Raw genomic sequence first — 57,671 nt, forward strand, 5'->3', positions numbered from 1 at the left:
CCCTATGGCGAGGATGCGGCCACCATCAACATGGTCATCGTCGATGAAGGCTGGCGCGGGCAGGGCCTTGGCCGCCGCCTGATGGACGAGGCCATGGCGCTGGCGGGCGGCCGCCCGTTGCGCCTCGTCGCCACGACCGACGGGCTACCGCTCTACGAAAAGCTGGGCTTCCGCGAGGTCGGCACCGTTCTTCAGCACCAGGGGGAGGCCGGTCCGATGTCGTTGGTCGCGGCGGAAGACGTCGTCCCCGCCGGCGCCGACGACCGCACCGCCATCGCCGCCCTGGACCGGCAGGCCTTCGGCGCCGACCGCGGCCTGCTGCTGGAGCGTTTCGCCGAGGTCGGATCCTTCACGCTGCTGCGGCGGAACGGCGCTCCCATCGGATTCGCGGCGTTGCGCGACTTCGGCCGCGGACAGGTCATCGGCCCGGTGGTCGCCCCCGATGCGGACGGCGCCAAGGCTCTGATCGGCCCGATCATCGCCGCAAATCCTGGGAAATTCCTGCGGGTGGACACCACCGCCGACACCGGCCTGGGGCCATGGCTTGCCGATTGCGGCCTGCGCCATGTCGGCGGCGGCATCGCCATGCGCCGCTCCGCCCCGACGGCATCGGCGCCTGCATCGGCAGCCGGCATTTCGACTTTCGCACTCGCCAGCCAGGCACTCGGCTGATCCGGAGAGGACCATGCTCAGCAATTCCCTGATCGAACTCGACCGTGCCCATCTGGTGCATCCCGTCGCCTCCTACCGCGGCCATGAGAAGGCCGGCGTTCGGGTGATCGCCTCCGGCTCCGGGGCGACGATCACCGACATGTCCGGCCACCGGCTGGTGGACGGCTTCGCCGGCCTGTGGTGCGTCAATGCCGGCTACGGCCAGCAGAGCCTCGTCGATGCCGCCACCCGCCAGATGCAGGAACTGCCCTATGCCACCGGCTATTTCGGGCTTGGCAGCGAACCGGCGATCCGGCTGGCGGCAGCGCTCGCCGAACGCGCGCCCGGCGACCTGAACCACGTCTTCTTCACGCTCGGCGGGTCGGACGCGGTGGACAGCACCATCCGCTTCATCCGCTATTACTGGCAGGCCAAGGGCGAGCCGCAGCGCGACCGGTTCATCTCGATCGAGCAGGGCTATCACGGCTCCTCCACCGTCGGCGCCGGGCTGACCGCCCTGCCCGCCTTCCATGCCGGCTTCGGCGTTCCCTTCGACTGGCAGCACAAGATTCCGTCGCACTACGCCTACCGCAACCCGGTGGGCGACGATGCGGATGCGATCATCGCCGCTTCGCTGGCCGCACTCGACGCCAAGATCGCCGAGATCGGCGGACCGGAGCGGGTCGCCGCCTTCTATGCCGAACCGATCCAGGGGTCCGGCGGCGTTCTGGTGCCGCCCGACGGCTGGATGAAGGCGATGTGCGACCGCTGCCGCAGCCTCGGCATCCTGTTCGTCGCCGACGAGGTCATCACCGGCTTCGGCCGTACCGGCCCGCTGTTCGCCTGCACCGACGACGGCGTGGTCCCCGACCTGATGACCACGGCCAAGGGCCTGACCTCCGGTTACGTGCCGATGGGTGCGGTCTTCCTGTCCGACGCGGTTTATGCCACCATCGCGGATGCCGCCGGCAACGCCGCGGTCGGTCATGGCTACACCTATTCCGCCCACCCCGTGAGTGCCGCGGTGGGGTTGGAGGCTCTGCGGCTGTACGAGGACGGACTGCTCGCCAACGGCGTGAAGGCCGGCGCGCGGCTGGTGTCCGGGCTCCACGCGCTGCGCGATCATCCGCTGGTCGGCGACGTGCGCGGGCGCGGCATGCTGGCCGCCATCGAGCTGGTGGTGGATAAGGACCGCAAGACCCCCCTGCCCGCCGCCGCCGAACCGTCCCGCCGGATTTTCGACCGGGCCTGGACCAACGGTCTGGTCATCCGTGCCTTCGGAAACGGCGTCCTGGGCTATGCCCCGCCGCTCTGCTGCACCGACGACGACATCGACGCGATCATCGAGCGCACGGCCCGCACGCTCGACCAGACGCTGGAGGATCCCGACGTCCGCCGGGCCATGCGATAGACCCAAAAAGGGAAGGCCGCGGAAGAATCGGCGAATACCCCCGTATCCAGCATTTTCTGCTGTCCGGCATCCAAATTCAGAGACCCGCGTCTAACCCATGGACCACACTGGATGGGAAGAAGACCGGGTTTCTGGGCCATCTCCGGAGGGGTCACCTCCAGAAGAACCACCGCGGACGATGCTGCCGAACCTGAAACGCCCCGCTGAACCGAAACGGTTCCCCGCGGTCCTTGATGAGGAGTTGGTGCGTTGCCCAAGAGTCTGCAGAGCTTCAAATATCTGACCTTCGATGTCGTCGGCACCCTGATCGACTTCGAATCCGGCATCAAGGACTGCCTCGCCGAGATCGCGGCGGAGGCCGGAACCACGGTCGACGGCGAGGCGGCGCTGACCCTTTACCGGGAGGCGCGGTATACCGACGCCACCGACCTGTTCCCCGACGATCTGGTACGCGTCTATTCGGTCATCGCGCCGAAGCTGGGCCTGCCCGCCGGCACTCGGTACGGCGAACGCCTGCGCGATTCCGCGGCTTCCTGGGCCGGCTTCCCGGACAGCAGGGACGCCATGGCGCGTCTGGCCAAGCGGTACAAGCTGATCGCGATGACCAATGCACGGCGCTGGGCCTTCACCCATTTCTCCCGCGAACTGGGCGATCCCTTCTTTGCCGGCTTCACCGCCGACGACACCGGCGTCGAGAAGCCCGACCCCGCCTTCTTCCAGCAGGTGTTCGACTTCGTCGAGCGCGACGGCGGCGGCAAGGACGACATCCTGCACGTCGCCCAGAGCCAGTATCACGACATCGGGGTTTCCCGGCGCCTCGGCATGACCAATTGCTGGATCCAGCGCCGGCATGCCCAGAAGGGCTATGGCGGCACCATCGAGCCCGCCGAGTTCACCGAACCTGATTTCCACTTCCGCTCGATGGCGGAACTGGCCGATGCCGTCGACGCTGCCGATGCACCGAAGACGGCCTCCGCGTAACCGGACCAAACCGGAGCGCGCTGAAAAAGAAACGAACAAACAATCCCGAACAGAGTGAGGCAGACATGACCAAGACGCCTGAAACCTGGACCAGAACCGACGACAGCATGGTCGAAAGCGCCATCCGGCGCGGGGCCAACCGCCGCGACCTGCTGAAGATGCTGCTGGCGGGCGGCATGTCCCTGCCGGCCATCGACCCTCGTTCTGGGCCGCGCCAACGCCGCGGTTGCGGACGAACCGGTGAAGGGCGGCGCGCTCAAGGCCGCCGGCTGGTCGTCGTCCACCGCCGACACGCTCGATCCCGCGAAGGCGTCGCTGTCCACCGACTATGTCCGCTGCTGTTCTTTCTACAACCGCCTGACCTTCCTCGACAAGGCCGGCATCCCGCAGATGGAGCTGGCCAAGTCCTTCGATACCGACGACGCCAAGACCTGGACGATCAAGCTTCGCACCGGCGTGACGTTCCACGACGGCAAGTCGCTGACCGCCGACGACGTGGTGTTCTCGCTGAAGCGCCATCTCGATCCGGCCGTCGGGTCCAAGGTTGCGAAGATCGCCGCCCAGATGACCGACATCAAGGCGGCGGACAAGAACACCGTCGTCATCACGCTGGCCGGCGCGAACGCCGACCTGCCGACCATCTTGTCCACCCATCACTTCATGATCGTGGCCGACGGCACCACCGACTTCTCAAAGGGCAACGGCACCGGTCCCTTCATCTGCAAGAGCTTCGAGCCGGGCGTGCGTTCCGTCGGTGTGCGGAACCCGAATTACTGGAAGGGCGGTCCGCATGTGGACTCCTTCGAGTTCTTCGCGATCAGCGACGACAATGCCCGTGTCAATGCACTGCTGTCCGGCGACATCCACCTGGCCGCAGCGATCAACCCGCGGTCCACGCGGCTGGTCGACGGGCAGAAGGGCTTCGCCCTGTCCAAGACGACATCCGGCAACTACACCGACCTGAACATCCGCCTGGACATGGAACCGGGCAGCCGCAAGGATTTCGTCGACGGGATGAAATATCTCGTCAACCGCGAGCAGATCGTCAAGTCCGCCCTGCGCGGCTTCGGCGAGATCGGAAACGACCAGCCGGTGTCCCCGGCCAGCCCGTTCCACAACGCGGCGCTGAAGCCCAAGCCCCATGACCCGGAAAAGGCGAAAGCCCTGTTCAAGAAGGCTGGCCTGCTGGGACAATCCATCCCGGTGATCACGTCGGACGCCGCCGCCTCCGCCATCGACATGGCCATGGTGATCCAGGCCTCCGCCGCCGAGATCGGCATGAAGCTCGACGTTCAGCGCGTGCCGTCCGACGGCTATTGGAGCAACTACTGGCTGAAGGCTCCGATCCATTTCGGCAACATCAACCCGCGCCCGACCCGGACATCCTGTTCTCCCTGCTCTACGCTTCCGAAGCGCCGTGGAACGAGAGCAAGTACAAGTCCGAAAAGTTCGACAAGATGATGCTTGAAGCGCGTGCCACGCTCGCCTGGGCCAAGCGCAAGGAACTGTACGACCAGATGCAGGTGATGATCGCCGAGGAAGCCGGCACCATCATCCCCGCCTACATCTCCAATGTGGACGCCATCACCGACAAGCTGAAGGGCCTCGCTCCCAACCCTCTGGGCGGCATGATGGGCTACGCGTTTGCCGAGTATGTCTGGCTGGCCGCCTGATACGTTGGACGGGCGGGCCGGTTCGGCCGAGAGGCCGGCCATCCCGGCCCCCCGCCCTTCTTATCGGCGCCCGGCTCATTGTCGCCCGTCCCGGTCCCCCCTCCGGGGGCGCCTCACCACGCGGAGGACAGGCATGAAATCACGCGTTCCCTCCCTCATCCTCGGTCGACTGCTCATCGCGCTAGTCACGCTGACGATCGTGTCCTTCGCCGTGTTCTTCGCCACCACGCTGCTGCCCGGCGACACCGCGACCATCCTGCTGGGTCAGGCGGCGACGCCGGAAGCGATCGCCGGGCTGCGCACGGCCATGCATCTCGACCAACCGGCCCTGCTGCGCTTCCTCTACTGGATCGCCGGGCTGTTCCAGGGCGATTTCGGCACCTCCTATGCCAACAATGTGCCGGTGGCCACGCTGATCTCCGGCCGGCTGGCCAACACGCTGAAGCTGGCAGGGCTGACCACCCTGGTGTCGGTTCCCCTGGCGCTGACGCTGGGCATCACCGCCGCCATGTGGCGGCGCACGCCGTATGACCGCATCGTCACCGTCGCCACCATCGGCATCATCTCCGTCCCCGAATTCGTGGTGGCGACGCTGGCGGTGCTGGTGTTCGCCGTCTACCTGAAATGGCTGCCCGCCCTGTCCTTCACCTATCAGGTCGACAGCTTCGCCGGCCTACTTCGGGCCTACGCCATGCCGGTCGTCACCCTGACCTTCGTGGTGTCGGCGCAGATGATCCGCATGAGCCGGGCCGCCGTGATCGAGACACTCAACACGCCCTATGTCGAAATGGCGCTGCTGAAAGGGGCATCGCGCCCCCGGCTGGTCCTGCGCCACGCCCTGCCCAACGCGCTGGCCCCGATCGCCAACGCGGTGGCACTGTCGCTGTCCTACCTGCTGGGCGGCGTCATCATCGTCGAGACGATCTTCAACTATCCGGGAATCGCCAAGCTGATGGTGGATGCGGTGTCCACCCGCGACCTGCCGCTGATCCAGTCCTGCGCGATGATCTTCTGCTTCGGGTATCTGCTTCTGATCACCACCGCCGACGTCGTCGCCATCCTGTCGAACCCGAGGCTCCGATGAAGACACATTCCTCCACCGGCTCGAGGGCCTCCACCGGCTTCATCGCGGCCCGGTCCGGCTACCGGGTCAATACGGTAGGGCTGGTCAGCGCCTCCGTGGTCCTGTTCTGGGCGCTGGTCGCCCTATTCGCCCCCTACATCGCCCCCCATTCGGCGGGGGAGATGATCGACCTCGATTATTTCGGCCCGATGCGGCCCGGACTGTGGCTGGGGTCGGATTATCTCGGCCGCGACATGCTGTCCCGCCTCATCTTCGGCGCCCGCTACACCGTCGGCATCTCGCTGGCGGCGGTGGCCATCGCCTGCTTCACCGGCGTCGTGCTGGGCATGACCTCGGCCGTGCTGCGCGGTCCGGTGGACATGGTGGTCAGCCGCCTGCTCGACGCCCTGAACTCCATCCCCAGCAAGCTCTTCGGCCTGATGGTGGTGGCGGCGGTCGGGTCGTCCATCCCCGTGCTTATCCTGACCCTGTCGGTCATCTACATCCCCGGCGCCTACCGCTTCAGCCGGGCGCTGGCGGTCAACATCGACACGATGGACTTCATCATGGTCGCCCGCATCCGCGGGGAAAAGCTGCCCTATCTGATCTGGTCGGAGATCCTGCCGAACATCATCGGCCCGGTGCTGGCCGACCTGGGCCTGCGTTTCGTCTTCATCGTGCTGCTGCTGTCGGGCCTGTCCTTCCTGGGGCTGGGCGTTCAGCCGCCCTTTGCCGACTGGGGCGCGCTGGTGCGCGAGAACATCGGCGGCCTGCCCTTCGCCGCGCCGGCGGTGATCGTGCCGTCGCTGGCCATCGCCACCCTGACCATCAGCGTCAATCTGCTGATCGACAATCTTCCGCAGAAGATCCGGGATCGGAGTGCCTCCTGATGACGAACCTCGTCGAAATCCGCGGCCTGACGGTCGAGGCCACCACCGATTCGGCCGCTGGTTCCAGATCCTGAAGGGCATCGACCTGGACATCGCCGCCGGGGAAACCGTCGCCTTCATCGGCGAAAGCGGGTCGGGGAAGACCACCGCCGCCATGACGCTGCTGGGCTACGCCCGTCCGGGTTGCCGGATTTCCGGCGGAACGGTGCGGGTCGACGGCCATGACATGGTGACCCTGTCGGAGAAGGAACGGGCCGCGCTTCGCGGCACGGTCGTGGCCTATGTGCCGCAGAGCGCCGCCGCCGCCTTCAATCCGGCGGCGACCATCATGGATCAGGTCATCGAGGTGACGCGGATCCACCGCCTGATGCCGCCGGACGAGGCGCGCCGCCGGGCGGTCGACCTGTTCCGCGCCCTTTCGCTGCCCGATCCCGATGGCATCGGCGACCGCTATCCGCACCAGGTGTCGGGTGGTCAGCTTCAGCGGCTGGCGGCGGCGATGGCCCTGATCGGCGATCCCAAGGTGGTGATCTTCGACGAGCCGACCACCGCGCTGGACGTCACCACCCAGGTGGAGGTTCTGCGCGCCTTCAAGGCGGTGACCGCCAAGCGCCGGATCGCCTGTGTCTATGTGTCCCACGATCTGGCCGTGGTCGCCCAGATCGCCGACCGCATCATGGTGCTGCGGCACGGGGAGGTGCAGGAAATCGGAAGCGTCGACGACATCCTGACGCGCCCGACCCACCCCTACACGAAGGAGTTGCTGCACGCCTTCCACCCCGACACCGGCGGCCGGGTTGCGGCGGCGGAGGCTTTTGCCACCAATTCCGTGCCGCTTCTGGAAATCAACACGCTGAGCGCCGGCTACGGCCCGCCGCAGTCGAACGGGCAGCCGCTGGTCCTGGCGGTCAAGGGGGTGAGCCTGCAGGTGAAGCGGGGCACCAACCTCGGCATCATCGGCGAGTCCGGCTGCGGGAAATCCACACTGGCTCGCGCCATCGCCGGCATCCTGCCGGCCAGCAAGGGCGACATCCCAATTCGATGGGCGCGAACTGTGGCACAGTGCCCGCCAGCGCAGCCGCGAACAGCTGCGCGACCTGCAGATCGTCTTCCAGCACGCCGATACCGCGCTCAATCCGGCCAAGTCGATCGAGGACATTCTCGGCCGCCCCCTGACCTTCTATCACGGGCTGCGCGGCAAGGCTCGCGACGCGCGCGTCGATGCGCTGCTGGACATGGTGCACCTGCCGCGCGCCCTGCGCCACCGCCGCCCGGCCGAACTGTCGGGCGGCCAGAAGCAGCGGGTCAATTTCGCCCGTGCGCTCGCCGCCGAACCGAAGCTGATCCTGTGCGACGAGATCACCTCGGCCCTCGACACCGTCGTCGCGGCGGCGATCATCGATCTGCTGAAGGAACTGCAGCGCGAACTTGGCCTGTCCTACATCTTCATCAGCCATGACCTGTCGGTGATCGAGGCGATCTGCGACGAGATCATCGTGATGTATCGCGGACAGACGGTGGAGACCATCATCCCTTCCGCCCGGCAGCAGCCGCAGCACCCCTATTCGAAGCTGCTGTTCTCGTCGGTACCGAAGCTGGACCCGACCTGGCTCGACACGCTGAACCTCGACGCCGACCGGATGCGGGTGGCGTGACAGGCCGGCTCCCTTGCGCGGCCAACCGCCGCGCGGGGGGCAACGGTCGCGCCGCGAGGCCCTTCACATCTGGAACAGCGTGGTCAACGGCATGTGGGCGCGGACGATCGGCGACTTCAGCACGACGTAGCTGAAATACTTGTCGATGCCGATGTCCATGTCGGTCAGCTTCTCCATGATCTCCTGATACTCGCCGATGCCGGACGTGACGAACTTCAGCATGTAGTCGTAGCCGCCGGACACCAGATGGCATTCCAGCAGCTGTTCGATCTTCTTGACGGCAGCCAGGAAGCGGGCGAAATCGACCTGCCGGTGGTTCTTCAGCGTCACCTCGGTGAAGACGGTCAGGGTCTGGCCGAGTTTGCTGACGTTGATCTGGGCCGTGTAGCCTTCGATGTAGCCTTCCGCCTGCAGCTTCTTGACCCGCATCAGGCAGGGGCTGGGCGACAGATTCACCAGTTCGGCCAACTCCACGTTGGTGATCCGGCCGTTCTTCTGGAGCTGATGCAGAATCTTGATGTCGATGCGGTCCAGCTTCATGGGGAACCCATCCGGTTCGAGGGCGGGGGAGCGGAAGACGACAGCAGAAAATTCTGTCGATCGGGCCATGTCAGCTTAACACGCGCTGCCCGCCTGTCGATGATCGAGTGGCTTTCTTTCGGCAGAACAAAGCATCGACCGCACCGGCATCGACAGAAGAAAATGCCGCCGAAACGGACAATGCAGCGCCCGTCGACCCGCATGCCATGGCTAGATGATGCAACGCCGAAACCGGAGACCCGCCCCATGCCCGCGCCTTTGCAAACCATCGCGTCTTCCCCGCGCCTGCCCGATCAGGCGGATGTCGTCGTGATCGGCGGCGGCATCGTCGGCGTCTGGGCGGCCTACTATCTGGCCCGGCGCGGACTGGCGGTGGCCCTGGTGGAAAAGGGACAGGTCGGGGCGGAGCAGTCGAGCCGCAACTGGGGCTGGTGCCGCCAGCAGAACCGCGACGCGCGCGAGTTGCCGATGGCGACCAAGAGCCTGGACCTGTGGGAGCGCTTCGCCGCGGAAGCCGGTGAGGACACCGGCTTCACCCGCTGCGGTCTGCTCTATCTCAGCAACGACGACGGGGAACTGGCGGGCTGGGCACACTGGCGCGATTTCGCCCGCACGGTCGGCGTCACCACTCACATGCTGACCGGCGCCGAAGCGGCCGAGCGCGGGCAGGCCACCGGTCGTCCCTGGAAAGGCGGCGTCTTCTCGCCGTCCGACGGCATCGCCGATCCGGCCCGCGCCGCGCCCGCCGTGGCGCGGGCGATCATGAAGCTGGGCGGCACAGTGCATCAGGGCTGCGCCGCGCGTGGGCTGGAGACCGCCGGCGGGCGGGTCAGCGGCGTCGTCACCGAGAAGGGCGCGATCCGGGCGAAAATGGTGGTTCTGGCGGGCGGAGCCTGGGCCTCCTCCTTCTGCCATCAGATCGGCGTGCGATTCCCGCTCGCCTCGATCCGGTCGTCGATCCTGTCGGTCGGCCCCAGTCCCGCCGGTCTGCCCGACGCCCTGCACACCGCCGCGGTGTCGATCACCCGGCGTGGCGACGGCGGCCATACGCTGGCGATCAGCGGGCGCGGGCGCGTCGATCCGACCCTTCAGCAGGCCCGCTTCGCCCCGCAATTCATGCCGATGTTCGCGCGGCGCTGGCGCAGCCTGATGCCCGGCGGGCTGGAAGGGATGCGCTCCGGCCACGAGACGCTGCGGCGCTGGCGGCTCGACCGCCCGACCCCGATGGAGCGGGTGCGGGTTCTCGACCCCACCCCCGACCGCAGCACCATCCGCCTCACCCACGAACGGGCGATGGCGCTGCTTCCCGGCCTGAAGGGTGCGCCGATCACCGCCGCCTGGGGCGGCTACATCGACAGCACGCCCGACGGCGTTCCCGCCATCGGCGAGATCGGCAGCCTGCCCGGCCTGATCCTGGCAGCCGGGTTCAGCGGCCACGGCTTCGGCATCGGCCCAGGCGCCGGGCACCTGATTGCCGACCTCATCACCGACCAAGCGCCGATCGTCGATCCAAAGCCCTACCATCCCGACCGCTTCGCCGGCTTTTCCGCCGGAAAGGTCGCCGATTTCTGACCGGAACGCGGGGCCGTCCGGCCAAAAGCTTCAGTTGCCGCCCGGTTCCAGGGCGCGGGCGGCCCGGCGCAGGCACTCGCGCATCAGGTCGTGGCTGCCCGACAGCGGGCGCTCCTTGCTGGTCAGGATGGCGATGGGCACGCGGATGCCCGGGCGGAAGGGCCGCTGGACGATGCCGGAGAACTGGCTCCACGGCAAAAGCCCATCGACGACCGCCACGCCGATCCCCTCCCGCACGAAGGGCAGCGCGGTGATCGACAGGTCGATCTCCACCGCCGGGGCGTAGACGCCGCCTTCGGCCTCCAACGCCCCGGCCAGCAGCCGGCCGGGCAGCGTGTCCACGCGGTACGAGATCAGCGTCTCCTCCGCCAGTTCGGCAAAACCGATCTGGGCGTGTCCGGCCAGCCGATGCCCCTCCGGCATCAGGCAGACCAGTTCGGCATGGCCGACCGTTTCGACGTGAAGATCGGGATGGGGCATGTCGTTCATCGCCACCCCCAGCAGGACGTCGCCGCTGCGCAGCATGTCCCGGATGTTGGCGATCGGGCGACCAGCGACCGCACGACGATGTCCGGATGCGCCGCTCGGAAGGCGCTCAGTGCCTTGGGAACGATGGACATGGATGGCGGGGCCGAGGCGGCGAGACGGACGAGGCCGGTGCGGCCATGGCGCATGTCCACCGTCCGCCTGCGCAGTGCGCCCAATTCGGAAAAGATGCGCTCGGCCTCCGGATACAGCTCGTTGGCCTCCTGCGTCGGCACCAGACGCCCGCGCACCCGGTCGAACAGCTTGAACCCCAGCTGGTCTTCGGCATGCAGCAGGATCTGGCTCAAGGCCGGCTGCGAAATGTTCAGCATCGCCGCCGCCCCGGTCACCGTTCCACAGCGCATCAGCATGCAGAAGACTTCCAGTTGGCGGGCTTGCATTCGAAATCCTGGGCGCTGGCGGAGAGGAGGCGGAACCGGCACGGCCGGGCCACGACTATAGCGACCGGCAAGCCCGAGGGTCGAGAAGCAACAGCAAGGCGACCGGGCCGACGAGCGGCAAGACCGCCCAGCCGCCACGCCCCGGCTGTAAACAAATTCCAGAGGTCTTAGAAAAAAAGCATCGTTAACACAGGTTGGCTACCTGTCTTCGCCACCCCTATGCCAAAGGGTCGATGAGGATAGCGCAGGCTGCACTCTGTCACGCGATGCGTTACATTTGGGGGAACGTGTGTTCCGGTCAGGATCGATGTCTGCAGAACTACCTCCCTCCACTGATCCTCCACCTCATCCCGGTGCCGTTCTGCGCAACCGCGTGTTGCCCGAGCTTGGGCTGACGGTGACCCAGGCCGCCCAGGAACTGGCGATTGCGCGCCAGACGCTCCACCGCGTGCTTGCTGGCACCGCCGCCGTCACGCCCGAGATGGCTGCCAGGCTGGCCCGGCTCTGCGGCATATCCGCCCATTTCTGGCTCGACCTTCAACTGGCGCACGACCTGTGGCATGCGCAGCGTGCCCTTGCCGATACCCTGGACCGCATTCCGGCGCATGCACTGCCCGACACCCTCAAGACGGATATCCTGGCCTGCCATGCCCGCACCCTCTGAACTGCCGCGCAAGGCACGAACCGGCGTTGCCGGCCTTGACGACATCCTCGCCGGCGGTCTCGCCCGCGACCGTGTCTTCCTGCTCGAAGGCAGTCCGGGTACCGGCAAGACCACCATTGCCCTGCAGTTCCTGTTGGACGGCGCGGCGGCCGGCGAAACCGGACTCTACATCACCTTGTCGGAGACCGAGGGCGAACTTCGCAGCGCCGCAGCCGAACATGGCTGGACTCTCGGCGGGGAGATCACGGTGTTCGAGTTGGTTCCGCCGGAAAGCCTGCTCGACGAGGCGCACCAGCAGAGCCTGCTCTACTCCTCCGACCTCGAACTCGGCGAGACGACCAAGCTGATGTTCGGCGCGATCGAGCGGAGCAAGCCGATGCGGATCGTCCTCGACAGCCTGTCGGAGATCCGCCTGCTGGCCCAGAGTTCGTTGCGGTATCGGCGCCAGATCCTCGCCCTCAAGCATTATTTCGCCCGGCACGGCGCCACCGTGCTGCTGCTCGACGACCTGACCACCGACACCATGGACAAGACGGTCCACAGCATCGCCCACGGCGTGATCCGTCTGGAGATGCTGACGCCGGCCTACGGCGCGGAGCGGCGGCGCCTGCGGGTGCTGAAATACCGTGGGCAGGCCTATCGCGGCGGCTACCACGATTGCACGATCACCACCGGTGGCTTCAAGGTGTTCCCCCGGCTGATCGCCGCCGAGCATCGAACCGGCTTCGCCGGGGAGCGACTGGCCAGCGGCATCGCCGAACTCGACACGCTGCTGGGCGGCGGCATGGAGCGTGGGTCGAGCGCCCTGATCATCGGCCCGGCGGGGACCGGAAAGTCGCTGCTGGCGCTTCAGTTCACCGTGGCCGCCATCGCACGGGGAGAGCGGGCGGCGCTGTTCGTCTTCGACGAGGAGCTTGGCCTGCTGTTCGCCCGGACCAGGGCGATGGGCTTCGACCTCGAAGCCATGCGGGATCGCGGCAGCCTGATGATCGAGCAGGTGGATGCGGCGGAACTTTCACCCGGCGAGTTCACCCACCGGGTCCGCGCCTGCGTCGACGACCACCGGATCCGCACCGTGGTGATCGACAGCCTCAACGGCTATCAGGCGGCGATGCCGGAAGAGCAGCTTCTGGTCCTGCATCTTCATGAATTGCTTCTGTACCTGAACCGCCAGGGCGTGACGACCTTCCTCACCATCGCGCAGCATGGCCTGATCGGCGACATGCAGTCCCCGGTCGACGTCACCTATCTGGCCGACACCGTCGTGCTGCTGCGCTATTTTGAGGCGTTGGGCCGTATCCGTCGGGCGATCTCGGTGATCAAGAAGCGCGCCGGTGCGCACGAAGACACGATCCGCGAGTACCGGGTCAACGACAAGGGCATCAGCCTCGGACCGCCTCTGGCCGAGTTCCAGGGGGTGCTGCGCGGCGTGCCGGTCTATATCGGCCAAGGCGGACCTCTGCTGCAGGACGATCCCGGCTTGAGCGAGGCCGCGATCATGGAGCGCGCGCTGGTCCTGGCGCCGCATGGACGGGATGCCGCCGTCGCTTCGGCCTTGCTGGGCGAGGCCGGGATCGCCGCGCACGCTTGCCCCGACCTGCCGGCACTGTGCACGGCGCTGGAGGACGGGGCCGGACTGCTCATCCTTGCGGAGGAGGCGGTGCGCACCGCCGATCTCCAGTGTCTCGTCGCCTGGATCGGCGCGCAGCCTCCCTGGTCGGACCTTCCCGTCATCCTGCTCACCTTTCGAGGCGACGGTGCCGAACGTACGCCTGAGGCCGCACGCTTGACCGAACTGCTCGGCAACGTCACCTTCGTGGAGCGCCCCTTCCACCCGACCACCCTGATCAGCGTCGTGCGGACCTGCCTGCGCGGAAGGCGACGGCAGTACGAAGCGAGGGCGAGGCTTGCGGAGCGCGAGCGTCTCCTCGCGGAGCTCGCCGACGAACGGGCGCGCTTCGAAACGCTGGTGGAACACCTGCCGGTGGCGGTGAACCTGATGGACCTGAACGGCCGGACCATTCTGTCCAATCCGGCATTCCGGCGCTTCTTCCCGGATTCCGTCATCCCGTCCCAGCGGCCGGACGGCGAGGAGCGCTGGATCGGCTACGACGAGCAGGGCCGCCGCCTGTCGCGGGATCAGTTTGTCGCGGTGCGGGCCCTGCGCGGCGAGACCGTCAGCGGCATCGAGTTCATCTATCGTCCTGCCGGCGCTCAGCCGGTGTGGACCCGTGTCAGCGGCGTGCCCGTGCAGGATTCCACCGGCAAGACCACAGGAGCGCTCGCCGTCATCGTCGACATCAGCGACCAGAAGGCGGCGCAGGAGGCCTTGCAGCGCCTGACCGCGACGCTGGAATCCAACGTCCAGGAACGCACCCGGGAATTGGCGGCGACTCTCGACCAGCTGCGCGACGAGATCCGCGACCGCGAACGCGCCGAAGAGCAACTGCGCCAGACGCAGAAGCTGGAGACCCTCGGCCAGCTTACCGGCGGCGTCGCGCACGATTTCAACAACCTGCTGATGGCGGTGCTCGGCAATCTGGAATTGCTGCGCAAACGCCTTCCCGCCGATCCGACGACGGAGCGCCTGTTCGACGGCGCCATGCAGGGAGCCCGACGCGGAGCGACGCTGACCCAAAGGCTTCTGGCTTTCGCCCGTCGCCAGGATCTGCAGCCGCAGGCGGTGGACCTTGCCGGACTGCTGGACGGCATGAAAACTCTGTTGGAACGGTCTGTCGGCCCGCGCGTCGTCATCCGCATCGACGCTCCGCCGGCATCGGTGCCGGCCCTGATCGATCCCAACCAGCTCGAACTCGCGATCCTGAATCTCGCCGTCAATGCCCGCGATGCCATGCCCGACGGCGGCACTCTCACCGTGACCGTGGACGAGGCGCCGGTTTCCGTGGCTTCGGGACTGCCGCCCGGTTCCTACCCGCATGTCAGCGTGCGGGACACCGGTACGGGAATGGATGGGGAAACGCTTGCGCGGGCGGTGGAGCCCTTCTTCTCGACCAAGGGGATCGGCAAGGGCACCGGGCTGGGGCTGTCGATGGTCCACGGTCTGGCGGTGCAGTCCGGCGGTGCGTTCCGGCTGTCCAGCGTTCCGGGCCAGGGGACGGTCGTGGAGTTGTGGTTGCCCAAGGCCACCACACCGGTCCAGGCAGCCGAATTGCCGCCGGCCCCGGCGGTCGACGTGTCTCCCGCCGTGGTCCTCGTGGTCGACGATGACGCGCTGATCGCCATGAGCACCGTCGATATGCTGGCCGACCTTGGGCACACGGTCCTCGAAGCAAGCTCGGGCGTTGAAGCGCTGGAGCTTCTGCGCAGCGGCCAGGCGGTTGACCTGATGCTGACGGACTATGCGATGCCGGGCATGACCGGCGTCGAGCTTGCCCGGGCGGCCCGCGCCATGGCCCCGGACCTGCCGGTTCTGTTGGCGACGGGATACGCAGATCTGCCGGAGGGCGTCGTCGCCGACCTGCCGCGGCTCGCCAAGCCATACACGCAAAACCAGCTCGCCGTTGCGACGGCCAAGCTGTTGGCCGAAATGGCCAGGACTTCGGCACATGCCAAGCGGAGTGACGGCCTCCACCCCGATTAGCGCGCTGAGGACGGTCGGGCGACGCGGTTCCCGTCACGGAGCCGCGTCAGCGTCTCAGCATCGCGAAGGCCGGAATGGCGACGCGGTGGACCAGCGGGATCAACAGCGCGCCGAGAAGAAGCCCGACAATGCCTGCGATCCCGGCGGCCACCAGCCACTCCATCACCGCCGCCCCCGCCGGAAGCGCATGGCCGACCGCCACGGCGGCGTCATGGATCGCGTGCCCGAGTTCCTCCAAGCCATAGCCTTCCAGCCCATGGATGATGATGCCGCCGCCGACCCAGAGCATCGCTGCGGTGCCGACGAGGCTGAGCAGCTTGAGAAACAGCGGCATTCCATAGACGAGACCGCGGCCCAGCCCCTGCGTCAGCGGGCGCAGCAGCCGGTCCGCCCCGCCCGGTGCACCGGCGGCCAGCCGACGCAGCCCGAAGAGGCTGGAGATTGGCCGGTCGTTCTGCGCCAGGGCAATGCCGGCGTCGTCGGCCTTCACGATCAGCGCCACCGCGCCGTACACCACGACCGTGATGCCGGTTCCGACGATGGCGAGGATCAGTGCCTGCATCCAGAAGGAGGACACCTCCGCAGCGACGGCGGACAGCGTGATCGCCATGATCTCGGCGGACAGGATCAGGTCGGTCTTGATCGCGCCGTTCACCTTGGAATCTTCGAATTGCCGGGCAGACTGCCCGCCGGCCGTGCCCTCTGCACCATGGCCGTCATGAGCCCCGTGCGGCCAGATGGCTTCGAAGATCTTCTCCGCCCCTTCGTAGCAAAGGAAGGCGCCGCCCAGCATCAGCAGCGGCGTGATGGCCCAGGGCGCCACGAGGCTCAACACCAGGGCGGCCGGCAACAACAGGATCAGCTTGTTCTTCAAGGAGCCGACAGCGATCCTGCCGATGATCGGCAATTCACGATCCGCAGTGAACCCGACGACGTAGCGTGGCGTAACGGCAGCGTCGTCGACCACCACGCCGGCGGCCTTGGCCCCCGCCTTCGCTGCCTGCCCGGCGGCATCGTCCAGCGAAGCGGCGGCGATCTTCGTCAAGCCGACCACGTCGTCAAGCAGTGCGATCAGTCCTGTGCTCAAGGAAACGGCTCCTGATAATCCCGGCGCCATCCTAACAAACATCGACCCGCATCATTCCAATTTTCATGCCCATGCCGAGCCGGCCCGCAGGACGCGGGTTCCAAGGACCGGAGGCGATCACGACCGGCATGGTCCGCGGCGCCGCCCTCCTTCCTTCGACGGCGTAAGGCCGGAACGGACGGTGGGATGCGCCACGGCTGGGCTCGTCGGGACAGGCGGGATCACTTCAGGGGAGCGTATGTGCCGTTGTTCCAGGCATAGAGCACGAAGGGCTCGGAGTTCGGGTCGCCCTTCCGGTCGAACCGGATGTCGCCCAGCACGGTGCGATGGGTGCCGGCACGCAGCGCATCGGCCAGCTTGTCGCCCTTCATCGTCTTCGCCGCTTGGCCGCATCGGCCAGAACCTTGACGGCGGCGTAGGTGTAAAGGGTGAAGCCCTCCGGCTCGAACCCGGCGGAACGGAAGCGCTGGACCAGATCGGCGGTGCCGGCGTTGACGCGCGGATCCGGGTAGAAGGTGAACATCACCCCGTCGCTGGCCGGTCCGGCGATGGAGGCGAACTCCGTGGTCGCCAAGCCGTCGCCGGCAACGAACCGGGCCTTGAGCCCCTGTTCGGACGCCTGCCTCACCAGCAGACCGGCCTCGGTGTGATAGCCACCGAAGAAGACCACATCGACGTTCAAGGCCCGCAACCGGGCGACCAGCGACGAGAAATCGCGCTCCCCCTGGGTGATGCCTTCGAACAGCACGACGTTGCGGCCCTGCTGCGTCAACTCCGCCCGCACCCCCTCGGCGATGCCCTGGCCATAGGTGGATTTGTCGTGGACGATGGCGATGGTCCGGCCGAGATCGCGGCTGACGATCTGCTTCGCCGCCACCCCGGCGGCCTGGTCGTCGCGCCCGCAGACCCGGAACATGTTGGTCAGGCCGCGCTCGGTGATCGTCGGGTTGGTCGAGGCCGGCGTCACGATCACCAGTCCGGCTTCCGCATAGACGCTGGACGCCGGAATGGTGGAGCTGGAGCAGAAATGCCCGACCACCGCCTGCACGCCATCGGCGACGAAGCGGTTGGCGACGGCCACCGCCTGCTTGGGATCGCAGGCGTCGTCGGCCACCTGCAGGACAACCTTCTCACCGTTGATGCCGCCGGCTGCGTTGAGATCGGCGACGGCGAGGTCGGCACCGCGCCGCATCTGCTCCATGAAGGAGGCGTATTGCCCGGTGACCGGACCGGCAAGGCCCAGCTTGACGTCGGCCGCCGCCGCCATCGGCACCAGCGCCGCAAGCGAGATGCCGAAACGAAGCAGGTTGCCGCGGAATCGAGACCCGGATCGAGACATCGTTCGAGACGTGGATCGAGACATGGAACTTCCCCATTCGTTGATGCGGCATGTTGTCGTGTCGTTGCAGCCGCCCGCCGGGCCGCATGCGGCGGACGTGTCTCGGCAAGGCCCGCCCTGCGGCGCCCCCGATGTCAGAAGGCCAGCACCTCGCGCAATCCGGTGAGATCGGCGAACTCGTGGTCCGGCCGGGGTTGCCATGGTCCCAGCCTGTCCTGCGTCCGGTTGATCCAGGCCACGCGCATGCCCAGCGGCTTGGCCCCGTCGATGTCCGCCCAGGAGGCCAGCGAGGCATGCAGAACCTCGCCGGGGGCCAGCGCCAGCCGTTCAAGAGCGAGGCGGAAGATGCGTTCCGACGGCTTGTAGGCCCGGGCCATCTCGGCGGTCGTGACGCTGGGGAAGAAAGAGGCCAGCCGGCTGCGCGCGAACAGGTCGCTGTCCATGTTGGTGATCGGCATCAGCGGATATTTGGCCGCCAGAAGGGCGAGGATCTCCGTCACCTCGGGGTGCGGCGGCGCCTGCTCGACGAGGCCGGTCAGCAGCGTGTCGGTCAGAACCGCAAGCCGGTCGGCGCCCAGCCGGTCAATCCCACCACCAACCCCAGCCCCGGCTCCGCCCAGTGTGGCGGCCAGGGCTTCGGCGGCGACCTCGCGGTATCGGCGATAGGCGGACGACCGGTAGAGCTGGACGGTGCGCATGTCCCAGTCTTGATAGAGGGCTGCGGCGTCCAGGTCGTCGCGCCCCAGCCTGGACAGAACCTCCGCCATTCCGGCGGTGCCGCCGGCATCGACGTCCACCAGCGTGCCGAAATAGTCGAAGGTGACGGCTTTGATCGCGTCCATTCCTGCTCCCTTTCTCAAGACGACTTGCGGGCGGCGAAACGGGCGACGCGTTCGGCGGCTTCGGGATTGCCGAACGCTTCGATGGTGGCCGCCGCCTCCAGGTCCAGCGCGCGACGCAGCGTGTCGGACAGGTCGACCGTCATCAGGCGTTTCAGCCGGCCGGTGGAAAAACGCGTCTTCCCGGCCACCGTCGTCGCCAGTGCCGTCGCGGTGTCGAGCAGCGCCTCGCGGGGGACCACCCGGTTGACCAGTCCGAGTTCGGCCAGACGCGCCGCCGATTGCCGTTCGCCCAGCAGCATCAGCTCCATCGCCCGCTGATAGCCGACCGCCAGCGGCAGCAGATGCGTCACCCCGCCGGTCACGAACTGGCCCCAGTCCATTTCGGGGAAGAATGCCTGAAGGTCGTCGGAGGCGACCACGAGGTCACAGTTCAGCATCCATTCGAACCCGCCGCCCACGGCGAAGCCATGCACCGCCCCGACGACGATCTTCGATCCGAACATCAGGTCGTGGGTGATCTGCTGGATGCCGGCGATGTGGGCGCGGATCGCCGCATCGTCGCGGGTCTGCTGGTCGAATTCCTTCAGGTCGTCGCCCGCGCAGAAGGCCCGCCCGGCGCCGCACAGCAGGATCACCGACACGTCCGGGCGTTCCGCCGCTTCGGTCAAGGCGGCGTGAAGGTCATGCAGCAGGGCGGTGCCGATGGCGTTCATCCGCTCCGGCCGGTTCAGCGTCACGCGGCCGATGCCGTCCGCCACATCGAGATCGACCGTGCTCATGATGAAATCCTTTCGATCCAGTCGGTCTTGCCGGCGGTGCGCGGCAGCGTGTCGTGCGGGATCATGGTGACCGCGGCACTCGCACCGGCCTGCTCGCGCACCGCCTTCTCCAGTTCCGCCGCCGCCGCGGGCCATGCCGTCTCGGGCAACCCCTCCGCCGCCTCGACGCGCAGCTGGATGCGGTCGTAGGGTCCCGGCCCGATCAGCCGGATGCGGAAATGGCCGGACGACAGCGCCGGCAGGCTGCTGACCGCCTTGCGGACCGCGCTGGGGAAGACGTTGATTCCGCGCACGTTGAACATGTCGTCGGTGCGCCCGCTGACGCGGAAGCGCCAGGATGTCCGTCCGCAGGCGCAGCGGCCGGTTCCGGTGACGGTGACGACGTCGCGGGTGCGATAGCGGATCAGCGGCTGGCATTCCTTTTCGATGTGGGTGCAGACCAGCTCGCCCACCGTGCCCTCGCGGATCGGCAGGCGGTTGCCCTCCGCGTCGAGAATTTCGGCGAACAGATAGTCGCTGCCGTGGAAATGCAGGTCGGTGGTCGCCTCGCACTGGCTGCCCAGCGTGCTCAGCACCTCGCTGAGGCCGTAATTGGCGTTGCGCACGCCGAAGCCCCAGGTTTCCTCCATCGTGGCGCGGAAGGCGGCGTTGTCCAGCCCGGCCTCGCCGCCGAACAGTCCGAGCCGGAGCCCGAGATCACGCGGCACCGGACCGCCCTCGTCGCGCAGCAGCTTTTCCAGCAGGGCCGGATAGGACGGCGTGCAGGAGATGGCGGTGATCTTGAGGTCGAGGATGGTCTGGAGAAGCTGCCGGGTGTTGCCGACGCCGAAGGGCACCACCGTCGCGCCGGCCGCCTCCAGCGTCATGTGGTCGGTCACGCCGCCGGTCCACATGCAGTAATTCAGGCAATGCACCACACGGTCGGTCGCACGCAATCCGGAGGCATGCATCGCGCGACCGCCGATGGTGGCGATACGGTCGCAATCCTGCCTGCTGTTGGCGAGGTTGAGCGCACGGCCGGTCGTGCCGGAGGTGCGGTGAAGGCGGACGATGTTCTCCTCCGCACAGGCCACATAGTCGCCGAAGGGATAGGCGGCTTCCTGGCCGGCGCGGAGATCCTCCTTGTCGGTCAGCGGCAGATCCTGGAGGCCGTCGAGCGTCACCGGACGCCCGATGCGGGCGGGCAGCATGCGCCGGTACATCGCCGACCGCTCGGACACATAGTCCCATTGCGCCGCCCAAAGGCGATCCTGCAGGGCACGGACCTCGCCGTCGGCCAAGGCTTCGAAATCGGGGTGGAGAAGATCGGAGGTCGGCATCAGGGCCTCGGTCTGGATGGTGGAAGCACCGGTCAGGAGCCGGAGCGCGCGGCGGCACGGGATTCGGCTCGGGATTCAATGGCGGATTGCGGCAGGATGGCGCGGGCGTGCCGGCCCTGGCCGATCTTGCCGCCTGCATCCTCCGACCAGACGTTGAACCAGTAGAGGGCGCCCTCCCGGCCGGTGAAGCGGGCGCTGGTCCTCACCTGTCCGCCGACCGGCGTCGGCGCCGTGTGCGACACGTCGAGCCTGGCCCCGACCGACAGCTCTCCGGACTGGAGCACGGGGCGCAGCAGGGCGGCGCAGGCGCGCTCCATCTCGACAATCATCACCGGCGTGGCGAGGACCTGCGGATAATGCTCATCCGGGTCACGGGCGAAGGCGTCGGCCGTCATCGATGCATCGACGACGAGCCGCACCGTTTCCACACGCTCCGGATCGAGAGGGATTGTCATACGGGCGGTCTCCTGTTCAGGGGGCTCGCCCATCACTCCGCAACGCCTGTGCCAACCTTCGCCGGACTTGCGAGGAAGGAATCTTGTATAGGAATTTCAATGGTTTGGCTTGACGTTTGGGAAATCCGCCGATTCTGAAGGGCGTCACCCGCGAGAGTACCGTCAAGAAATGGAACGTTAGAAAATCTTACGATCGTTCAGAATCAAGACATCTTATCCGCTCCGGCGCGTTGCAGGACGATGCCGTAGTCGCGGATTTTGCTGTAAAGCGTCGGCCGGGCGATGCCGAGGATCTCCGCCGCCTTGGTCACGTTGTGATCGACATGGATCAGCGTTGCGGCGATGACGTCGCGCTCATGCTCGCGCAACGCCTTCATGACGGGAACCACCATGGAAGAAGGAGGTGGCATCCGAGCATCGCCCGGCGGATCGAACTGCCGGATCTCCGTACCGTCGGACAGCACGACAAGGCGCTCCAGGGTGTTTTCCAGTTCACGCACGTTGCCCGGCCAATCATACGCGGTCATGGCGCGCAGGGCTGTGTCGGAGATGGTGAAGACCGGCTTGCCGGCGCTGGCGGCGTATTTGCGCAGGAAGTGGGTCGCCAGCATCGGGATGTCGCTTCTGCGGTCCTTCAGCGCCGGGATGGTGATCGAGACGACATGCAAACGATAGTAGAGGTCTTCGCGGAACTCCCGCCGGGCAATGGCGTCCTTCAGGTTCCGATTGGACGCGGCGATGACCCGGACGTCGATCGGGATGGGCCGGGTGGCGCCGATCCGGGTGACCTCGCGCTCCTGAAGAACCCGCAGCAGCTTGGCCTGGAGGTCGAGCGGCATCTCGGTGATCTCGTCGAGGAAGATCGTCCCGCCGGACGCCATTTCGAACTTGCCCGGCCGCCCGCCCTTCTGCGCCCCGGTGAAGCTGCCGGCGACGTAGCCGAACAGCTCGCTCTCGATCAACTCGCGCGGCAGGGCTGCGCAATTGACGGCGATGAAGGGGCCGTCGCGGCGATCGCCATGGGCGTGGATGGCTTGAGCGAAGACCTCCTTGCCGGTGCCGCTCGGCCCGTTCAGCAGGACATTCGCGGTGCCGAGCGCCGCCTTGCGGGCATCGCCGATGGCCTGGCGCAGGCAGTCCGACGTGCCGATGATGTCGTCGAAGGTGTAGCGGGCCGGGCTGCCGGCGATCTGCTGGGCGATCCGCTTGGCGCGGTTGAACTCGCGGAAGGTGTTGACGACCGATTGAACCTTGCCCTGCGCGTCCTTGACGGGAATGGCGGTGTCGATCAGGTGCAGGTGGCGCCGGCTGGAATCGATGATCAACTCACGGTCGTAATAGCCGACGCCGGTGCGGAAGATCGGCGCGATGATCGGCTCGAAATCCAGAAGTTCGGCAAAGCGGCGGCCGACGCTCTGCTCCGGGTTCAGGGTCAGGATACGGCCGGCCGGCGCATTCATGTGGCGGACCCGGCCATCCTCGTCCACCACCAGCAACCCGTCCGAGATGCTGTCGATGATGGCCCGCTGCTCGACCAGCATGCGGTCGAGGTTGCCGCTGGTCTCCATCGCGCTCAACTGGGCGCTGGTGCTTTCTGCGCAGAGCAGGGCAAGGCCGTTCAGCGTGTCCGTTCCGACCGACGCGCCCGATACCAGCGCGATGGCACCGTGCAGGGCGTTGTTCAAGCCGAACAGGGGGGCGGCGGCGATCTTGACGTCCGTCAGGCCGGCGCAGGCATGCTGCCTGCCGGACGTGATCATGGGGCGCCGTTCCCGCAGGCACAGATCGACGGCATTGGTGCCGACGCCATCCTCCGCCGCCGACCGTCCTTCCCCCAGACCGGCCGCATCCAGCTGCTCGACGAAGGCGCGGTCTCCAGCAACGCTGTGGATGATCAGATCGCCATCGACCAGAAGGATGGCGACGGGATGATCGCGTCCCAGAATCAGACGGATCGAACCGAGGATCAGCGACCCGGTGGCAGCGATACTGCCCAGCAACCGATGCCCTGGCGCCGGCTCCTCGACCTTCAGGATGCGGTCGCGTGGCGTGTCCACAGAAGCGTCTCGGAGCAGCATCACCACCTCGCCAACGGCCGCTTCAGCGAATGATCCGGCCGAAAGAATGGGCTGGGTCGGGCAGGAAAGGCAAAGGAAATGCATGGGCCCGTGCCGGTCCTGTCCTTCCTGGGCCAGCCCGTCGTGGCGCTTCTGATCGGCGTGGGGCTGGCTCCGCTGCTGCCGACACTGGGGCTCGACAGCGACACCGCCAAGGTACTTCCACCTCTCCCGATCCTGTCCATCCGGTCCCGCACCGGCTTTCACCGGCCGAACAATCCCTTCACGCCTTGCTCCAGTGGTCCCTTCAGAACATTGCCCAAAGGACCGGCTTCGGGAGCGGCCGGCCGTGCGCCGGAAGACCCGCCGTCCTTGCCGCCCGCCCCCGTCAGGCCGCCGAGGATATCCGCCGGAGATCCGCCCTCCTTCAGGCGCCGCACGGCTTCGGCCGCTTTTGCCGGATCCTTGATGGCGGAGAGCACGACTCCGCTGAAATCCGGCTGAATGGAAGGGGCGTCGAAGGTTCCCGTGACGAGGATCGGAATCGTCAGGCCGCTACGATCGAACTGCCCGCCTTGGCCCTGCAGAGTGGCCGTGGCCTTCGGATTGAGACGAAGGTCGAGCCGCCGGTCTGGCAGCGACACGGTCCCTTCGCCGTCCATTCGGAAGAGTGGCGCCAGCATGTGCAGATCTCCCGTGCGGGCGACACCGCCGTCGAGGCGGAAGGTTCCGCCAAACTCGGCGAAGTCGGTTTCCTGGGTGACGCCCTGCTGCCGTCCGGTGGCGGCCGCTACCGGATCCCGCAGGATCGCGGCAATGTTGACGCCCCGCAGCGCGCCATTCCGAAGTACGATGCGGGTCGTTCCGTTCAGGCCGGAGACGACAGCCTTCTGGGTGGTCCCGGCGGCGGCAAGGTCGGCGTTGAGCGACACGGTGCCGCGAAGACGGTCCGTGCCGGCGAGAGCGGTCAGCACCAACTCCGCCTGGATGCCCTCGGAGGACGCCTTCAGCGCATGGTCGGCCGGTTGCCGCGAGGCATCGATCCGTAGCGCCGTGCTGGCTCGTCCGCCCAGGACGGGGACCTCCGACGCATCCGCGGCCAGGATGCCGTCCTGCAGGCGGAGCGTCGTCCGGCTCGGGCCGAGCTTTATGTTCCGGACCAGGAGTCCCCGGCTCTCGATCACCGCGTCCAGGTTCATGCGCCGCAATGCGGAGACATCGATCGGCTCGTCGCTCCACCCGGCGGATGACGAAGCAGACGGTGAAGCGGACTGCGAGGCCGCCGGCGGGATGAAGCGATCGAGGTCGACAGGAGCGATGGAGACGCGCACGGTTGCGGCCGGTATCCGGCCGGACCAGTCGGCCGCCGCGCTGCCGTTCGCCTCGATGTCGTCAAGCGCCAGTTGGAACTCGTCAAGCTGGGCGTTCCTGCTCCCGATAGTGGCCTTGCCGGTGAGATTTACGCTGCGGAGGGACAGGGTCTCGGCATTCGGCATGCCCAGCCAGGCCGTCATGGCGCGCAGATCCGGGACCGACACAGACAGTGGCCCGCCGGTACGTCCATCCGCTTCCGGCCGGGCCTCCAGCCTGGCATTGAAGAGGTCGGACGAGATCTGCCCCTGTACGGTGGTCGGCCGCCGTTCGGCCAGTGCGCGTGGCGATTCCACCCTGGCGTTCAGCACAAGTGCCCGGTTGTTGACCTTTGCATTTCCATTGAGTTCGGCGGGCATGTCCAGGTTGGGCATGCTCACCGCCAGCGCCCCATCGGCGACCTGCAAGGTTTGGCCGGTCCCCTCATCCTTGTAGGTGGTCTCCACGCCGCCGAGGCGGACATCGCCGAGTTGGATGTCGGGAAGGTCGAGCCGCTCCTGCGATGCCGGTTGCGGCGCGTCATTTGCCACTTGGTCACCCTCGCGGCCGAACTCCCAGTTGGGACGCCCGGCGGCATCGACCAGCAGATTGGCCCGCAAGCCATCGACCGTCAGACGATCAACCTGAACAGTGCGCGCAGCAGCGGCCACAAGGCCACCTCGAACTCGGTCGGCCCGAGTTCGAGCATTGCCGGACGTCCGCTGTCCGGCACATCGGAGAGCGTCGCCGACTCCACCCTGGCCTTGAGGTCAGGGAACAGGGACAGGGAGTCGATCCGAAGCGTGAGATCCCGCCCGGTGCGCTCCTTCACCGCAGCAGCCACCTTCTCGGCCACGAAGTCTCCGGTCAGGATGAAGGGCAGAGCGGCCACGGCGACGGCAACGATGCCGACAATCACGATCAGCGCAATCAGGAGCTTTTTCATGCCGCCTCCCTTTGGATCCGCAGTATCGGAGGATCCTCGGTGTCGCTGACCGGTGGAGGTGTCGGCGGGACCAGCCCCATGCCGTGGGCCGGAGCGGTGCTCAGTTCGGGCTACGTCACGACCCAGGACCAGCGTTCATAGTCACGAGGTGGACCATCCGTCTTGGCTGAACAACTGCCCATCGGGGATAGGAAGGCATGCCGACCCCGGACGCACGAACGCCCCGGCTCTTTCGAACCGGGGCGTCAACTATCTGTGGTTGCCGGGGCAGGATTTGGCCTTTACCGAACTCACGGTCTGCGCTGAGAGATCGCCCCACCCCTTTAATCAAGTCAGTCTCCGGAGAATCCGGCACCGCTGCTTGGAATGTGATGGTGAAGAGTGGTAATGGCCTTGAACGGCGTCGGTCGGATCGGACGCCGATGTGATTTCTCCTGCGTTGCCGCCCTACTATCCGCCATCACCACCTCACTGGGAAAGGGCAAAGATCAATACCGGATGACTATCGCCTGAGATGTACTGATGGGCAGTTCTGTTTTATAGGTTATCTGCTTTAGGACCAAGTTAGATCGGATAGTGGAAACAAAATCTATTTTTGACAGCTTGCTTGCTATCAGCTGTTCGAGTTCCTCGACGCCTCGGACAACCACGCGCAGCAGGAAATCGCAGTCGCCTGTCATCCAGTTGCATTCCATTACCTCGGGGATCCTCTCGACGGCATCCCGGAAATTCTCCAGCGCCGATTGTGGCTGTTTGTCGAGTTTGACTTGGATATAGGCATTGATTTCCAGCCCCATCGCCTTCGGATTTAGAAGGGTGACCCGTCGATCGATGATGCCGATCTGCTCCAGCTTCTTCACCCGCGTGAGGCAGGGTGAAGGAGACAGGTTGATTCTGCCGGCAAGCTCGACATTCGTCAGATTTGCATCCTTCTGCAACTCGTTGAGGATCTTGATGTCCGTTCGGTCGAGCGTCAGCGTGTTCATCATGATGACTCCCTGTTGTATTCTTGACGGCTTGGCTTGGAACCGAAGCGAAGAACGGCAGGAAATTCCGCGGAACAAACCCATTTGATTACAGCGCGCAATCCCTTCTGCCATTCGAATGTACACACGGCAGAGTGTATCCGAGGCCAACCAGTGGCAGAATCTATGGGATTGCCATTTTATGTCGCGAAACCGTCAAATTCGGACCAAGGTCCGCGTCGAGATGCACGGAGGCCGCAACATTGCCGAAGAGTGCGTGGATTGGTACGAAGTGGCCGGAAGCCCCGGTGGCCGGCGAAGCTCTCTCGATGCCGTGGGATCCCAGTGGACTGCGCGTCAGCTTCGCCGCGGTGGATCCCGACGAGCTTGCCCGCCCGCTGGTCTCTTTCCTTGTCCGACGCAATGTGGATGACGACGAACTGCCGATCCACCGGCACCGCAAAGGCCAGCTGGTGGTGGCGGCGGAAGGCTCGGTCATGTGCCGGACGCTCGACGGGCTTCGGATCGTCCCATCCAATGGAGCTGTTTGGATTCCGGGGGAGGTGCCCCACAGCGTTTCCATGTCGGACAGGGGCCGGTCATACTGCGTGTTCATCAATCCGGAAATTTCGCCTCTGCCGAATACCTGCGCGACATTTTCGATCAGCCCGATGCTGCGCGAGATGATCTTTCACTTGGGCAACCTGCCGCAGCTTTACCCTCCGGAGGGTCCGACCAGCCGTCTGGTCCAGGTCATTCTGGACGAGCTTGCACAGATGAAGACGGAGCCGCTCCACTTCCCGGTTTCCAACCATCCCAGGATACAGCGCATCGCCGCCCAATTGCTGGAGGCGCCCGACGACCGCAGGACCATCCGGGACTGGGCGGCGGCTGTCGCCATGAGCGAGCGTACGCTGGCCCGGCTCATCCTGAAACAGACGGGGATGTCGTTCGGCCGGTGGCGCCAGCAACTCCATATCGTGATCGCGGTTCAACGGCTGTCGATGGGCGCCACCGTTCAGGCGATCTCCCAGGAACTGGGATACGACTCTCCGAGCGCCTTCACCGCCATGTTCAGGAAACACATGGGACAGCCTCCGCGCCGGTATCTGCAGGATCGGACCGAAGGCACGGCGAACTGACGCCGCACCACCCCTTTCATGCCGACGGCTCCTGATCCGGCCTGCCGGGATCAAGAGCCGTCGGTGTGTTCAAGGACCGGCATTGCGGTCACCACGCGGATGCCGGCCGCAGCCTACCCCGTCAGCTGACGATGTCCTGCCTGATGCTCTTCCGCGCCACCATGAAGGCCGCCGCCGCCAACACATAGACGAGCGACGTGCTGATCAGCGCCCAGCGGATGGCGTCACCGGACCCCATTGTCCGCGCGAGAAGATCGCTGATCAGGCCGACCGACAGCGGTCCGAGGCCAAGCCCGATCAGATTGGCGAAGAACAGGAAGATGGCGGTGGCCGTTGCCCTGGTGCGCGGGCGCACCAGACTTTGTACCGCCGCGAAGATGGGGCCGTAGTAAATGGACTGCAGCATCATCGGCAAACCCATCAGGCAAAGCGCCGCCACGGTGTTCGAGGTGGTGTAAGTCGCGAAAAGCGCGAAGGGCAGGCACAGGGCCGCCGCCGCCGGGATGGTCGCATAGGCGTTCAGGTTGCTGCGCACGCCGCGATCCGTCGCCCAGCCGCCCAGCCAGGTACCGGCGGCTCCGCAAATGCCGATGATCAGGCCCAGCACCGTGCCGAGAAAGCCGGTGGCGCCCAGTTGGATCCCGGTGAGATCGTTCAGCCCGACCGCCAGCGCGCCCAACCCTTCCGCGTGATTGCGCAGGAAGTGGGAGCTTTGAAAGGCAAGATTGCTGTAAATCCCGAAACTCATCGCCACCATCGCGACCGTGAGCCAAATATAGGTCCGCTTGCTGCCGAGTTCGTCCAGTGCCTCCCTCAGGGTGGGCGCGCTTTGCGCCTCGCTGGCCGCGAAGGAGTATTTTCGCGGCTCGGGCAGCGTGAAATAGGCCAGCAGCCCAAGGATGATGCCGGGCACCCCGACCAGCGCGAAAGATGCGCGCCAGCCGAGACCATCCGCGATCAGGCCGCCGACCACCATCCCGACCAGGGAACCGGCCGGAATGCCCATGGAAAAAAATGCCAGCGCCGACGCCCGCTTCTCTCTCGTCGTGTAATCGCTGATCAAGGACTGGGATGCCGGCGTGCAGCCGGCTTCGCCGACGCCGACACCGACCCTGGCGAGGAACAGCTGGGCAAAGGTCTGGGCTACGCCGCAGACCGCCGTGAAAAAGCTCCAGGTGATCGCCGACAGCGCGACGATCTTGACCCGGTTCGCACGCTCCGCCCACCGCGCGATAGGCAAGGCCAGCGTCGCGTAGAAGATGGCGAAGGACAGTCCGGTCAACGACCCCAGCTGCCAGTCGGTGAGACCGAGTTCGCGCTTGATCGGTTCCGCCAGGATGTTGACGATCTGGCGGTCGACGAAGTTCAGCATGTAAACGAGGAACAGCATGGTCAGGGCATAGCGTCGATGGTGGATCGATATGCCCATCGGTTTCGGCTGCGGTACCGACACCGTGGTCGTTGCGTCTTCGATCATACGGCAGTCTCCAAAATGACCGGGCACAGGGGGCCGGGTCGGTTTCGGTCGGAACGCGGTGTCGGGAGGCGCGGGGGTTTGCGTGCAGCCGGCCTGCGGCTCGGCATGCGGTCAGAGTTTGACGCTCGTACTGATGAGAGACGCGTCATGGTCGGCGCGCCGGTCGTGGGGGCCGGCCAACGATGGCGTCACGGCCCCTCATGCCGAAGGGCGTTTTCAAGTGCTGCCCGGCCCCGTGATCCGGCGTGAGGAGGCAGCAGGAGCTTTCGGGGCGCAGCAAAGACATCGCCGGCTTGGCGGCCAGAGCCCGTTTGAAAAGTCCGCGCTGCAGCACTCAACGCCTTTCCATCGTCATTCCCGCGAAGGCGGGAATCCAGCCATTTCGCGGTGTTTCCCGAAGGGAAGCCTGGATCCCCGCCTTCGCGGGGATGACGGATTGGGAAAGAGTCGGATCATGAAGAACGTTTTCAAAAAGGCGCTCAGCAAGACCCCGGCACCCCGCTCTTACCGCCCTTGGTGGATTGATGGTAAGAACGCAAACACACAGAATCCGTCCTAAACAACGGATTCATAGTATTCCATTCGCCCGAACTTGCCCGAAGAGTAAATCAGTGGAACTTTGTCCTGATTGTGGTTCTGGGCGACCACGGCACCGATCATGATCGTATGGGTTGCAACTTCCACGATGTCCTGTAGTCTGCAATCGAAGCTGCAAACGGATTGGAGAAGGACCGGAACCCCGGTAACCATTTCGTTCCATTCAGCAGGGGAAAAACGGGACGCGCCTTTGCTGCCGTCCAACGCCGCGAAGCGTTCAGCCAATTGGACCTGTTCGGCGGAAAGGACGTTCCAGGAAAAGGCGCCGGTCCTGAGAATGACGTCGTGAGCCTCGGCACTGCGGTTGATGCAGGCAAGAACCATCGGCGGATCGACGCACAGGGAAACCGCGGCGGTGACGGTCAGACCACGCCTGTCCGGCCCCTGGCCCGACGCCACGATCGACACCGCCCCCACGACAGCCCGCAATGCATTTTTGAAAGCGACCGTCTCCACCTGGTTTGGAACAGGGAAATCTTGTGCTGACATGGCGAACCTCACGCAAGGCAGTGGAATGGCATGCCGCCGACCCCGTTTGGCACCGCGGGAGCGGTCGTTCGGCATCTGTGTGGACGGTGCGCTATGGGGCGGAGGCGACCGGCAGCGTCCGGTGCTCGACGATGTTCAGCCCATAGCCCCTGAGCGCCACCGGAACATGCTGCGAGTTGGACAGAAGGATCATGTCGTGAATGCCGAGTTCCGCGAGAACCTGGGCGCCGACGCCGTAGTTGCGCAGTTCGGCCTTGTCGACGAGCGGCTCTCCCGCCTTCACCCGAAGAAGCTGCGAGAGCGGGACATCACGGTTGAACAGCACGATCACGCCCCTCCCTTCGGCGGCGATTTCCTGCATGGACCGGGCGACGACGTCCCCGCGCTCGCCAGCCTGACCGAGCACGTCCGACAGGATGTCCAGCGCGTGCATGCGCACCAGGGTCGGTCTTTCGTCGATCACGCCCTTCACCAGCGCAATCGCCTCTGTCTCGATCGCCTTGATGCGGAAGGTGATGGCGCTCCACTCGCCGCCCCATCGGCTGTCGAACTTCGTGGTGACGACACGCTCGACGTCATGATCGTGGCGGCGGCGGAAGGCGATCAGGTCGCGGATCGTACCGACCTTGAGCGCATGGCGCCGGGCGAAGGCGACGAGATCGTCGAGGCGGGCCATCGTCCCGTCCTCCTTCATGATCTCGCAGATCACGCCCGAGGGATTGAGGCCGGCAAGGCGCGCGACATCCACCGCCGCCTCGGTATGTCCTGCGCGGACCAGCACGCCGCCGGGCCGCGAGACCAGGGGAAATACGTGGCCCGGCGAGACGATATGCTCCGGCCCCCTGGCCGCGTCGATTGCCACCGCCACCGTCCGCGCACGGTCCGCCGCCGAGATGCCGGTGGAAACCCCCTCGCGCGCCTCGATGGAAACGGTGAAGGCCGTCCCATGGCGGGTGCCGTTTTGCGTGCTCATCAATTTGAGGCCGAGCTGGTCGACCCGCTCCTTGCCGAGCGCCAGACAGATGAGGCCCCTGCCATGCGACGCCATGAAGTTGATCGCCTCGGGCGTCGCCATCTGCGCCGGGATCACCAGATCGCCCTCGTTCTCCCGATCCTCGTCGTCGACGAGGACGAACATTCGGCCGTTGCGGGCCTCTTCGATGATCTCCATCGTCGAGGACAGAAATGGATGGCGTGGGTTGCAGGACAGCATCGTCATGACATTCCTCCGATCACCGCATCACATGTTCGACAGCGCCTGACGGATCAGCGAATCCTCGGAATCGTCGTAGAGTGAATTTATCAGCGCCGCGTAGCGCTCGTTCAGCACCTTGCGCCGCTTTTTCCTGGTTGCCGTCATGACGCCATTTTCAGCCGACAGCTCTTCGGGAAGGATCCGGAACGACTTTATCTGCTCGACAGGCGCCAGCCTCTGGTTCGCCTTGGCGACCTCCCCCTCGATCAGGTGGATGACCGCTTCCGACGAGCAGAAATCCGAGTAGTCGTTGATCGTTTCATTCCGCGCCTTCACCCAGTCGGTCATTGCGACGCGGTCGACCTCGATCAGCGCCACGAGGTATTTCCGTCCGTCGCCGCAAACCGCGGCTTCCGAGATGTATGGGCTTCGACGCAGTTCGTTCTCGATCTGCGCCGGACTGATCGACTTGCCGCCGGAGGTGTTGATGATCTCCTTTTTCCGGTCGATGATCGCCAGTTGGCCGTCGGGTCTGACCTCGACGATGTCACCGGTGTGGAGCCATCCGTCCCGCAGAGCCTCCAGCGTGTCGTCAGGCTTGTTCAGGTAACCCGTGAACAGGCCGGGTCCCGTCACCAGCATTTCGCCGTCGCCGGCGACCCTCGTCTTCCAGCGGGGATCGGCAATCGGAACGCCGATCGTGCCGGGCTTCGACCAGTCCCGCATCTGCCCGGCATTCGCTCCGACCAGTTCGGTTTGCCCATAGACCTCCTTGAGGTTCACCCCCCATGTCTGCCACAGCTTCACGACGTCCGGCGGCATCGGCGCGGAGGCGGTGTAAGGGTATGCGAGCTGGTCCAGACCGATCTCCGCCAGGAGCGGCAGAAAGATCTGATTGCGGCAGGTTGCGAAAAGCGCCTGGAGAAACGGATCGTCCGGGCCGTCCGCCTGCCGATCCGCCAGCGCCTTCTGGGCGATGGACATCGCAAAGCGGTAGGATTTCCTGCCGATCGAAGCCGACGCATTGATCCTGCTGACCAGTTCTGCGGCGTAGCGCTGATAGAAGCGCGGCGGCGCCATCCAATAGGTCGGCCTCACATCCCGGATGGTCGTCGCGAAGTCCGCTCCGGTCTCCCCGAAATAGGGCGTGACCTCGCTGATGAGAGGAAGAACGATCCCCTGCCCGAGCCCCACGACATGGGAGAGGGGGAGATGGACGACCACCCGCTGGGGTTCACGGAAAAGCGCCGGGCAAAAGCTTCGGAGGGTCACCAGACCCTCGATCAGCGACCGGTGGGTGAGGATCGCGCCTTTGGGATTGCCTGTGGTCCCGGAGGTGTAGACGATGCCGGCATTGTCCTCCGGACGCGCCATTCCGGCCTGCTCGTCGAGCAGCGACGCACAGTCGGACGACGAGGCGGAAAACCGCGGCAGCGAGACGACGTTCTTCGATGACGGAACCGCCGGATCGAAGACCACGATCTTCTTCAGCGTCTCCGCCTGCCGGCTGCGGAGAAGGACGGCGAGTTCCTTCTCTCCGGCGACGAAGGCGAATTTGCTCCCGGAGTCCTCCAGGAAATACTCCACCTCCTCCGTCGAAGAGGTGAAATAGATCCCGACCGCCACGCCGCCGGAACAGACCGTCGCCATGTAGGCGACCACCCATTCCTGCGAGATGTCCCCCATGATGGCGACGTGGTCCCCCTTCTCCAGACCATGATCGAGGAGGGCACGCGAAAGCGCTGTGGCGTCCCTGGCAAATTCACCCCAGGTCGTCGCGTGCCACGTACCGGCACGCTTCTGGAAGAACGCCACGGCCTCGCCCCTGGCGTCACGACGGTCGCGAAGCAGCGACGGCAGCGTCCCGTCTTCGTGCGCAATAGGTGGAGGGGCGAACGCGGATGAAGCAATCGTGGACGGGGCAATTGGCGGCAGAACGGGCGGAAAGAAGGAATGCGGCCCGCCCATGTCAATGGCCGCCTTCTGCAAAGCGTTTACGCTTCTCGCGGAAGGCGGCGACGGCCTCCCGCCGCTCCGGGCTGTGGAAGGTGAGCATTTCGTGCGCCATGGCCGTGTCGAAATTCAGGTGCACCTGTTCCTTGATCAGCTTGTTGACGGCGTATTTGGTCCAGGCGATGGCGTCGCGGGGGCCGGAGGCCAGCATCTCGGCGTAGCGGACCGCATGCTCGACGACGGTTCCTTCCGGCACGACCTTGTTGATCATTCCGGCCGCCGCCGCGTCCTCCGCCGAAATGAAGTCCCCGGTCATCAGGTAATGCTTCGCCCGCACCGGCCCCAGAAGCAGCGGCCAGATCACCGCACCGCCGTCGCCGGCAACGACGCCGGCCGTCACATGCGTGTCGGCGAAGCGGACGCCGGGCTGCGCGAAGACGACATCACAGAACAGGGCGAGCGTGGCACCCAGTCCAACGGCGACGCCGTTGACCGCGGCTATCAGCGGGCATTCCAGCTCGAGCATGTTGCGGATGAGGTGACGCCCGGAGCGGGTGGGCGAAATCGGCCCCAAATCGTCATCCAGCGCATTCTGATCGCCGCCGGAGCAGAAGCCGCGACCCGCACCGGTCAGGACGACGGCCTTGACCGCCCGGTCGTTGTCGAGATCCACGAACAGCTCTTCCAACGCGGCATGCATCGGCCAGTCGATGGCGTTGAGGATTTCGGGCCGGTTCAGCGTGACGATCGCCACGCCGCTCGCGCGCTTCTCGACGAGCAGGCCCTTATAGGTCTTGTCGGTCATGTGAGACTCTCTTCAGATCGCTTCGCCAGATCGGACGGCACGGGCTTCAGGCCGAAGCGTTCGTCTTTCGCATCCTGCGGATCTGGTCGAGGATCTCGTCGGTCGGACGCACCACATTGTTGCGGTCGTTGAAATGCGGGATGACGTAGCGCCCGACCAGTTCGATGGCCTTCATGATCTCGGCGTGCGAAACAGAGTCGATGTGGAACAGGATTTCTTCGGCGCCGGTTTCGATGAAGCGTTCCAGTTGGCGGATGACCGTATCCGGGCTGCCGCAAACCAGGCTGGCGGAGTCGTTCAGGAGATAATCCCAGTCGGTGGCCGCGCGCTGGAGCGCTTCCAGCCCCTCCCCCATGTAGGCGTAGTCGTCCGCGATCTTCGCCAGCCGCGGATAGGCATCGGTCGAGATGCGGGCGTACTGCATCAGCGGCTCGGCATAGATGTCCTTCGCCGCCTGATCGGTTTCGGCGATCCCGAGGAACACCGGCATGCCGAGACGCGGACGGTCGAGCGGGCCGTTGGGATCCCGGCGCCAGTTCGACCGATAGGCTTCGACCATCTTCGCCTGGGCGTCCCAACCCTGGTAGAGCGTGTGGCTGAGGACGGCGAGCCCCTGGCTGGCCGCCCAGACATGGCTGCGCTCGCTGGTCGCGGCGATGCCCATCAGCGGATAGGGCTTCTGGATCGGCTTCGGCACCAGCATGCGCGGCGGAACCTGATAATGCTTGCCCTCGAAGGTGAAGATGTCCTTGCCGAAGGCTTCGCGGATGAGCGCGATCCCCTCCTCCATCTGCTCAAGGGTTTCCGCCGGCTCCACGTTGAAGGCGCGCATCGCGATGGTGGTGTTGGCGCGGCCGCAATACAGCTCCATGCGGCCGTTGGACAGGATGTCGGTGACCGCCGCACGTTCCGCCGTGCGGAGGGCGTGGTTGATCTTCTTGGGCATCAGCGAAACCGCCGGCCTCAGCCGGATGCGGGACGTGACCGCCGCGAGGTAGCCATACACGACTTCCGGAGCGGAGCTGGAAATCCCGCCCAAGGCGACATGCTGCTCGGACAGGCTGACGATGTCGAAACCCATCTTCTCGGCAAACACCGCTTCTTCGACGAGTTCATGAAGCCGGCGCGAATAGCTTTGTCCAACCAGTGTTTCCTGCTCGGACCAGAAGCCGAACTTGACTGCCATTTGAATGCCCTCTCGGGTTTGTTTGGGATGCCTCTTCGGTATTTGGAAGATTGTCACGAAGCCGGCGGCAGAACCTGCCGAAGATCCGTGACGCCGGCTGTGTGCTCAGAACATTATTTTGTGTAGGAATGATCAGCCGGACGACCGCGCAAGGGCGGCGCGCTGTCAAGCCGGGTCGTCGCGGGAAAAGCTCTCGACGAGAAGCCAGGCGATGCGCTCGATGCAGTGCCTGCCGATGGCTGCCGAGGAGCCGTTGGGGTCGCCGAGAATGCCGTTGGCGCTGACGGCCGAAAGCCCGTCGCGCCACATCAATTCCAGGTCGCCTTGCGAAAGAAGCCCCAGTCTTCCGGCCTCGAAACGCTCCGTGCGCACCCGCTCGGGGTGGAGGTCGAGCATCAGCGAGGTTTCGGCGATATCGGCATGGCCGCCGACCTTGATCGGCTCGCCGCCCGCGTCCTCCACCGCATCGCGCCAGCACTCCAGCCACGCCTTCGCATCGGTGAAGGCGGAGATTCGGCAGGAGGCGGGCACGGCCGACCGCAATCGCGGCAGCATGCCAGCCAAGGGCGGAAAATTGCCGACATGAGCGGAGAAGATCAGGATGCGTTCGAACCCGTGCCTCGCCAGGCTGGTGCAGTAATCCCGGCAGATCATTTCGAACGTGCTGTCCTGCAACGAGATCGTGCCGGGAAATGCGAGATGGTGGGACGAACAGCCGACCCGGATGGTCGGTGCCACCAGCGCGTCTCCCACGCCCTTCGCCACCAGGATGCCGAGCTGGTCCGCGTGGTCGGCATCGACGCTGAGGGTCAGGTGCGGTCCATGCTGCTCCACCGCCCCGCAGGGGATGACGATGGTCCGGGTACCGCCTGCAATGGCGAGAGCGACCTCGGACGAGGTCATGAACTCAAGCCGGAGATGATCGCCGTCAGCCATGCTGCTGCCTCGCCTTGCGTTGGAAAAACTGTTCACGCGCCGCGGCGGCCTCTTCGCGGTTCAGGTAATCCTGCATGTCGCCGAGCGTGCGCGCTTCAAGCTCCTCATCGGTCATCCGCGGCGCATCGGCGAAGGTCCGTTTGATCGCCGAGAACAGATGCATGTCCTTGAGGCGAAGCGTCTCGGCGACGACCTGGGTCCGGTCCTGCAGCTCGTGGAAACCGATGACTTCATCGACGAGGCCCATCGCCTGCGCCTCCTGCGCCGAAACAAGCTCCCCGGAATAAAGGAGACGCTCGGCAGCCCGGCGCCCGAGGCGGTTCATCGCTTGGCGCATGCCCTTCGCGGCGGGAAGCAGTCCATGATTGATTTCGGGAAAGCCGAACTTGGCGCTGTCGCTCGCCACGACGTGATCCGCAAACAGAACCAGCTCCAGAGCCCCTCCCACCGCATAGCCGTTGACGGCGCACAGCAGCGGGCGGCGGTAGCCTTCGAGCGCGACAAGCAGCCGATGGAAGGCGCGCATTCGCGGGATTGCGGCGTCCGCTCTGGTGGTGATTTCGCGAATGTCGCCGCCGGCGCTGAAGAAGCGCTCGCCGGCACCGGTCAATATCACGGCCGGCGCGTCGGCCTCTTCGCCGAACCGGGCGAGATCGTCCGCCAGCGCCTGGATCAGATCGAAGGAAAGCGCGTTGGCGGGCGGCCTGTCCATGGTCAGCCGGACCAGCGTCGTGGATAAACGATCCATCCTCAGCATGTTGTGTCCTTTCAGGTTGCGCGGGACTCCCTGACGCCGGAGGTTAGCGCGTGCGCCTCGATGGGTTCTTCCGAAGTCTCCCCGCGAGCGCGACCGTGAAGGGATGTTCTGGCGCGGCACCTGTGTTTGACGGCGAAAGATGCCGCGCTCTCCCGTCGCCGGTTACAGCGCGTCGGCGGTTGCGGACCCGATGGCGACGGTCGCCGTCATGCCCGCCGCCAGTTCGATGCCGGGCGGCACCCGGTCGATGTGGATGCGCACCGGTATGCGCTGGGCGAGACGGACCCAGCTGAAGGTCGGCTCGACATTCGGCAGGCCGCGATGGCCGGGCGTTCCGTTGCTGTCCTCGATGCCCCGGCCGATGCTTTCGACATGGCCGGAAATCGGTTCATCGAAGCCCATCAGCATGATCTGCGCCGGGTTGCCGACACGGATGCGCCGCAGCTTCGTTTCTTCGAAATAGCTGGTGATCGAGAAGCTGGTGGCATCGAGGATGGCGATCTTCGTCACGCCGGCCGTGGCATAGTCGCCGGGGCGCAGCCGCAGATTGGTGACATATCCGTCGATGGGCGCCCGGATCGTCGTCCGTGCGAGATTGAGCCTGGCAAGATCGAGCGCCGCCACCGCCCCTTCATAGGTCGCTGCCGCCTGTGCGGCGGCGCCGGCCGTCTGCTGCAGATCCTCCTGCGAAATGACCTCGCGGAGCTGGCTTCGCCGCCGCGCCGCCGCTTGGCGGACAAGCATGTCCTGGCGCTTGGCTTCGGCCTCGGCCTGCGAGGACGCCACCGCGAGCGAAAACCGCTTGGCGTCGATCTGATAGAGGATGTCGCCACGATGCACATACTGATTGTCGACGACGGAGACGGCGCCCACGGTCCCGGACACCTCCGGCGCGATCTGGACCACTTCCGCGCTCACCCGGGCATCGCGCGTCCACGGCGTCTGCTCGTGGCGCGTCCACACCTGCAGCGCCACGAGCGCGGCGACCGAGCCGAAGCAAAGGGTCAGGGCGTAGCGCCCGAGCAGGGACAGCACAGGTTTCATTGAAATGTTCCGCTGGATGGCAGAGCCCGCAGGAGCAGACCGTAGAGGAGGGCGAAGGTGGCGAGTTCGACGAGCGGCCGGCTGGCGGTCAGCCGGAAGAGTCCCGCAGCCGCGAAGAGCCGGACCGCCGCGACGGTGCCGACGAGGGCAGCCAGGGCGAGCACCAGCAAACCGGGGAGGAAGACGCCCCCGATGTCGAGATCCAGGATCATCGGTCGTTCTCCCGATTTGCCGCGCCGCCCGGACCGAGGGCGAACCGGAGGTCGATGAGCAGGTCGAGCAACAGACTGCGGTCTGCAATCGGGCTGTCGGCGATCCGCGCCGTCAGCGCTTCGATGCGCCGGTGCAGAGCGACGGCATCGGAAGGCCCCGCCCGGTATCCTGGGCCGAAGCGCAGGGCGATCGCGGTGAGAAGCTCGAACCCGTCGTAGCCGATCTCGCCGTCATCGTTGGCACCGTCATTGCCGTCGAGATGCCGGATTGCCTGATAAAACCGACTGGCGGCGTGACCGACACGAAGATGGTGCAGGGTGTCGTCAAGCACATCCGGGTGGGATTTCCCGGACAGCCGGAGCCTCGGCAGCAACAACGCCGTCCGGTCGATCATAAGGCTTGTCCAGAGCGCTTCGTCGGAACCGCCCCCCAGGGCCCGCCGCCTGACATCCTGCCGATTCAGTCGAAGCAGCCGGCCGATTGCCGCATCGACCGGAATGGTCTGGAACAGGCCCATGCTCACGACCGCGAATCCCGTCGCCGCGAACAGCGCGATGATGCTGTTGAGCGACCCGGCGAAGTCGCCGGCATAGGTGGCGCCCAGCCCCGACAGGATCGGGATCGTCAGGGTGATGCCGAGCGCCATGTATGTCGTCGGAGGACGGGCTTGCAGGGAGCCGGCGAACAGGAAGGCCGGCGCGAGCACCGCGACGAGGCCGGCAAAATCCGTCACGCGGGGCAGGATGACGAAGCTGTAGGCCAGGCTGATCGCCACCCCGGCGACCGACCCGATCATGTATTTGACGACATTCGGCACCGGCGTGTCGACATTGCCGAACAGGGAGCAGCAGACGCCCAGGATCGACACCGCCATTCCGCCCTCCGGCCAGGCCGACCAGATCCAGAACGCACAGCCGATGACGATGCCGGCGACCGCGCCCAGCGCGGACCGGGCCGCCATCCAGGGGTCGCGGTGATAGACATAGCCTGTCGCACGCCTTGAACGGAGGTGCGATGCGGCGGCCGGCGGCCGGGCGGCGGCTATGGCGGTCCGTGTACCCCTCCGTACAATGATCCGTTCAAGCCGGTCGCACTCGTAAAGCAGGCCGATCATCTCGGCGAGATGGCCGGCGAGATTGGCCGCGAGCCTGTCGCCGGCCGTCATGGCCTCCTCGGCGATGCGTGTCCGCACCGTCTTCGCGCGGTCGATCAGCCGGATCGCAACAGCGTCCCGGTCGGCCGCATGGGCGGCGGCGACCCAATGCCCTACTCCATCCAGAAGCGCGGCCAGTTCGTCAGGCAGGCGGTGGTCTCCGATGCGAAGGGCATGGATGCGGTCCTCGACCTCCGTCGCGAGTGGAAGCAGTCGCGCAAGCCGGTCATGGATCAGTTGCAACGTCTCGCGGCTCGGCGTCACCGGGACCGGATCGTAGGGCAGGTGAGCGGCCAGCCCTTGCAGGGCGAGAAGATCCCCCGCAAGCCGGTCGCGGTCGCGGCGGATCGCCTGCCCGGAGCTTCCGCGGAGCGCGTCGCCCGCCAGCCGGCGGGCGTCCCGCAACGTTGCCGACAGCCTGGCGGTGAACTGGCCGGTCATGCGCTTCGGCAGGACGAAGCGATGGACCAGGACGGCGCAGAGGATGCCGATGGAGATCTCCTGGACCCGCACCGACGCCGTATCGAAGATGGCGGCGGGATTGAACACGCCGGGGAAGCCGATCAGGCTGGCGGTATAGCCGGACAGAACGAAGGCATAGGCTCGCGCGGTGCGGTCCAGCAGCGAGAGGTAGAGGCACAGGCCGATCCAGCTGGCGAGAACCACGCTGCAGACAATCGGATCGTTGACGAAGCAGGGGATGATCGCCACGGTCGCCACGGCACCGCCGATCGTCCCCACGAACCGATAGACGCCGCGGCTGAGCGACGCGCCTGCCGAATTTTGCGAAACGATGTAGACGGTGACGATGGCCCAAGAGGGCTTCGGCACTCCTGTACGCAGGGCGATGTAGTAGGCCAGCATCGCCGCGGCGAAGCTCTTTGCCGAGAAGAGCAGCGCATCCGCATCCGCTCGCAATACCGGCATCCGGGATTGCAGTGACCACGCGCGCCCGATAGCCGCGACGCCGGTGATGGCGAAGAGCCGGTTCGAAGGTTGTTCGGTTCTCATGCCCGAGAGTATCGGTGCATTGCGCATCCGGATAAATTAGGTATCCTGTCAAAAAATCCCTCAATCATGCCAAAGTCGATCATGCCGAAACCCACGTCCGCATCACGGTCGGCCGTTTCCGTCTTCGACCCCGATCTGGCGGAGCGGCCTGCGGTCGCACGCCGGCTCGACTTCGCGGAATACGCGGCGGAAGTCCCGGTGCATGTGCATCGCAAGGGACAGCTGATTCTGGCGCTGCATGGCGCCGTCACCTGCACCGCTGACGACGAGATCTGGATCGTGCCGCCCGACTGCGGAGTGTGGATTCCGGGCGGCATGCCGCACAGCGTCAGGACGACGGCGAATGCCCGGCTCAGCTACCTGTTCGTGGAGCCGGGAGCCGCAAATCTGCCCGATGTCTGCTGCACCCTGTCGATTTCTCCGCTGGTGCGGGAACTGGTCAACCGGCTGAGCGGCGAGGTTTCGGACTATCCACCCGACAGCCATGCCTCCCGGCTTGCACGGGTGACGCTGGACGAGCTGGCCGGGATGCCGCGTGAACACTTCAACCTGCCCATCTCCAATGATCCGAAGATCCGGGCGATCGCCGACGCCCTGACAATCGAACCGTCCGACCGGAGCACATTGGGGGAATGGGCGAAGCGCGTCGCGATGAGCGAGAGGTCGCTGGCTCGTTTGATGATCCGGGAGACAGGCCTGACGTTCGGACGTTGGCGACAGCAGTTGCACCTTGTCGTAGCACTTCGTGAATTGGCCAGCGGGGCGGCGGTGCAGACTGTGGCGGATTCGCTGGGCTATGAGTCGGTCAATGCTTTCATCACGATGTTCAAGAAAGCTCTGGGAAGTACACCGGCACAGTATTTTACTCAACGCAGGATGAAGCTGTCACAATCCCGAATAAGGAAGAGCGCGAATGATATTGGGGCCGGAACTCACAACCGATAACTGAAGAGTGAACCGCGCCGGGTTTCCCGGAGGCCCCATCTTCTGAGAGACTGGGATCATCATGACGAAACAGGCATCACCCAAATACGCCCCTGAAGTCCCGCGCGGTTCGGATGGTGACGGCATTGACGCGGCGCGTTGCACGGTCGCCCGGCTCATGCGCCGGATGGGCCTGAAGGGGGCGCCGCGTGGCAAGGCGGTGCGCACCACGATCAGCGACCGGGCGGCGCTGTGCCCCCCTTGCGGCGGCAGCGGTTCCGGAACGGAACCGCGAGAGCCGGCCGACCGGGTGAACCGGCAGTTCCAGGCCTCACGTCCGAACGCCTTGTGAGTGGCCGATTTCACGTACGTGTCGACAGGGCAGAGCTTCGTCTACGTGGCCTTCGTCATCAACGCCTTCGCCCGCCGCATCGTTGGCTGGCGGGTGTCCAGCACAGCCCACGCCGGCTTCGTTCTGGATGCGCTCGAACAGGCTCTTCACGAGCGTCGGCCGGCCAAGGGCAGCGGCCTCATCCACACAGTGATCGAGGGTCGCAGGTTGCCTGCCAGCACGAAGAGCGCCAGCACGATGGATGCGCCGGGTTGGTTGCCAAGGCTCCCCAGCTCAAACCGCGCACCGAGACCGATGAAGAAGAATAGCAGCAGGAAGTCGCGCAAGCTCGCCAGCCGTGAAGCAAGGGTTTCACGGAAGCTGGTGGACGCGAGCGAAACCCCGCCGCCAGCAGCAGAATGCCGCTGCCTGCCACCTCGGCGATACCAAGGCCCGACCGGCTCCCTCCGGCACTCACGCCATACGCCGACAAAACCACCATGGCCAGGACCACGACGAGGTCCTGCACGATCAGGAAGCCCAGCGCCACCGCACCCAAGGTGCGCACGAGTTTGACATCGAGCTTCAGACCAACCAGGAACAGCAGTACGGCGATGCCGATCTCGGCCAGCAGTTCAATGTGCTCGGTCGACTGCACCAGCCCCAGCACGCTCGGTCCGGCGAGGATGCCGACCCCGATGAAGCTGACGATCAGGGGTTGGCGGAGCAGAAGCCCCAGCAAGCCGATCAGGGATGCCAACGCCAGCGGTGCGGCCATCTCGTAGAAAATCGACTGGTGCAGAAACGCCACTGCTCTCACCCCCCCGAGCGTTGCCGACATGGGCGTGCGGCCGATGGCCGCGCATCCTTCATGGCGACCGGCTGCCCCGCCGGCGACGGATCAGCTTCTCGATCTCAAGCACCGCGAACAGCAGGACGCCCGCGGCCAGGACCGGCAGCCCCTGCGCGACGCCCAGAGGCCGGGTGTCGAAGAGCGCTTCCATGAATGGCGCGTAGGTGAAGACCAGCTGGAGCGCCGTCACCACGCCCACCGCGATCAGCACCGGCCGCGTTCCCAGCACGCCCCGGAAAGTCAGCGACGGCGCACGCAGGTAGCGCACGCTGAACAGGTAGAACACCTCCATGACGACCAGCGTGTTGACCGCCACCGTGCGCGCCGTGGCCTCGTCGGCACCGTGCCACAGCGCCCACTTGAACATGCCGAAGATGCCCAGCGTCATCAGCATCGAGACGAAGGCGATCCGCCAGACCAGAAAGCGCGACAGCAGCGCCTCGCCGGCCGGGCGCGGGGGACGGCCCATCACGTCGCGCTCCGGCGGCTCGAAGGCCAGTGCCAGTGCCAGCCCGATGGAACTGACCATGTTCACCCACAGGATCTGCAGGGGCGTGATCGGCAGCGTCAGCCCGGCCATGATGGCGATGATGACGCTGAGGGATTCGCCGCCGTTGATCGGCAGAAGGAAGACGATGGCCTTCTTCAGATTGTCGTAGACCGTCCGCCCTTCATGCACCGCCCGCGCGATCGAGGCGAAGTTGTCGTCGGCCAGCACCATCTCGGCGGCCTCCTTGGCGGCCTCGGTTCCCTTCCGCCCCATGGCGACGCCGACGTCGGCCCGCTTCAATGCCGGCGCGTCGTTCACCCCGTCCCCGGTCATCGCGACGACATGGCCCCGCCCCTGCAGCGCCTGGACGAGGCGCAGCTTGTGCTCCGGGCTGGCGCGGGCGAAGACGTCGACGTCCGGGGCCAGCCGTGCCAGTTCCTCGTCGCCCAGCAGTTCGATCTCCGGTCCGGTCAGGGCCGAGCCGGCATTCTCCAGGCCGAGCTGGGCGCCTATCGCGCGGGCGGTGACCGCATGGTCGCCGGTGATCATCTTGACGCGGATGCCGGCGGCCCGGCAGGCGGCGACGGCCTCCATCGCCTCGGCGCGCGGCGGGTCGATCATGCCGACGAGGCCGAGCAGGACCAGCCCGCCCTCCACGTCGCCGAAGCTCAGCTCGCGGTGGTCCGGCCCGGCCGCCTTCGCCGCGAAGGCCAGCACCCGCTGTCCATGCCCCGCCATCTGCTCCAGGCGCTGCTGCCAGGCGGCGGCGTCGAGCGGCCGGTCGCCGTCCGCGCCGCGTTCGGCCGCGCACATTTCCAGGATCCGCTCCGGCGCGCCCTTCACATAGACGATGCCGCGATGCTCATGGTCGTGGTGCAGCGTCGCCATGAAGCGATGTTCGGATTCGAACGGGATGAGGTCGGTGCGCGGCAGGCGCCGCCCCTCCTCCACGGGGTCGATCCCCGCCTTGTGGGCCAGCACCAGGAGAGCCCCCTCCATCGGATCGCCCTCAACCGTCCAGCCGCCGTCCGTCTGGTGCAACGCCGCGTCGTTGCACAGCGCGCCGGCCCGCGCCAGCTCGACCAGCACCGGGCTTTCCTCGGCCAGCCCGTCCCGCCCTTCGAACGTGAAGCCGCCCTGCGGTTTCGTAGCCGACGCCGCCGACCTCGATCTGGCGGCCGTCGGCGACGACCGCACGCACGGTCATCTCGTTGCGGGTCAGGGTGCCGGTCTTATCGGTGCAGATGATGGAAACGGATCCCAGAGTCTCCACCGCCGGCAGCCGGCGGATGATGGCGTTGCAGCGCGCCATGCGCTGCACGCCGATCGCCAGCGTGATGGTCAGGATGGCCGGCAGGCCTTCCGGAATGGCGGCGACCGCGAGGCTGACCACGGCCATGAACAGTTCGGTGACACCGTAGTCGTGGACAAGGACGCCGAAGCCGAAGACCAGCGCGGCGATGCCCAGGATCACGGCGGTCAGCGTGCGGGCGAACACCGCCATCTGCCGGAGCAGCGGCGTCTCCATGCCCTCCAGCCGGGACATCATGCCGCTGATCCGGCCGATCTCCGTCGCCGCGCCGGTGGCCACCACGATGCCGCGCCCCTGCCCGTGCGTAACGAGTGTGCCGGAATACGCCACGGAACTGCGGTCACCCAACGGCGCGTCGGCGGCGACCGGATCGACAGCCTTGCCGACCGGCACGGACTCACCGGTCAGCGCCGCCTCCTGCACATGCAGGTTCTTCGACCACACCAGCCGGAGATCGGCCGCCACCTTGTCGCCGGCCTCCAGCAGCACGAGGTCCCCCGGCACCAGTTCCTCGGCCGGCAAGGTGGCGCGGTGGCCGTCGCGCAGGACGGTGGCGCCGGCCGACAGCATGTGGCGGATGGCGTCCAGCGCCTGCTCGGCCTTGCCCTCCTGGATGAACCCGACTGTGGCGTTGAGCACGCACACCGCGAGGATCACGCCGGAATCGGTCCAGTGGCCGAGCGCGGCGGTGATCGCCGCGGCCCCCAACAGCACCTGGATCAGAAGATTGTTGAACTGCGCCAGGAAACGGCGCAACGGACCACGGGTCCTCGGCGGCGGCAGGCTGTTCGGACCAAAGCGCAGGCGGCGCTCGCGTACCTCGGGCTCGGTCAAGCCCTCGGCGCGCGCGCCCAGCAGGATTTCGGCCTCCGCGGCAGCCAGGGCATGCCATGCCGGCACGTCGGAGGCTGGCGATGCGCCGGAGACGGCGCGGTCCGGAGTGGCTTTCCTGGCCTCTTCGACGAGCATTCTCCACCTCCTGAATGGTTGGCCGGCTCCACCGGCGGCCGTCATTCCTCCATGGGTCGGTTGGCGCGCATGTTGAGGAAGCTCTCCAGGTCGCGGACGGCGATACGCCATTCGCGGCCGAACTTGATGGCGCGGAGGCTCTTGGCGTGAATCCATTCCCGCACCGTCTCTTCGGAGATCTTCAGGACGGCGGACACCTCCTGCACCGTCATCATGGGTTTGCTGAGCATGGCTGGAGCCGAGTGATGGGGATTTAGCGGGGTTTATCCTTGCATAGGTGGACAGAGCGGAAATTGACCCAGGTCAACGCGGGTTCGACGGGAGTTTGGTTTCCTTGTGCGATGGAACCGGTTCGTTCAGGTGCGCCCCGATAACGGCTGAGGCCGCTTACTTTGGGAGGACGCGTTATGACACTGCGGATACTCGTTCCCCTTCATACCTATCCCGATGGCAACGCCGACGGCATCGCCCGGCAGGTGGCGGTGTACGCCCAGCACCTGCAGGCCAATGTCTTCGCTCTCGCCTGCAACATCGATCTCCCCAGCCCATCCAGCCTCCTCGGCAATCTGGTCATCAACGTGCCTGCGATGATCCGGGAGGCGAAGGCCGGAAGCCGGGCGCGGTCGGCGGCGCTGATCGCCGCGATGAAGGCCGAACTGGAACCGTCGGGGATCCCGCTGCGCACCCTGGAGGTCGAGCGTTATCCAGGGGAGTTCGGAGACGTCATCGCCCGTCAGGCGCGCTATCACGACCTCGTCCTGCTCGGGATGTGCCAGCACGACAGGATCCCGCGCCTGACCGCCGAAGCCGTGATCTTCGGCTCCGGCCGCCCGGCCCTTCTGGTTCCGGAATCCGCGCCGGCCGAAGCGCCGGACCATGTGGTGGTCGCCTGGGACGGCGGGAGCGCCGCCGCGCGTGCAGTCTGCGATGCCCACCCCTTCCTCCATCGCGCCGGAACGGTCACCATCGTCACGGTGGCCGGCGAAAAGCCCCTGGCCGATGACTCTGCGGGGGAACGGCTGGCGGAGTATCTGGCGGATCACGACATCGAGGCGCAGGTTTCCCGGCTGCAGAGCGGCGGCCGCTCCATTGCGGACGTCCTGCAGGCGCATGTGCGCGATGTGGGCGCGGGTCTGCTGGTCATGGGAGGCTTCGGCCATTCCCGCATGCGGGATTTCGTCCTGGGAGGCGCCACCCAAGGGATATTGGATGATCTTCAGGTTCCCGTGCTCGTCTCGCACTGACCGCAGGCAAGGCGCAGCCACCGCGCATCTATCGGGGAGGAAAACGACCATGAAGACCATCCTGATCGCCACCGATCTGTCGGCCCGCTCGGACCGGGCGCTCGACCGGGCCCTGATGCTGTCACGGGAACGCGATGCGCACCTCGTCGTGCTGTATGTCGTCGACGGCGGACCGTCTCAGGAAGCCATCAAGCGCCGGCAGGTGGAGGCGGCGGAGGCGATCGGCGCCTATCTGGAGGCGCGTGGCGGTGAACCGAAACCCGACATCCGGATCACGGTTGGCACCCCGGATCGCGAGATCCTGCGGTGTGCCGCGGAGATCGGAGCGGATCTGATCGTTCTCGGCGCGCATCGCGTCGCACCGGAGGACGACACCTTCCGGGACTCGACGGCCTGGAATGTGCTGCGGCAATCCGACCCGCCCGTTCTTCTGGTGAAGGACGCCGCGCTGAAGCCATACCGGCGCGCGACGGTCGGGTTCGACTTCTCGCGGCATGCGGAGGCGGCACTGCGCCTCGCCTTCCGCTTCCGGCCGGAGGAGGTCGCGGTGGTTCACGCCTATCATGTTCCGTACGAGGGATTCCTGTACGGCTCCGACACCCACGGCGATTACCGTGAGCGGTGCCAGGAGAATTTGAGCGCCGCCGTCCAGGCGGTGATGCCCTCCGTCCGCTGTCAGTTCCCGGTAGCGGTGGAACCGCAGTGCCTCCTGTCCCATGGAGAAACCCTGGGGTCGCTTTGGCAGGAATGCCAGCGGATGCGCACCGATCTGCTGGTGATCGGCACGCATGGCCGCACGGGGCTGGCCCATGCCGTGTTCGGCAGTGTCGCGGAGTTCATGCTGCGCAATCCGCCCTGCGATGTGGTGGCAGTGCGGCCCCCCGCCGGGGCGGCATCATGAAGACGGTGCTGGCCGCCACGGACCTATCCCGCCGCAGCGAGCGGGCGGTGGCTCAAGCCGCCCATCTTGCGGCGCGCCAGGAGGCGCGGCTGATCATCCTGCATGTGGTGGACGACGAGCTTCCCAAAGCCCTCTTCGAAAGTGAGCGCAAGCAGGCGCTCCAAGTCCTCGACGCAACGGTGGGTGGGCCGGGGTATCCACCACGTGACCGGGTTTCCGTTCACGCCGTCGGCGGCCTTGATTTCCAGGTGATCCTGAAGGTGGCGGCGGAAGAAGGGGCTGACATGATCGCGCTCGGCGCACACCGTCGAGCCCTCCTCGAAGACATTCTCACCGGAACGACGGTGGAGCGCGTGGTTCGTCACGCAACTGCGCCGGTCCTCGTGGTGAAGCGGCCCGCCCCCGGAGAGTACCCGTGCACGCTGGCGGCCGTGGACCTGACCGAGGAGGCTGCCGGCGTACTGCGGCTGGCACACCGGTTTTCCGGAGGGCAGACACTCTATGCCATGCACGTACTCGACGACACGATGCTGCTCCAGATGGCTGTGGCGAGCGCCGGCGCGGATCAGATGAACAGACATCGAGCAGTGATGAGCGGACGCTGCGAGACGCTCCTGCGTGAGATCAGCCGGCGGGCCGGGCTCGCCGATGGTGACTGCCTCCCCTTCCTCGGCTGGGGCGTGCCGGCGCCGGCAATCCTGTCCGGAGCGAAAGAGGTCCAAGCGGGGCTGACTGTTGTCGGCACGCAAACCCATGCCAGGGGAGCGATGGAGCGCCTGCTGCTCGGAAGCGTAGCCGAATGCCTCCTGCTCGACAGTCCTTGCGACGTGCTGGTGGTCCCGGTTGCTGGTTCAACTCCACTGCCTAGGATCACTGCAGGAATTTGATCTTAATTCTTGCCCATACTGAGACTTAGTTCCTGCTCAGCCTGGTCCTACAGCCGGGATCATTCTTAGGGCGGCCTGTTGAAGGGTTCATCCTACCGCATGGAGGTTGGGATGACGACGGCACCGGAAGCGACGAGTTGGGCTCGAAATCTGAATGTGCTGGCTGTCCGGATTGGCCCTCGATTTTGTCGGCCAGAGGCACGCGAGCGGGCTCTGTTGCAAAGTTGGCCGGCACGCGGCGGAATGGCTGGACGCTTGATGGGGTCCTGGAAACTCAAGGGGATCAGGTCAGTCGCTCGCCGCAATCAACCGTATTGCGGTACTGGCCAACAAACTCATGAGAACCGACACCTTCTGCGACTCTTGACCGGTGTAGCGCTTCACTGACCGCTATCGTTTAGGAGCACCTGACCGAAGCCACGATACGACCACGATACCGACCGCCAGCGCGGTGGCAATCGTAGCAGGTCCCCAGAAATGGAGCGGACTTCCGAGCTTCTCCAGGTCGAGCTGGAGTATCGTCGCTACGGTGGTGGCCGGCACGGCGAGGGACGCGATGGCCGTCAGCGCCGTCAGGATCGCCGATTCCCGTCGCTGGCCCATGAGCTGCTCGACCTTGTCCCGTTCGGCGATGTCGCGGTTGATTGTCGACGCCAGCTCGTCCACCGCCGCCCGATCCATGAAGAAGCGGTATAGCCGATCCCCGATCGGATAGGTGGACGCCTTCGGCGGCATGTAGATCCGGCGGAACTCGGCCAGCTCACGCCGAAGGTCGAGACCCTCGCTTCCGATGCCGGCGTCGGGGAGGCCGGCGAGCCGCTCCATGAAATCCCACAAGCGGACCTGCTGGAGCGCCGTCAGCACGACCAGCAGATGGTAGTAGCGGTCGATGTTGACCGTCAGCGGCGTTTCGCCTGCGGCATAGAACAGCGTGCGGGCGCCGTGCTGGCCGACCAGCCAGTTCCGCCAGACCGCCATGGTGTTCCCGACCAGCCGTTCCTGTTCCGGCACCGCAAGGGTGTAGTCCGGACGTGCCGGCGGAAGTCCGGCAAGCAGGGCCGCCGTCAGGGCGTCGGGCTCGACGCCGGCCGCGGCGTCCCGCGTCACCATCAGGATCAGGGGCACGTCATGGCCGAACCAGTCCAGTTCCTCAGCCGGTTCCACACCCATCGGCAGCAGACGGCGCACGACACCGCTCAGCGGCATCACGCCGTCGCCGACGTGCCAGTCCGGCAGCCGCTCGGATACGGTTCGCGGAATCCAGGCCGGCAGGGCGCGGTTGAAGCGCAACACCTCGTCGGCCGTCAACAGACCGGCAACTTCGACGCGGAGCAACAGGAATCCCCATTCGTCCAGCGCCAGCAGATCGACGACCCGCAGGGCCGCCGCCGCATCCCCGCAGCGCAACTCCGTCGGCGGCACCGCTTCCATTCTCCAGCGCCGCCCATGGTCGAGGCCCAACCTGCGGCGCAGTCCGCCAAGGAAGAAGCGCGCCTGATCGTCCGGAGTGCCCCACGCCGGGCCGGCCGCTCCATCGGCGAGTGCGGTCCAGCCGACCGGCGGCGCGGCGGCTTCACCCGGAAGCCCTGTCCGGACGGGCACGAGCAGCCAGGCGGCAAGGCCAAATCTTGCGTCCGCGGGCAGGGAATCGGCAATGCTCATGAGTCGACCAGCTCCACCTCGTCGAGATGCCGGAGGACCTGTCCGTCCCCATGGCGTTCGGCCAGAACCCGAACCCGTCCGGGCTCGTAGCCGGCGGCCTCAAGGGCATCGCACATGTCGGCCCCCACAGTCGCGGCACGCTTGGCGCGCGGCTTGGAGTACCAGCGGTCAACCGCCTCACCGGCGATGCGCAGGGCGCGGGCATCGCGGCACAGCACAGGCTCGTCCGTCGAAAGATACATGCAGGCCCCGTCCAGCATGTCACGGCGGCGGTTGTCCGGTCCGGTGGCCCAGAACTCCCAGATGGGAAGCGCGGGCTGATCCGGCGTGCCGAGGCGGGAAAGCCAGGACCGGCCCTGAAGGGTCAGCGGCTTCGGCGGCGCCAGAGCCGTCACCCGCGCCTCGATGCCGCGCCGCTCGGAAACGGACGGCGCGCCGTCCAGGGCGACGCCATGCGCGGCAAGGGCCTGGGCCAGCCGATCCCTTGCGTCATGACTTTGCGCCAGCGCGATGTCCGCCTCCGGAACCAGCAGGTCGAGCATGCCGTCCAATGGGAGAGCGGTGGCGGAGCCCAGGCGGAGTTCCCCCAGCCAGCCGCCTCCGGGGTCCGCCGCCAGCACGAGACCGCCCTCGACGAATCTGCCGATGCCTTCGCCCACCGTATTGATGGCGATGGCCTCGTCCGGAATGCCGAAGCGGGCCAGGGCTTCGCGTCCGCCATCATCCCGCATCGCGTCCAGCTGCAACGACAGGATCCGGTTCGGAACCCCGTCCCGCGGTTCCAGGAAGCGCCGCCCGTGAAGGTTCGACGCGGCCTTGTCCGGCGGAAGCCGGGGAAGATCGTGCACCTCGCGCGGCAGCAGATTTCCGGTCAACCCGCAGACGAGAAACGCGCGCTCGACATCCTTGACCAGCGCACCTTCCCGCAGCGACAGCTCCCCGAGCTCCGTCGTCCGCAGCCCCGTATCCGTAGAGTCAATGAGCCCCAGCGCCTGCAACCGGTCGAGAAGCTGAGCCGCGAACCGCTCGCGAACCGCCAGCAATGCGTGGAGGTCGTCCGTCCGGTCGATGCCGGCAGAGATGACGGCGAGAAGCGCCAGTTCGATCTCCGACATGTCCCCCCGCGAGCGCTCGCGGAGGACGACCTGGACCTCGATCACCGGGTACAACACCCGCCCGATCAGAAGCGGCCGGGCTCCGGCGGCGACGGCGGGAACGACGAAGCGGTCGAAGGGGATGAAGCGCCTTGGCTGCATGACTGACCTACTCGCCCGTCAGGGTGCGGGCATCGATGAACTGTCCGTGCCTGCGCGCGTGCGTGCGCAGGCCTTCCATTGCCGAGCGGAAGGCTTCCTCCTTCGCCACGGGGTCTTTCCGCCGCCTCGTCATCGTCGCCATGTCGGCGATCAGCACGAGCTGATGCCTGGTCCGCGTCATTGCCACGTTGAGACGGCGCCAGTCGGACAGGAAGCCGATGACGCCTGCGGAGTTCGCCCTGGTCAGCGTCACGATGATCAGCTTGCGCTCCTGTCCCTGGAAGCTGTCGACGCTGGCCACCACGTCGCGGGCCGGCAAGGTCAGTTCGGCGATCGGCCCTCCGCCGGCCCGTGCCTGGTCGAGCGCGCGGCGGATCTCCTCGACGTGGCTCTTGTACGGCGCGATGATGCCGACCTCGCCATCCATGGCGACGTCCGGTCTTTCGGCTAGAACCCGGTCCAGCAGCGAGACGGCCAGCTCCGTTTCCAGACGATTGCCGAGCACCTCCGTCCTGCCGCCGGCGCGTCGGGAGCTTTCGCCGCGGCGCGGGTGCAGGCTGGTGTCGACCAGCACCAGCGGCGACGTGAAGGCACCGCACAGCGGTGTCGCCGCCATGCCGGGACCGGCATGATAGCGGCCCTCGTAGAAGCTGGACGAGATGAAGTCGCTGATGACGGCGGGACAGCGGAACTGGGTGTCCAGAACCGCCTTGCGGTCGTCCGGCACGCGCCCCCACAGATGCTCGAACCAGCTTACGTTCATGAGCCCGTCGTCCTCGACGTAGCGGGCCGTCAGGGCGTCACGGAATTCCGGCTTGACGATGGGCGGCAGCTGCTTGTGGTCGCCCACCAGAATCGCCTTCGGCGCGCGCGACAGGGGCACGATCAGATCCTGGACCTGGACCTGTCCCGACTCGTCGGCGATCACAACGTCGAACTGCACGTCGCGGAAGGCGGCGCTGGTATGGATGCCGATGCAGGTCGCCCCCACCACGTCGACGCCGGCGATGAGCTGGGGATAGAGGGTTTCCTGCCGGCTCTCGGCGACGGCGTTCCGCCAGCGCCCGACCAGAAGACGGAGATCGGCAAGGCGTCGCGCATCCTCAAGCAGCCGCTCCCGCGCGCCGAACCGCAGCGTCTCGATGGTCAGAGTCTCCCAAGGGCGAAAGCGGGGCGGCAAGGACGAGTCCGGAATGGGCGGCAGCTGCGAGCGGAACCGGGCGCGCACAGACGCGGCCTCACCGGCCAGCGCGTCGACATCGGCCTGCAGGTTGCCCAGCCGCGACTGCGCCGCGGCCACGGCCTGCTCGGCCTCGCGCTTGCGCTGTTCCGCCGCCGAAAGCGCCTTGGTGGCGAACGGTTCCTTCATAGTGGCCCAGAGTCCGCCGACGCGGGCGAAGGGCGCACGCCAGCCGCTGGCGGAAGCCGCCTCCTGCTGCTGGACCAGAAGGTCGTTCAGAGCCTTGCGCTGCTCTTCGCACTCGGTGCCGGCCGCAGCCGCGGTCTCCCTGGCCTGCCGAAGGTCGGCGCCGATGCGGGACAGCGCCGAACGGGCGTCTTCCTGCCTGCGTTCCACCGCCGCCAGTTCAGCAAGCGCGGCGTCCTGCCGCGCGATGGCGGCCGGTGCCTGCCCGGCCCAGGCTGCCGCCGCATCGAGATCGGCAAGGACCGTCTCGACATCGGTCAGCAGCCGCTTCTGCAAGGTCGCCGCGCAGTTGTCGATCAGGAAGGGCTGGACCGCGGTCGAGACCTTGTGTTCCTGCCCGAGGCGAACGCAGGTGGTGGCGGGATCGCGCGCAAGACGCTCCAGCACATTGTCGACCGCCTTGTTGTTCTGCGACGTAACGAGGATTCGCTTGCCCTCGGCCACCAGATGCCTGACCCAGGCCAGAATGACCGTGGTCTTGCCGGTCCCCGGCGGTCCGAGGACGAGGAAGACGTCCGGACTGCCGGCGGCCCGGTTCATCGCCTCCTGCTGCGACGGCATGGGCGTCGCGCCGGGAGGCGGTTCGACCGCGGGAGCGTGGAAGGGAGGAAACGGGTGCTCTCCCCCCAACAGGGGAAGGAGCCAGCCGTTCGCCGCCTGCCCCGTGGCCAGACGGTCGATGACCTGTTCCCGGACCCGCCTGAGGACCGGCGGATTGGCGAGGCGCAGTTCCCCCGTCGCAGGGAGCGCCGCCGCATCGATCTGGCGCGGCACCGAGACGACGATCTCGCCCGCTCCGGCCTCCAGATCCCGCACCTGCATCTGCAGCGTATCGCCGCTCGCCATGTCCATGCGTTCCAGCATGGCGGCCTTCCGCTCGATCAGCCGGCGGTGGTCGGCTTCCGGCAAGGTCAGGCGGAACTGTTGCTGGACATTGCCACGATGCGCTTCGGCCCGCCGCGCCACATACTGGAAGGGCGGCTCGGTCCTGAGTTCCTCATCCTCCAGTTCGTGGGCAATGTCCGTCACCTGGCGGAGAAGGTCGGCCGCCCACGCCACTCCCGACTCCCCGATTTCGGCGTCGGACCCCGCCTCGCCTTCGCCATCGCCGTCCTCGTCAACCGTACCGCCGCCCGCGGAGGCCGGAGGGGCATTGAGGATCCAGCGGACATAGTCGCCCGACCGGTAGGCGTCGGCACGTTCCTCGAACCTCTGGCGCAACGCGGTGCCGCTCACCAGTTCGACACCTTGCACCCGTACCCGCCCGCCGGCTGCCAGGATGCCGGACTTGTCACGGCCCAGGGCCGGCGTCACGCCGTTCTTGCTGAGGATCAGCTTCGGTGCTTCACCGTCGGGCACCCAGGCGGAGATGAGAAGGCGTCCAGTGAGAATGTCGACGTAGGTGCGGCCACCCTCGCGAGCGGGCCGGCAGCGCACGCAGCACATCGTCGCCTGCGCAAGTTCCGCGGCAAGCTGGTCGAGGCTGGGAACGGTCGCGCCCGGCCAGCGCCCGCGGAAATCGGCGGCGTTGCGCGGCAGCAGGATGGGGAGAGCGCCCGGAAGCGTCACCAGCGATGCGGGATCCCAGAAGGACAGCCGGTCGGCAGTCATGACCGGGCTCCGGCCAACTGCGCCTTCAACTCCTGCGCGGGAACGCGGCCTCCGATCCGGACGATAGGCGAGCGCCCGCAGAATGACGGCTTCCAACGCGGGTGTGACGCCGGGCGCGAGCGCACACAAGGTTCCGGGGCCGACGCCGGACCACCCGTCGCCATCGCCGAAATAGCGGAATTCCTGACCCGTCATCAGCCACCAGGCGATGGCACCGACGGCGAACAGGTCGGTCCGCTGGTCGAGGGGGAAATCCGGCCGGTCGGTCTGTTCCGGCGCGGCGTAGCCGGGCGTGCCCTCCAGACCGCCGCGGCGCTCCAGGGCGAGGCCGAAGTCGATCAGCGCCACCCCCTTGCGGGGATCGCGGGGATCGCGCAGCAGGATGTTCTGGGGCTTCAGGTCGCGATGGAAATGCCGTGCGCGATGCACCCAGCTCAGTGCCTCGCAGAGATGCCGGAGGATCTCCACGCGTGCCGCGGCTTCGGCGGGTCCGCGGACAGCTGCCGCGGAAACCGCGCCGGACAGCGGCGTGCCATCCATCCAGTCCAGCAGCAGAAAGCCGAAGCCGTCCTTCTCGAAGTAGGCACGGTATCGCGGAAAGCGTTCCGGATGGTTGAGCTGGCGGTTGAGCGCCGCCATCTCCCGGCGGATCGCCCCTCCGTCGTTCCGCTCCAGGCTGAACTGCTTCAGGGCATAGGTGAGGCCGTCCAGGCTGCTGCGCACCTTGAAGAGCGCGCGGCCCGTGTCCGCCATGGGATAAACCTCGGCAAGGATGTCCAGGCGAAGGTCGAGACTGACCGTCAGCATGGTGTGTGTCCGGGTGCCCACGCCATCGCCTCAACTCCAGCCCGAGACCAGATCGACGAGGGCGCGGCCGGTCGGCCGTTGGATCGGGTCGGGAGACAGCAGCCGCTTGACGTCGGCCGCAGCGGACGGCGGCAGCGCCATGCCGGCGGCGATCTTCTCCCAGAAGCCCGGCTTGCCGCGGCGGACGGCGAGTTCCTGGAAATCGCGGAACGGCAGCGTGCCGGCCAGCATGCGGATGGCCAGCGCACCCAGGCTGTAGCTGTCGGTCGCCGGCCCCAGGACTCCCCCGACGAACACCTCGCGCGCCTGATACTGCTGGTCGAAGAGCCGCCGGGCGTCGACCAGCAGCGTTGCCACGCTGTCGAGCCGGGCGAGTTCGAAGCCGGTCAGAACGGGGCGTCCATCGCGGACCCGCAAGCTCTTCGGCGTGATGCCGCGGTGGACGACGTCGGCTTCGGCGAGGAGCGCAAGCAGTTCGGCCAGGTCCCGCAGGATCGCGAGCCGTTCGGCCCGCGGCGGGTCGCCGCCCAGCCATTGGTCGAGGTCGGGTGCCTGCACGGCCTCGAGGATGACATAGTAGGCGTCGCCGTCCTCACCGTGTCCCAAGAGGCGTTCAAGGCGGGGATCCTGCGGCAGTTCGCTGAGGATCTCCGCTTCCCGGCCGAGAGCGGCCAACGCCGCATCCCGGTCGCCGCGCATCAGGCTCTTGAGGCGGTAATGCTTCAGAAGAACGGGCTTGCCGCGGTTCGACCGTCCGGTGTGCAGCGCGTGGTATCCCGTCTCCTGGGCCGGCTTGCGGTCGAAGCTGTATGATCCGATGCGCCACGCCTCCGGATCCTCGGCCTCCTCCTCCTGCCCGGCGGCCAGCCGCCCGGCCACCTCTTCGATCTCCGCGGGCGAGAGAAGGCGGACGCGGCCCCCTTTCGACTGGCTCCGGAACGGTTTGAGAAAATCGGCGAGAAGCGCCGGAAAGCGTGCGGTGCCGGCCACCATCACCTCGCCGGAGATCAGCGGCGCGGCATCGACCTGCCCGGAGGCGCGCACGCCGAAGACCTGGGCCCCGGGGTTGGTGAAGACCACCGCGGCCATCTTGCGCTGCCAGTGATCCAGTGGCAGGTCCGGCACCCAGCCGCTGAAGTGGCGCAGCGCCGTCTTGAGCTTGTTCACCGGATTGCGTTCCGGCTTGCGCCGTTCCGGGCGCATGTCGGCGCCCGATTCCAACGGGATCTCGATCCGTCCCCAATGGTCCTTCAGTTCGAGGAGCACGAGGCCTTCCGGGATGACGAGCACGCCATCGGCGAGATACGAGGCGCGGGCGCGGTCCACGGTCATGCTGCCGAGGATGCGGAAACCCGGATAGCGGTTCGAGCGAAACAGCGCGTCCGCCAACTCCGCAAGACCGCGCCGCTCATGGTCGCGACCTTCCTGCGCCCCGACGAAGGGATCGTAGGGCCAGTGGTCGCGCTGGAAGTGCAGACGGGCGCTCGAACGGAAAGACGAGGAAGCTCCAGTCCGAATCCGTGCACACCCGCTCGCCGAGCGCACGCCAGTCCGCGTTGGTCGCCGATTCCCCATGCTGCGCGACCGCACGGGCAAGGCGTTGCGGATGCAGGCCATCCGTCGCCAGCACATGGAAGCCGTCCTTGGGCATCGGCAGGGTGCATGTGACGATGCGCGGAGCGCCATCCTGGCCGAGGGCGGAGAGCGGCTGGGTGGTCGATTCGATGGCGAGCCGGGCGCGCTTTGGGTTGGAGGCGTCGACCAGCGCAAGGTTGCCGACCGTGGCGACCTCGTAACCGTCGCCGTCCGCCCGGACCAACGCGGCGACGGCCATGAGCCGGGCCGTGCTGAAGCTCCGCAGGCGTTCGTGCATGCGCTCCAGGATCGCCTCGAGCGGGATGTCGCGGATCTCCGACCCGAGCGACTCCAGCACCTCGACGCACATGTCCGCCGCCAGCTTCGGATAGGAGCATCCGGAAACGCCATCGATCACCGCGGCAAAGCCCTGGTCGTGCCGAATGAACACGCGGTCGGCGGCATCGGGTGGAGGGGCAGCGGGAAGGAAGTCCTTGAAGTGCAGCATACAGCCGACGTTTGTTCAAAAATGGCTTTGCGCAACTCCTATCATAAGCTGCAACAGCTCTCCAGATCGTTTCCATGCCAGAAATATGAACCAGGTCACATCCGTCAAGGTGGTGGAAATTGGAAGGTGGTCAGGAGCGCCGCAGCCGATGAGCCCGCCATCACACCGCTCCCCTCAACAAAGGCGGCCTG

At 66.5% G+C, this 57,671-nt stretch carries 49 protein-coding genes and 3 pseudogenes; 18 read left to right on the forward strand and 34 right to left on the reverse strand.

The genetic code is table 11. The annotated features are described in order from the left end of the window. The 9 genes and pseudogenes from F1643_RS10125 to F1643_RS24690 form a co-directional block, all read left to right on the forward strand. On the forward strand, positions 1–672 hold a 672-nt coding region (locus F1643_RS10125; RefSeq protein ID WP_194912950.1), incomplete at its 5' end, for a GNAT family N-acetyltransferase. Between the two features lie 13 nt (positions 673–685). After that, positions 686–2,062, forward strand: coding sequence for an aspartate aminotransferase family protein (locus F1643_RS10130; protein WP_194912951.1), 1,377 nt, complete (start codon positions 686–688; stop codon positions 2,060–2,062). 249 nt (positions 2,063–2,311) lie between these two features. Further along, on the forward strand, positions 2,312–3,043 hold the full coding sequence (locus tag F1643_RS10135) for an HAD-IA family hydrolase (protein ID WP_194912952.1): 732 nt from the start codon (positions 2,312–2,314) through the stop codon (positions 3,041–3,043). A 240-nt stretch (positions 3,044–3,283) separates the two neighbouring features. Continuing rightward, positions 3,284–4,504, forward strand: a complete 1,221-nt coding sequence (locus F1643_RS10140) for an ABC transporter substrate-binding protein (RefSeq protein ID WP_370540556.1) — start codon at positions 3,284–3,286, stop codon at positions 4,502–4,504. After that, positions 4,501–4,716, forward strand: coding sequence for a hypothetical protein (locus F1643_RS22825; RefSeq protein ID WP_255542619.1), 216 nt, complete (start codon positions 4,501–4,503; stop codon positions 4,714–4,716). Before F1643_RS10140 ends, F1643_RS22825 begins: the two co-directional genes overlap by 4 nt. Positions 4,717–4,849: 133 nt before the next feature. Further along, entirely contained in the window at positions 4,850–5,800 is a 951-nt protein-coding gene (locus F1643_RS10145) for an ABC transporter permease (RefSeq protein WP_194912953.1), read from the forward strand. Further along, positions 5,797–6,669 (forward strand): ABC transporter permease, encoded by an 873-nt coding sequence (locus F1643_RS10150; protein ID WP_194912955.1) that lies wholly within the window; start codon positions 5,797–5,799, stop codon positions 6,667–6,669. Before F1643_RS10145 ends, F1643_RS10150 begins: the two co-directional genes overlap by 4 nt. Further along, a pseudogene (locus tag F1643_RS24685) lies at positions 6,659–7,642 on the forward strand (ATP-binding cassette domain-containing protein); the annotation flags it as partial. The gene F1643_RS10150 and the pseudogene F1643_RS24685, both read left to right, overlap by 11 nt. A gap of 115 nt (positions 7,643–7,757) precedes the next feature. After that, the gene (locus F1643_RS24690) at positions 7,758–8,324 is read left to right on the forward strand and encodes an ATP-binding cassette domain-containing protein (RefSeq protein ID WP_370540562.1); all 567 of its coding nucleotides are present in this window, start codon (positions 7,758–7,760) and stop codon (positions 8,322–8,324) included. Between the two features lie 63 nt (positions 8,325–8,387). Here the strand turns inward: F1643_RS24690 and F1643_RS10160 are convergent, their stop codons facing one another. Further along, on the reverse strand, positions 8,388–8,864 hold the full coding sequence (locus F1643_RS10160; RefSeq protein ID WP_098734844.1) for an Lrp/AsnC family transcriptional regulator: 477 nt from the start codon (positions 8,862–8,864) through the stop codon (positions 8,388–8,390). Between the two features lie 246 nt (positions 8,865–9,110). On the opposite strand from F1643_RS10160, the gene F1643_RS10165 reads away from it, so the two are divergent. Next, entirely contained in the window at positions 9,111–10,436 is a 1,326-nt protein-coding gene (locus tag F1643_RS10165) for an FAD-binding oxidoreductase (RefSeq protein WP_194912956.1), read from the forward strand. A 30-nt stretch (positions 10,437–10,466) separates the two neighbouring features. Here F1643_RS10165 and F1643_RS22830 read toward each other — a convergent pair whose 3' ends face one another. Together F1643_RS22830 and F1643_RS22835 are read right to left on the reverse strand one after the other, a co-directional pair. Next, positions 10,467–10,961, reverse strand: coding sequence for a LysR substrate-binding domain-containing protein (locus tag F1643_RS22830; protein WP_255542620.1), 495 nt, complete (start codon positions 10,959–10,961; stop codon positions 10,467–10,469). Next, positions 10,922–11,362: a LysR family transcriptional regulator gene (locus F1643_RS22835; protein WP_255542621.1), complete on the reverse strand. Its 441-nt coding sequence runs from the start codon at positions 11,360–11,362 to the stop codon at positions 10,922–10,924. Before F1643_RS22835 ends, F1643_RS22830 begins: the two co-directional genes overlap by 40 nt. A 307-nt stretch (positions 11,363–11,669) precedes the next feature. On the opposite strand from F1643_RS22835, the gene F1643_RS10175 reads away from it, so the two are divergent. Both F1643_RS10175 and F1643_RS22840 read left to right on the forward strand, forming a co-directional pair. Next, the gene (locus F1643_RS10175; protein ID WP_194912959.1) at positions 11,670–12,026 is read left to right on the forward strand and encodes a HigA family addiction module antitoxin; all 357 of its coding nucleotides are present in this window, start codon (positions 11,670–11,672) and stop codon (positions 12,024–12,026) included. Next, positions 12,010–15,627 (forward strand): ATPase domain-containing protein, encoded by a 3,618-nt coding sequence (locus F1643_RS22840; protein ID WP_255542622.1) that lies wholly within the window; start codon positions 12,010–12,012, stop codon positions 15,625–15,627. The genes F1643_RS10175 and F1643_RS22840 overlap by 17 nt, the downstream gene beginning before the upstream one ends. Before the next feature lie 46 nt (positions 15,628–15,673). On the opposite strand, the gene F1643_RS10190 is transcribed toward F1643_RS22840, so the two are convergent. The 11 genes from F1643_RS10190 to F1643_RS10235 form a co-directional block, all read right to left on the reverse strand. After that, positions 15,674–16,714, reverse strand: a complete 1,041-nt coding sequence (locus tag F1643_RS10190; RefSeq protein WP_194912961.1) for a DUF808 domain-containing protein — start codon at positions 16,712–16,714, stop codon at positions 15,674–15,676. Positions 16,715–16,935: 221 nt separating this feature from the next. After that, positions 16,936–17,085 (reverse strand): hypothetical protein, encoded by a 150-nt coding sequence (locus F1643_RS24695; protein ID WP_370540557.1) that lies wholly within the window; start codon positions 17,083–17,085, stop codon positions 16,936–16,938. Beyond that, positions 17,082–18,053, reverse strand: a complete 972-nt coding sequence (locus tag F1643_RS10195) for a branched-chain amino acid ABC transporter substrate-binding protein (protein WP_370540558.1) — start codon at positions 18,051–18,053, stop codon at positions 17,082–17,084. Before F1643_RS10195 ends, F1643_RS24695 begins: the two co-directional genes overlap by 4 nt. Positions 18,054–18,187: 134 nt before the next feature. Continuing rightward, positions 18,188–18,895: an HAD family hydrolase gene (locus F1643_RS10200; RefSeq protein ID WP_194912965.1), complete on the reverse strand. Its 708-nt coding sequence runs from the start codon at positions 18,893–18,895 to the stop codon at positions 18,188–18,190. A gap of 14 nt (positions 18,896–18,909) precedes the next feature. Next, the gene (locus tag F1643_RS10205; protein ID WP_194912967.1) at positions 18,910–19,674 is read right to left on the reverse strand and encodes an enoyl-CoA hydratase/isomerase family protein; all 765 of its coding nucleotides are present in this window, start codon (positions 19,672–19,674) and stop codon (positions 18,910–18,912) included. Then, entirely contained in the window at positions 19,671–20,993 is a 1,323-nt protein-coding gene (locus F1643_RS10210) for a phenylacetate--CoA ligase family protein (RefSeq protein WP_194912969.1), read from the reverse strand. The genes F1643_RS10205 and F1643_RS10210 overlap by 4 nt, the downstream gene beginning before the upstream one ends. A gap of 32 nt (positions 20,994–21,025) precedes the next feature. Further along, positions 21,026–21,448, reverse strand: a complete 423-nt coding sequence (locus F1643_RS10215) for a thioesterase family protein (RefSeq protein WP_206692428.1) — start codon at positions 21,446–21,448, stop codon at positions 21,026–21,028. Between the two features lie 203 nt (positions 21,449–21,651). After that, a complete protein-coding gene (locus tag F1643_RS10220; protein WP_194912970.1) occupies positions 21,652–23,505 on the reverse strand; it encodes a sigma 54-interacting transcriptional regulator in 1,854 nt (617 codons plus the stop codon). Positions 23,506–23,768: 263 nt separating this feature from the next. Next, positions 23,769–25,526: an AsmA family protein gene (locus F1643_RS10225; RefSeq protein ID WP_206692429.1), complete on the reverse strand. Its 1,758-nt coding sequence runs from the start codon at positions 25,524–25,526 to the stop codon at positions 23,769–23,771. Then, entirely contained in the window at positions 25,487–25,801 is a 315-nt protein-coding gene (locus tag F1643_RS10230) for an AsmA family protein (protein WP_194912972.1), read from the reverse strand. The genes F1643_RS10225 and F1643_RS10230 overlap by 40 nt, the downstream gene beginning before the upstream one ends. 488 nt (positions 25,802–26,289) lie before the next feature. Next, positions 26,290–26,790, reverse strand: coding sequence for an Lrp/AsnC family transcriptional regulator (locus tag F1643_RS10235; RefSeq protein WP_255542624.1), 501 nt, complete (start codon positions 26,788–26,790; stop codon positions 26,290–26,292). A gap of 284 nt (positions 26,791–27,074) precedes the next feature. Here F1643_RS10235 and F1643_RS10240 point away from each other — a divergent pair, with 284 nt between their 5' ends. Beyond that, positions 27,075–27,908: a helix-turn-helix domain-containing protein gene (locus tag F1643_RS10240; RefSeq protein ID WP_370540559.1), complete on the forward strand. Its 834-nt coding sequence runs from the start codon at positions 27,075–27,077 to the stop codon at positions 27,906–27,908. Between the two features lie 121 nt (positions 27,909–28,029). Here the strand turns inward: F1643_RS10240 and F1643_RS10245 are convergent, their stop codons facing one another. From F1643_RS10245 to F1643_RS10295, 11 genes are all read right to left on the reverse strand, one after another. Continuing rightward, entirely contained in the window at positions 28,030–29,385 is a 1,356-nt protein-coding gene (locus tag F1643_RS10245) for an MFS transporter (RefSeq protein ID WP_194912974.1), read from the reverse strand. Positions 29,386–29,940: 555 nt separating this feature from the next. Continuing rightward, positions 29,941–30,471 (reverse strand): flavin reductase family protein, encoded by a 531-nt coding sequence (locus F1643_RS10250; RefSeq protein ID WP_194912977.1) that lies wholly within the window; start codon positions 30,469–30,471, stop codon positions 29,941–29,943. Between the two features lie 91 nt (positions 30,472–30,562). After that, on the reverse strand, positions 30,563–31,690 hold the full coding sequence (gene ribB, locus F1643_RS10255) for a 3,4-dihydroxy-2-butanone-4-phosphate synthase (RefSeq protein ID WP_194912979.1): 1,128 nt from the start codon (positions 31,688–31,690) through the stop codon (positions 30,563–30,565). Between the two features lie 21 nt (positions 31,691–31,711). Continuing rightward, a complete protein-coding gene (locus tag F1643_RS10260; protein ID WP_255542625.1) occupies positions 31,712–33,655 on the reverse strand; it encodes a long-chain fatty acid--CoA ligase in 1,944 nt (647 codons plus the stop codon). Next, complete coding sequence (locus F1643_RS10265) at positions 33,636–34,424, reverse strand: enoyl-CoA hydratase/isomerase family protein (RefSeq protein WP_194912981.1); 789 nt, start codon at positions 34,422–34,424, stop codon at positions 33,636–33,638. The genes F1643_RS10260 and F1643_RS10265 overlap by 20 nt, the downstream gene beginning before the upstream one ends. Positions 34,425–34,470: 46 nt before the next feature. Then, entirely contained in the window at positions 34,471–35,610 is a 1,140-nt protein-coding gene (locus tag F1643_RS10270) for an LLM class flavin-dependent oxidoreductase (protein ID WP_194912983.1), read from the reverse strand. Positions 35,611–35,775: 165 nt separating this feature from the next. After that, positions 35,776–36,546, reverse strand: coding sequence for a creatininase family protein (locus F1643_RS10275; protein ID WP_194912985.1), 771 nt, complete (start codon positions 36,544–36,546; stop codon positions 35,776–35,778). Then, a complete protein-coding gene (locus tag F1643_RS10280; protein WP_194912986.1) occupies positions 36,539–37,303 on the reverse strand; it encodes an enoyl-CoA hydratase/isomerase family protein in 765 nt (254 codons plus the stop codon). Before F1643_RS10280 ends, F1643_RS10275 begins: the two co-directional genes overlap by 8 nt. Positions 37,304–37,465: 162 nt before the next feature. Continuing rightward, positions 37,466–38,347, reverse strand: a complete 882-nt coding sequence (locus F1643_RS10285; RefSeq protein ID WP_194912987.1) for an HlyD family secretion protein — start codon at positions 38,345–38,347, stop codon at positions 37,466–37,468. After that, entirely contained in the window at positions 38,344–38,559 is a 216-nt protein-coding gene (locus F1643_RS10290) for a DUF1656 domain-containing protein (RefSeq protein ID WP_194912989.1), read from the reverse strand. Before F1643_RS10290 ends, F1643_RS10285 begins: the two co-directional genes overlap by 4 nt. Next, the gene (locus F1643_RS10295; RefSeq protein ID WP_194912990.1) at positions 38,556–40,724 is read right to left on the reverse strand and encodes an FUSC family protein; all 2,169 of its coding nucleotides are present in this window, start codon (positions 40,722–40,724) and stop codon (positions 38,556–38,558) included. Before F1643_RS10295 ends, F1643_RS10290 begins: the two co-directional genes overlap by 4 nt. A gap of 66 nt (positions 40,725–40,790) precedes the next feature. Here F1643_RS10295 and F1643_RS10300 point away from each other — a divergent pair, with 66 nt between their 5' ends. Beyond that, complete coding sequence (locus tag F1643_RS10300) at positions 40,791–41,669, forward strand: helix-turn-helix domain-containing protein (protein WP_255542627.1); 879 nt, start codon at positions 40,791–40,793, stop codon at positions 41,667–41,669. A gap of 118 nt (positions 41,670–41,787) precedes the next feature. Beyond that, a pseudogene (locus F1643_RS10305) lies at positions 41,788–42,230 on the forward strand (DDE-type integrase/transposase/recombinase); the annotation flags it as partial. A 242-nt stretch (positions 42,231–42,472) separates the two neighbouring features. On the opposite strand, the pseudogene F1643_RS24700 reads toward F1643_RS10305, so the two are convergent. The 4 genes and pseudogenes from F1643_RS24700 to F1643_RS10320 all read right to left on the reverse strand — a co-directional run. Continuing rightward, positions 42,473–42,820, reverse strand: a pseudogene (locus tag F1643_RS24700) (cation:proton antiporter); the annotation flags it as partial. Positions 42,821–42,848: 28 nt separating this feature from the next. Next, positions 42,849–44,411 carry an HAD-IC family P-type ATPase gene (locus F1643_RS22845; RefSeq protein ID WP_370540560.1) on the reverse strand — a complete coding sequence of 521 codons (1,563 nt, stop codon included), beginning with the start codon at positions 44,409–44,411 and terminating at the stop codon, positions 42,849–42,851. Continuing rightward, entirely contained in the window at positions 44,332–45,603 is a 1,272-nt protein-coding gene (locus F1643_RS22850; RefSeq protein WP_255542628.1) for an HAD-IC family P-type ATPase, read from the reverse strand. Before F1643_RS22850 ends, F1643_RS22845 begins: the two co-directional genes overlap by 80 nt. A gap of 41 nt (positions 45,604–45,644) precedes the next feature. Further along, positions 45,645–45,833, reverse strand: coding sequence for a helix-turn-helix domain-containing protein (locus tag F1643_RS10320; protein WP_194912992.1), 189 nt, complete (start codon positions 45,831–45,833; stop codon positions 45,645–45,647). 177 nt (positions 45,834–46,010) lie between these two features. On the opposite strand from F1643_RS10320, the gene F1643_RS10325 reads away from it, so the two are divergent. From F1643_RS10325 to F1643_RS10335, 3 genes are read left to right on the forward strand one after another with little or no spacing between them, the layout of a single operon-like run. Further along, the gene (locus tag F1643_RS10325; RefSeq protein ID WP_194912993.1) at positions 46,011–46,847 is read left to right on the forward strand and encodes a universal stress protein; all 837 of its coding nucleotides are present in this window, start codon (positions 46,011–46,013) and stop codon (positions 46,845–46,847) included. 49 nt (positions 46,848–46,896) lie between these two features. Continuing rightward, complete coding sequence (locus F1643_RS10330) at positions 46,897–47,748, forward strand: universal stress protein (protein ID WP_194912994.1); 852 nt, start codon at positions 46,897–46,899, stop codon at positions 47,746–47,748. Beyond that, a complete protein-coding gene (locus F1643_RS10335; RefSeq protein WP_194912995.1) occupies positions 47,745–48,635 on the forward strand; it encodes a universal stress protein in 891 nt (296 codons plus the stop codon). Before F1643_RS10330 ends, F1643_RS10335 begins: the two co-directional genes overlap by 4 nt. A gap of 390 nt (positions 48,636–49,025) precedes the next feature. Here the strand turns inward: F1643_RS10335 and F1643_RS10340 are convergent, their stop codons facing one another. The 5 genes from F1643_RS10340 to F1643_RS10360 are packed head-to-tail and all read right to left on the reverse strand — an operon-like array spanning position 49,026 to position 57,480. Then, complete coding sequence (locus F1643_RS10340; RefSeq protein ID WP_194912996.1) at positions 49,026–50,297, reverse strand: hypothetical protein; 1,272 nt, start codon at positions 50,295–50,297, stop codon at positions 49,026–49,028. Then, entirely contained in the window at positions 50,294–51,553 is a 1,260-nt protein-coding gene (locus F1643_RS10345) for a hypothetical protein (protein ID WP_194912997.1), read from the reverse strand. The genes F1643_RS10340 and F1643_RS10345 overlap by 4 nt, the downstream gene beginning before the upstream one ends. Before the next feature lie 7 nt (positions 51,554–51,560). Continuing rightward, positions 51,561–55,397: an AAA domain-containing protein gene (locus F1643_RS10350; protein ID WP_194912999.1), complete on the reverse strand. Its 3,837-nt coding sequence runs from the start codon at positions 55,395–55,397 to the stop codon at positions 51,561–51,563. 30 nt (positions 55,398–55,427) lie between these two features. Beyond that, entirely contained in the window at positions 55,428–56,786 is a 1,359-nt protein-coding gene (locus F1643_RS10355; protein WP_194913001.1) for a protein kinase, read from the reverse strand. A 19-nt stretch (positions 56,787–56,805) separates the two neighbouring features. Beyond that, the gene (locus tag F1643_RS10360) at positions 56,806–57,480 is read right to left on the reverse strand and encodes a SpoIIE family protein phosphatase (RefSeq protein ID WP_194913002.1); all 675 of its coding nucleotides are present in this window, start codon (positions 57,478–57,480) and stop codon (positions 56,806–56,808) included. Positions 57,481–57,671 lie beyond the last annotated feature (191 nt).

It is taken from the genome of Azospirillum sp. INR13, from assembly GCF_015390205.1.
Lineage (GTDB): Bacteria > Pseudomonadota > Alphaproteobacteria > Azospirillales > Azospirillaceae > Azospirillum.

What these genes read in the sequence shown, in the direction of transcription:
- F1643_RS22835 (WP_255542621.1), bottom strand. Translation starts at nt 11,362, where the DNA reads ATGCAAGCCCGCCAACTGGAAGTCTTCTGCATGCTGATGCGCTGTGGA.
- F1643_RS10250 (WP_194912977.1), bottom strand. Translation starts at nt 30,471, where the DNA reads ATGTCAGCACAAGATTTCCCTGTTCCAAACCAGGTGGAGACGGTCGCT.
- F1643_RS10205 (WP_194912967.1), bottom strand. Translation starts at nt 19,674, where the DNA reads ATGAGCACGGTCGATCTCGATGTGGCGGACGGCATCGGCCGCGTGACG.
- F1643_RS10235 (WP_255542624.1), bottom strand. Translation starts at nt 26,790, where the DNA reads ATGATGAACACGCTGACGCTCGACCGAACGGACATCAAGATCCTCAAC.
- F1643_RS10265 (WP_194912981.1), bottom strand. Translation starts at nt 34,424, where the DNA reads ATGACCGACAAGACCTATAAGGGCCTGCTCGTCGAGAAGCGCGCGAGC.
- F1643_RS10285 (WP_194912987.1), bottom strand. Translation starts at nt 38,347, where the DNA reads ATGAAACCTGTGCTGTCCCTGCTCGGGCGCTACGCCCTGACCCTTTGC.
- F1643_RS10300 (WP_255542627.1), top strand. Translation starts at nt 40,791, where the DNA reads ATGCCAAAGTCGATCATGCCGAAACCCACGTCCGCATCACGGTCGGCC.
- F1643_RS22825 (WP_255542619.1), top strand. Translation starts at nt 4,501, where the DNA reads ATGATGCTTGAAGCGCGTGCCACGCTCGCCTGGGCCAAGCGCAAGGAA.
- ribB (WP_194912979.1), bottom strand. Translation starts at nt 31,690, where the DNA reads ATGACGATGCTGTCCTGCAACCCACGCCATCCATTTCTGTCCTCGACG.
- F1643_RS10360 (WP_194913002.1), bottom strand. Translation starts at nt 57,480, where the DNA reads ATGCTGCACTTCAAGGACTTCCTTCCCGCTGCCCCTCCACCCGATGCC.
- F1643_RS10175 (WP_194912959.1), top strand. Translation starts at nt 11,670, where the DNA reads ATGTCTGCAGAACTACCTCCCTCCACTGATCCTCCACCTCATCCCGGT.
- F1643_RS10325 (WP_194912993.1), top strand. Translation starts at nt 46,011, where the DNA reads ATGACACTGCGGATACTCGTTCCCCTTCATACCTATCCCGATGGCAAC.
- F1643_RS22850 (WP_255542628.1), bottom strand. Translation starts at nt 45,603, where the DNA reads ATGCTCGTCGAAGAGGCCAGGAAAGCCACTCCGGACCGCGCCGTCTCC.
- F1643_RS10245 (WP_194912974.1), bottom strand. Translation starts at nt 29,385, where the DNA reads ATGATCGAAGACGCAACGACCACGGTGTCGGTACCGCAGCCGAAACCG.
- F1643_RS10320 (WP_194912992.1), bottom strand. Translation starts at nt 45,833, where the DNA reads ATGCTCAGCAAACCCATGATGACGGTGCAGGAGGTGTCCGCCGTCCTG.
- F1643_RS10280 (WP_194912986.1), bottom strand. Translation starts at nt 37,303, where the DNA reads ATGCTGAGGATGGATCGTTTATCCACGACGCTGGTCCGGCTGACCATG.
- F1643_RS10200 (WP_194912965.1), bottom strand. Translation starts at nt 18,895, where the DNA reads ATGGACGCGATCAAAGCCGTCACCTTCGACTATTTCGGCACGCTGGTG.
- F1643_RS10160 (WP_098734844.1), bottom strand. Translation starts at nt 8,864, where the DNA reads ATGAAGCTGGACCGCATCGACATCAAGATTCTGCATCAGCTCCAGAAG.
- F1643_RS10275 (WP_194912985.1), bottom strand. Translation starts at nt 36,546, where the DNA reads ATGGCTGACGGCGATCATCTCCGGCTTGAGTTCATGACCTCGTCCGAG.
- F1643_RS10270 (WP_194912983.1), bottom strand. Translation starts at nt 35,610, where the DNA reads ATGGCAGTCAAGTTCGGCTTCTGGTCCGAGCAGGAAACACTGGTTGGA.
- F1643_RS10130 (WP_194912951.1), top strand. Translation starts at nt 686, where the DNA reads ATGCTCAGCAATTCCCTGATCGAACTCGACCGTGCCCATCTGGTGCAT.
- F1643_RS10340 (WP_194912996.1), bottom strand. Translation starts at nt 50,297, where the DNA reads ATGAGCATTGCCGATTCCCTGCCCGCGGACGCAAGATTTGGCCTTGCC.
- F1643_RS10345 (WP_194912997.1), bottom strand. Translation starts at nt 51,553, where the DNA reads ATGCAGCCAAGGCGCTTCATCCCCTTCGACCGCTTCGTCGTTCCCGCC.
- F1643_RS10350 (WP_194912999.1), bottom strand. Translation starts at nt 55,397, where the DNA reads ATGCTGACGGTCAGTCTCGACCTTCGCCTGGACATCCTTGCCGAGGTT.
- F1643_RS10290 (WP_194912989.1), bottom strand. Translation starts at nt 38,559, where the DNA reads ATGATCCTGGATCTCGACATCGGGGGCGTCTTCCTCCCCGGTTTGCTG.
- F1643_RS22840 (WP_255542622.1), top strand. Translation starts at nt 12,010, where the DNA reads ATGCCCGCACCCTCTGAACTGCCGCGCAAGGCACGAACCGGCGTTGCC.
- F1643_RS10145 (WP_194912953.1), top strand. Translation starts at nt 4,850, where the DNA reads ATGAAATCACGCGTTCCCTCCCTCATCCTCGGTCGACTGCTCATCGCG.
- F1643_RS10295 (WP_194912990.1), bottom strand. Translation starts at nt 40,724, where the DNA reads ATGAGAACCGAACAACCTTCGAACCGGCTCTTCGCCATCACCGGCGTC.
- F1643_RS10210 (WP_194912969.1), bottom strand. Translation starts at nt 20,993, where the DNA reads ATGCCGACCTCCGATCTTCTCCACCCCGATTTCGAAGCCTTGGCCGAC.
- F1643_RS24695 (WP_370540557.1), bottom strand. Translation starts at nt 17,085, where the DNA reads ATGAAGGGCGACAAGCTGGCCGATGCGCTGCGTGCCGGCACCCATCGC.
- F1643_RS10215 (WP_206692428.1), bottom strand. Translation starts at nt 21,448, where the DNA reads ATGACAATCCCTCTCGATCCGGAGCGTGTGGAAACGGTGCGGCTCGTC.
- F1643_RS10150 (WP_194912955.1), top strand. Translation starts at nt 5,797, where the DNA reads ATGAAGACACATTCCTCCACCGGCTCGAGGGCCTCCACCGGCTTCATC.
- F1643_RS10335 (WP_194912995.1), top strand. Translation starts at nt 47,745, where the DNA reads ATGAAGACGGTGCTGGCCGCCACGGACCTATCCCGCCGCAGCGAGCGG.
- F1643_RS10230 (WP_194912972.1), bottom strand. Translation starts at nt 25,801, where the DNA reads ATGAAAAAGCTCCTGATTGCGCTGATCGTGATTGTCGGCATCGTTGCC.
- F1643_RS10195 (WP_370540558.1), bottom strand. Translation starts at nt 18,053, where the DNA reads ATGTCTCGATCCGGGTCTCGATTCCGCGGCAACCTGCTTCGTTTCGGC.
- F1643_RS22830 (WP_255542620.1), bottom strand. Translation starts at nt 10,961, where the DNA reads ATGCTGCGCAGCGGCGACGTCCTGCTGGGGGTGGCGATGAACGACATG.
- F1643_RS10330 (WP_194912994.1), top strand. Translation starts at nt 46,897, where the DNA reads ATGAAGACCATCCTGATCGCCACCGATCTGTCGGCCCGCTCGGACCGG.
- F1643_RS10165 (WP_194912956.1), top strand. Translation starts at nt 9,111, where the DNA reads ATGCCCGCGCCTTTGCAAACCATCGCGTCTTCCCCGCGCCTGCCCGAT.